43 protein-coding genes and 4 tRNA genes (1 of these 47 only partly in view) are annotated in these 57,671 nt (G+C 61.6%); 26 read left to right on the forward strand and 21 right to left on the reverse strand.

Going from position 1 to position 57,671, the window contains the following annotated elements; all coding sequences use genetic code 11:
• Positions 1-117 precede the first annotated feature (117 nt).
• From VM94_RS09135 to ahpF, 16 genes are all read left to right on the forward strand, one after another.
• A complete protein-coding gene (locus VM94_RS09135; RefSeq protein ID WP_046683296.1) occupies positions 118-2,379 on the forward strand; it encodes a YgiQ family radical SAM protein in 2,262 nt (753 codons plus the stop codon).
• A gap of 279 nt (positions 2,380-2,658) precedes the next feature.
• Entirely contained in the window at positions 2,659-3,654 is a 996-nt protein-coding gene (locus VM94_RS09140) for a zinc ribbon domain-containing protein (protein ID WP_046683210.1), read from the forward strand.
• 49 nt (positions 3,655-3,703) lie between these two features.
• The gene (locus VM94_RS27205) at positions 3,704-4,429 is read left to right on the forward strand and encodes a hypothetical protein (protein ID WP_138828959.1); all 726 of its coding nucleotides are present in this window, start codon (positions 3,704-3,706) and stop codon (positions 4,427-4,429) included.
• 64 nt (positions 4,430-4,493) lie between these two features.
• Complete coding sequence (locus tag VM94_RS09150) at positions 4,494-5,609, forward strand: zinc ribbon domain-containing protein (RefSeq protein ID WP_138828960.1); 1,116 nt, start codon at positions 4,494-4,496, stop codon at positions 5,607-5,609.
• Positions 5,610-5,617: 8 nt separating this feature from the next.
• Complete coding sequence (locus VM94_RS09155) at positions 5,618-6,709, forward strand: zinc ribbon domain-containing protein (protein WP_046683212.1); 1,092 nt, start codon at positions 5,618-5,620, stop codon at positions 6,707-6,709.
• A gap of 161 nt (positions 6,710-6,870) precedes the next feature.
• Positions 6,871-7,740 carry an EamA family transporter gene (locus VM94_RS09160; protein WP_046683213.1) on the forward strand — a complete coding sequence of 290 codons (870 nt, stop codon included), beginning with the start codon at positions 6,871-6,873 and terminating at the stop codon, positions 7,738-7,740.
• A gap of 218 nt (positions 7,741-7,958) precedes the next feature.
• The gene (locus VM94_RS09165; protein WP_046683214.1) at positions 7,959-8,918 is read left to right on the forward strand and encodes a sugar ABC transporter substrate-binding protein; all 960 of its coding nucleotides are present in this window, start codon (positions 7,959-7,961) and stop codon (positions 8,916-8,918) included.
• An 85-nt stretch (positions 8,919-9,003) separates the two neighbouring features.
• Positions 9,004-10,557: a sugar ABC transporter ATP-binding protein gene (locus VM94_RS09170; RefSeq protein ID WP_046683215.1), complete on the forward strand. Its 1,554-nt coding sequence runs from the start codon at positions 9,004-9,006 to the stop codon at positions 10,555-10,557.
• A gap of 18 nt (positions 10,558-10,575) precedes the next feature.
• Positions 10,576-11,547 carry an ABC transporter permease gene (locus tag VM94_RS09175; RefSeq protein ID WP_046683216.1) on the forward strand — a complete coding sequence of 324 codons (972 nt, stop codon included), beginning with the start codon at positions 10,576-10,578 and terminating at the stop codon, positions 11,545-11,547.
• 9 nt (positions 11,548-11,556) lie between these two features.
• Positions 11,557-12,615, forward strand: coding sequence for a LacI family DNA-binding transcriptional regulator (locus VM94_RS09180; RefSeq protein WP_046683217.1), 1,059 nt, complete (start codon positions 11,557-11,559; stop codon positions 12,613-12,615).
• Positions 12,612-13,520 carry a ribokinase gene (gene rbsK / locus VM94_RS09185; RefSeq protein WP_046683218.1) on the forward strand — a complete coding sequence of 303 codons (909 nt, stop codon included), beginning with the start codon at positions 12,612-12,614 and terminating at the stop codon, positions 13,518-13,520. Before VM94_RS09180 ends, rbsK begins: the two co-directional genes overlap by 4 nt.
• Before the next feature lie 3 nt (positions 13,521-13,523).
• On the forward strand, positions 13,524-13,916 hold the full coding sequence (rbsD, locus tag VM94_RS09190; protein ID WP_034753900.1) for a D-ribose pyranase: 393 nt from the start codon (positions 13,524-13,526) through the stop codon (positions 13,914-13,916).
• A 134-nt stretch (positions 13,917-14,050) separates the two neighbouring features.
• Complete coding sequence (locus VM94_RS09195; protein ID WP_052755676.1) at positions 14,051-16,852, forward strand: EAL domain-containing protein; 2,802 nt, start codon at positions 14,051-14,053, stop codon at positions 16,850-16,852.
• A 169-nt stretch (positions 16,853-17,021) separates the two neighbouring features.
• Positions 17,022-17,417, forward strand: a complete 396-nt coding sequence (locus VM94_RS09200; RefSeq protein ID WP_046683219.1) for a DUF3597 domain-containing protein — start codon at positions 17,022-17,024, stop codon at positions 17,415-17,417.
• 187 nt (positions 17,418-17,604) lie between these two features.
• A complete protein-coding gene (gene ahpC / locus VM94_RS09205; RefSeq protein WP_034753905.1) occupies positions 17,605-18,168 on the forward strand; it encodes an alkyl hydroperoxide reductase subunit C in 564 nt (187 codons plus the stop codon).
• A gap of 98 nt (positions 18,169-18,266) precedes the next feature.
• Complete coding sequence (gene ahpF / locus VM94_RS09210) at positions 18,267-19,862, forward strand: alkyl hydroperoxide reductase subunit F (RefSeq protein WP_046683220.1); 1,596 nt, start codon at positions 18,267-18,269, stop codon at positions 19,860-19,862.
• A 67-nt stretch (positions 19,863-19,929) separates the two neighbouring features.
• On the opposite strand, the gene VM94_RS09215 is transcribed toward ahpF, so the two are convergent.
• The 8 genes from VM94_RS09215 to VM94_RS09250 all read right to left on the reverse strand — a co-directional run bounded on the left by VM94_RS09215 (position 19,930) and on the right by VM94_RS09250 (position 25,134).
• On the reverse strand, positions 19,930-20,277 hold the full coding sequence (locus tag VM94_RS09215) for a CzcE family metal-binding protein (RefSeq protein ID WP_052755677.1): 348 nt from the start codon (positions 20,275-20,277) through the stop codon (positions 19,930-19,932).
• Positions 20,278-20,410: 133 nt separating this feature from the next.
• Positions 20,411-21,037, reverse strand: a complete 627-nt coding sequence (locus tag VM94_RS09220) for an ATP-binding cassette domain-containing protein (RefSeq protein ID WP_046683221.1) — start codon at positions 21,035-21,037, stop codon at positions 20,411-20,413.
• Positions 21,028-22,125 (reverse strand): hypothetical protein, encoded by a 1,098-nt coding sequence (locus tag VM94_RS09225; RefSeq protein ID WP_235432886.1) that lies wholly within the window; start codon positions 22,123-22,125, stop codon positions 21,028-21,030. Before VM94_RS09225 ends, VM94_RS09220 begins: the two co-directional genes overlap by 10 nt.
• 108 nt (positions 22,126-22,233) lie before the next feature.
• A tRNA-Asp gene (locus VM94_RS09230) sits at positions 22,234-22,310 on the reverse strand.
• A 57-nt stretch (positions 22,311-22,367) separates the two neighbouring features.
• Positions 22,368-22,443, reverse strand: a tRNA-Val gene (locus VM94_RS09235).
• Between the two features lie 216 nt (positions 22,444-22,659).
• Positions 22,660-22,736 (reverse strand) — tRNA-Asp (locus VM94_RS09240).
• A gap of 54 nt (positions 22,737-22,790) precedes the next feature.
• Positions 22,791-22,866, reverse strand: a tRNA-Val gene (locus VM94_RS09245).
• Positions 22,867-22,965: 99 nt separating this feature from the next.
• Positions 22,966-25,134 (reverse strand): S9 family peptidase, encoded by a 2,169-nt coding sequence (locus tag VM94_RS09250; protein WP_046683223.1) that lies wholly within the window; start codon positions 25,132-25,134, stop codon positions 22,966-22,968.
• 142 nt (positions 25,135-25,276) lie between these two features.
• Here VM94_RS09250 and dinB point away from each other — a divergent pair, with 142 nt between their 5' ends.
• From dinB to VM94_RS09265, 3 genes are all read left to right on the forward strand, one after another.
• Positions 25,277-26,461 (forward strand): DNA polymerase IV, encoded by a 1,185-nt coding sequence (gene dinB, locus VM94_RS09255; RefSeq protein ID WP_082127642.1) that lies wholly within the window; start codon positions 25,277-25,279, stop codon positions 26,459-26,461.
• A gap of 118 nt (positions 26,462-26,579) precedes the next feature.
• Positions 26,580-27,476 carry a recombination-associated protein RdgC gene (locus VM94_RS09260; RefSeq protein ID WP_034754435.1) on the forward strand — a complete coding sequence of 299 codons (897 nt, stop codon included), beginning with the start codon at positions 26,580-26,582 and terminating at the stop codon, positions 27,474-27,476.
• 159 nt (positions 27,477-27,635) lie between these two features.
• The gene (locus VM94_RS09265) at positions 27,636-28,010 is read left to right on the forward strand and encodes a hypothetical protein (protein ID WP_046683225.1); all 375 of its coding nucleotides are present in this window, start codon (positions 27,636-27,638) and stop codon (positions 28,008-28,010) included.
• Between the two features lie 163 nt (positions 28,011-28,173).
• Here VM94_RS09265 and VM94_RS09270 read toward each other — a convergent pair whose 3' ends face one another.
• Both VM94_RS09270 and VM94_RS09275 read right to left on the reverse strand, forming a co-directional pair.
• The gene (locus VM94_RS09270) at positions 28,174-30,942 is read right to left on the reverse strand and encodes a TonB-dependent receptor plug domain-containing protein (protein WP_046683226.1); all 2,769 of its coding nucleotides are present in this window, start codon (positions 30,940-30,942) and stop codon (positions 28,174-28,176) included.
• Between the two features lie 521 nt (positions 30,943-31,463).
• The gene (locus VM94_RS09275; protein ID WP_034781194.1) at positions 31,464-31,949 is read right to left on the reverse strand and encodes an asparaginase domain-containing protein; all 486 of its coding nucleotides are present in this window, start codon (positions 31,947-31,949) and stop codon (positions 31,464-31,466) included.
• Between the two features lie 139 nt (positions 31,950-32,088).
• On the opposite strand from VM94_RS09275, the gene VM94_RS09280 reads away from it, so the two are divergent.
• Complete coding sequence (locus tag VM94_RS09280; RefSeq protein WP_046683227.1) at positions 32,089-32,862, forward strand: hypothetical protein; 774 nt, start codon at positions 32,089-32,091, stop codon at positions 32,860-32,862.
• Here the strand turns inward: VM94_RS09280 and VM94_RS09285 are convergent.
• On the reverse strand, positions 32,850-33,863 hold the full coding sequence (locus VM94_RS09285) for a D-2-hydroxyacid dehydrogenase family protein (RefSeq protein WP_046683228.1): 1,014 nt from the start codon (positions 33,861-33,863) through the stop codon (positions 32,850-32,852). The two genes, VM94_RS09280 and VM94_RS09285, sit on opposite strands and share 13 nt — an antisense overlap.
• A 328-nt stretch (positions 33,864-34,191) precedes the next feature.
• Here VM94_RS09285 and VM94_RS09290 point away from each other — a divergent pair, with 328 nt between their 5' ends.
• A complete protein-coding gene (locus tag VM94_RS09290; protein WP_046683229.1) occupies positions 34,192-36,063 on the forward strand; it encodes a phosphoenolpyruvate carboxykinase (GTP) in 1,872 nt (623 codons plus the stop codon).
• 275 nt (positions 36,064-36,338) lie between these two features.
• On the opposite strand, the gene uvrA is transcribed toward VM94_RS09290, so the two are convergent.
• Positions 36,339-39,188: an excinuclease ABC subunit UvrA gene (uvrA, locus tag VM94_RS09295; RefSeq protein WP_046683230.1), complete on the reverse strand. Its 2,850-nt coding sequence runs from the start codon at positions 39,186-39,188 to the stop codon at positions 36,339-36,341.
• Between the two features lie 381 nt (positions 39,189-39,569).
• Here uvrA and ssb point away from each other — a divergent pair, with 381 nt between their 5' ends.
• The gene (gene ssb / locus VM94_RS09300; RefSeq protein WP_046683231.1) at positions 39,570-40,079 is read left to right on the forward strand and encodes a single-stranded DNA-binding protein; all 510 of its coding nucleotides are present in this window, start codon (positions 39,570-39,572) and stop codon (positions 40,077-40,079) included.
• Between the two features lie 191 nt (positions 40,080-40,270).
• Positions 40,271-40,753, forward strand: a complete 483-nt coding sequence (locus VM94_RS09305; protein WP_046683300.1) for a DUF1203 domain-containing protein — start codon at positions 40,271-40,273, stop codon at positions 40,751-40,753.
• On the opposite strand, the gene VM94_RS09310 is transcribed toward VM94_RS09305, so the two are convergent.
• A complete protein-coding gene (locus VM94_RS09310; RefSeq protein WP_046683232.1) occupies positions 40,750-41,166 on the reverse strand; it encodes a hypothetical protein in 417 nt (138 codons plus the stop codon). The genes VM94_RS09305 and VM94_RS09310 overlap by 4 nt on opposite strands.
• A gap of 235 nt (positions 41,167-41,401) precedes the next feature.
• On the opposite strand from VM94_RS09310, the gene VM94_RS09315 reads away from it, so the two are divergent.
• Positions 41,402-42,181 (forward strand): acetoin reductase, encoded by a 780-nt coding sequence (locus VM94_RS09315; protein WP_046683233.1) that lies wholly within the window; start codon positions 41,402-41,404, stop codon positions 42,179-42,181.
• A 52-nt stretch (positions 42,182-42,233) separates the two neighbouring features.
• Here VM94_RS09315 and VM94_RS09320 read toward each other — a convergent pair whose 3' ends face one another.
• Both VM94_RS09320 and VM94_RS09325 read right to left on the reverse strand, forming a co-directional pair.
• On the reverse strand, positions 42,234-45,815 hold the full coding sequence (locus VM94_RS09320; RefSeq protein WP_046683234.1) for a M1 family aminopeptidase: 3,582 nt from the start codon (positions 45,813-45,815) through the stop codon (positions 42,234-42,236).
• A gap of 9 nt (positions 45,816-45,824) precedes the next feature.
• Positions 45,825-46,721: an ABC transporter ATP-binding protein gene (locus VM94_RS09325; protein WP_046683235.1), complete on the reverse strand. Its 897-nt coding sequence runs from the start codon at positions 46,719-46,721 to the stop codon at positions 45,825-45,827.
• Between the two features lie 255 nt (positions 46,722-46,976).
• On the opposite strand from VM94_RS09325, the gene VM94_RS09330 reads away from it, so the two are divergent.
• Positions 46,977-47,483, forward strand: coding sequence for a GNAT family N-acetyltransferase (locus VM94_RS09330; protein WP_138828961.1), 507 nt, complete (start codon positions 46,977-46,979; stop codon positions 47,481-47,483).
• A gap of 6 nt (positions 47,484-47,489) precedes the next feature.
• On the opposite strand, the gene VM94_RS09335 is transcribed toward VM94_RS09330, so the two are convergent.
• Positions 47,490-48,338 (reverse strand): hypothetical protein, encoded by an 849-nt coding sequence (locus VM94_RS09335; protein ID WP_082127643.1) that lies wholly within the window; start codon positions 48,336-48,338, stop codon positions 47,490-47,492.
• 228 nt (positions 48,339-48,566) lie between these two features.
• On the opposite strand from VM94_RS09335, the gene VM94_RS09340 reads away from it, so the two are divergent.
• On the forward strand, positions 48,567-49,313 hold the full coding sequence (locus VM94_RS09340) for a metallophosphoesterase family protein (RefSeq protein WP_046683236.1): 747 nt from the start codon (positions 48,567-48,569) through the stop codon (positions 49,311-49,313).
• Here VM94_RS09340 and VM94_RS09345 read toward each other — a convergent pair.
• The 5 genes from VM94_RS09345 to VM94_RS09365 all read right to left on the reverse strand — a co-directional run.
• On the reverse strand, positions 49,306-50,649 hold the full coding sequence (locus tag VM94_RS09345) for a sigma-54-dependent transcriptional regulator (protein WP_046683237.1): 1,344 nt from the start codon (positions 50,647-50,649) through the stop codon (positions 49,306-49,308). The genes VM94_RS09340 and VM94_RS09345 overlap by 8 nt on opposite strands.
• The gene (locus VM94_RS09350; protein WP_046683238.1) at positions 50,642-52,552 is read right to left on the reverse strand and encodes a sensor histidine kinase; all 1,911 of its coding nucleotides are present in this window, start codon (positions 52,550-52,552) and stop codon (positions 50,642-50,644) included. Before VM94_RS09350 ends, VM94_RS09345 begins: the two co-directional genes overlap by 8 nt.
• A gap of 193 nt (positions 52,553-52,745) precedes the next feature.
• A complete protein-coding gene (locus VM94_RS09355; protein WP_046683239.1) occupies positions 52,746-53,738 on the reverse strand; it encodes a porin in 993 nt (330 codons plus the stop codon).
• A gap of 108 nt (positions 53,739-53,846) precedes the next feature.
• Complete coding sequence (locus VM94_RS09360; protein ID WP_046683240.1) at positions 53,847-55,160, reverse strand: dicarboxylate/amino acid:cation symporter; 1,314 nt, start codon at positions 55,158-55,160, stop codon at positions 53,847-53,849.
• Between the two features lie 384 nt (positions 55,161-55,544).
• On the reverse strand, positions 55,545-57,671 hold the 3' portion of the coding sequence (locus VM94_RS09365) for a catecholate siderophore receptor Fiu (protein WP_046683241.1). Its footprint extends 204 nt past the window's final position; the window shows 2,127 of its 2,331 coding nt (coding positions 205-2,331); its start codon lies beyond the right edge, outside the window — the gene reads right to left on this strand; the stop codon is at positions 55,545-55,547.

Consider the following 57,671-nt stretch of genomic DNA (forward strand, 5'->3'; position numbering starts at 1 on the left):
CGTCAGGTTGGAAATGGCCAATTCCGGTACAATCCGTACCCTATGAGCTCCCCTACCAATTTATTTGCGACCGTTCCCAAGCGGTCTGCCCGCGCTGCCGTGGCGCCTTTCCTGCCGATGTCGCGTGCCGAGATGGACGCGCTGGGCTGGGACCAGTGCGACGTCATCCTCGTCACGGGCGACGCCTACATCGACCATCCGAGTTTCGGCATGGCCCTCGTTGGCCGCCTGCTCGAAGCGCAAGGTTACCGCGTTGGCATCATCAGCCAGCCGGACTGGCTGTCGGCCGACGCGTTCCGTATCCTCGGCAAGCCGCGTCTGTACTACGGCATTACCGCCGGCAACATGGATTCCATGGTCAACCAGTACACGGCCGACCGCAAGATCCGCTCCGACGACGCCTACACGGCCAATGCCGAACCGAATAAACGCCCGGACCGCGCCGTTACCGTGTACGCCCAGCGCGCGCGCGAAGCATATCCCGACGTGCCCATCGTCATCGGCAGTATCGAAGCATCGTTGCGCCGCATCGCCCATTACGATTACTGGTCGGACAAGGTCCGCCGTTCCGTCTTGCCCGATTCCAAGGCCGATCTGCTGATCTTCGGCAATGCCGAACGGGCGCTGGTCGACCTGACCCACCGCCTGGCCGCCGGCGAATCGATCAAGGATATCCGCAATTTGCGCGGCACGGCCTTCATGGTGCCGTCCGGCTGGTTGCCCGGTGACGACTGGGGCGTGCACAATTCCACCCGCGTCGACGTGCCCGGTAAGATCGATCCGCACTACAGCCCGTATGAGATGGTGCAGGAAGACAAGACCGCCTGCGCCACGGAAAATGCGTCGAAATCGGCCGAAGTCATCAAGCCGATCCGTATCATGAGCCGCGAAGAGCGCCTGGCCATGGCCAAGGAAAAGCACGACAAGACGGTCGTGCGCCTGCCCGCCTACGACGTCGTCAAGGATGACCCCGTCATGTATGCGCACGCGTCGCGCGTGTTCCACCTGGAATCGAATCCCGGCAATGCGCGCGCCATGGTGCAGGCGCACGGCGAACGCGACGTGTGGCTCAACCCGCCGCCGTTGCCGCTGGCCATGGACGAGATGGATGGCGTGTATGACATGAATTACGCGCGCGCCCCGCACCCAAGCTATGGCAAGGCGCATATCCCTGCCTGGGAAATGATCCGCTTTTCCGTCAACATCATGCGCGGCTGCTTCGGCGGCTGCACCTTCTGCTCGATCACGGAACATGAAGGCCGCATCATCCAGAGCCGTTCGGAACCGTCGATCCTGCGCGAAATCGAGCATATCCGCGATAAAACCAAAGGTTTTACAGGCACCATTTCCGATATGGGCGGTCCGACGGCGAATATGTATCGCCTTGCCTGCAAGGAAAAAGAGATCGAAGTCTCATGCCGCCGCCTGTCGTGCGTCTACCCGTCCATCTGCGTGAACCTGGGCACGGACCACAGCAAGCTCATCTCGTTGTACCGCAAGGCGCGCGCCATTCCCGGCATCAAGAAAGTCTTGATCAGCTCGGGCTTGCGCTACGATCTGGCCGTGCGTTCGCCCGAGTACGTGAAGGAACTGGTCACGCACCACGTGGGTGGCTTGCTGAAGATCGCGCCCGAGCACACGGAAGAGGGCACCTTGTCGAAGATGATGAAGCCCGGCATCGGTGCGTACGACGAGTTCAAGGAAATGTTCGACCGTTTCTCGCTGGAAGCGGGCAAGAAGCAGTATCTGATTCCGTATTTCATCGCCGCCCATCCGGGCACGACGGACCTGGACATGCTGAACCTGGCCCTGTGGCTGAAGAAGAACAACTTCAAGCTCGACCAAGTGCAAACCTTCATGCCCACGCCGATGGCCATGGCCACGACCATGTACCACACGCGCAAGAATCCTTTGCGCAAGGTCACGGCGGATTCGGAAGTGGTGGAAACGGCCCGTAGCGGCAAGATCCGCCGCACGCACAAGGCGTTCCTGCGCTACCAGGACCCGGCCAACTGGCCGATCCTGCGCGAAGCGCTGGTCAACATGGGCCGTGGCGACTTGATCGGCAATGGCGACAAGCATTTGATACCCGCCTGGACGTCGTCGGAATCGGGCGGCCTGGCCGCAGGCGAACGCAGCCGCCAGACGCATGGTGCCGGCACGCCGGACAAGTTCAAGGTCACGCCGGGCAAGAACCGCATCGCTCTGGGCGGTACGGCAGCGGCGCCCAAAGCGTCGGCCGCCGAGTCGAAGGTGCGTCCATCGATCTTGTCGACCATCAAGACCAAGGCCAAGCCGGCCGCCGCGCCGATGGGCCGTGGCAGCAAGCCGCCAGCCAAGGGCGGCCATGGGGCGCCGGCACGAGGCGGACGCAAGTAAGCGGTTCTTCCCCCTCGGGCATTGACTGAAACCCGGCAACGCGACCTGCGTTGCCGGGTTTTTTGCTATCGGTGCACCAGGATGGGGCGGCGGACCGCCGTGGTGGCGGGATTTTTACCAATATTTAAAAATTGAATAGAGCAAAAGGCAATTTTCCCTTGTGGCAACTTGGTGTTTGAAAATATACTCGTTGAATATTTAGCCGTACGGCAACAAAGCTGCCATTCTGGCAAGCGCCAGCGTACGCGATTCCAGCGTTGATATGAAAAGAGATGCCAATTGAAATGCCTTTCCTGCCAGGCCGAGAATAAGCCGGGCGCCAAATTCTGCTCTTCCTGCGGCACGACGTTTGCCGTTGCCCCGGCCGACGCTCCCACTCCCGTGCCAGGCAAATCCTGTGGCCAATGCGGCCATGACTGCAAGCCCGACGCCAAGTTCTGCCCCAAGTGCGCGTTCAGCTTTGCCGTGGCGCCCGTTGCCGCGCCGGTGCCGCCGCCGCTGCCGGAACCTGTCATCGAGGCCGTGATCGAGCCAGTTACCGAGCCCGTCGTTGAGCTTGTTGTTGAGCCCGTTCCGACGCCAGTGCCGGAGCTGGTCGCGCCACCGCCGCCACCACCTGTGCTGGAAAAGCGCCGTGCCGAGCCTGTGCCCGAACCTGTACCCGAGCCAGCTCCCGCCCCCGATGTGCCGGCGGACAGCCCGCCGGCTGGCAACCGCACGAAACTGATCGCCGCCGCCGTCGCAGCGGTAGTGCTGCTGGGCGGTGCGGGCGCTTACTATTTCCTGTCAAGCAAGCCGGTTGCAGCGGCGCCGGAACCCGTTCCAGCCTTGCCCGCGCAGGCGGACCCTGCGCCTGCAGCCGAGCAGCCGCTGGCCATCAGCGACCCGGTGCTCGATGGCGCCACGGCGACTGCGCCTGCCACGACATCTGCGGCGGCCGCAGCCGAACCGGCGCCAGTGCCGGCCGCCGTTCCTGCACCAGCCCCTGTTCCGGCACCCGCACCAGCACCGGCCCCCGTCACGGAAAAACCGGCCAAGCCCGTCAAGGTGACACCACCGGCTGCGCCTGTCAGCAAGAATTCCGGCCTGGAAAGCGTGATCACGGAGAGCCTGTCGGAAGCGAGCCATTGCATGAGCCAGCGCAAATACGACTGTGCCATTGCCAACGCGAATGCCGTGTTGCGCATGGACACGGGCAACCGCCATGCGCTCGACATCAAGCGCAAGGCGAAGGAAGCGCAGGACAAGGCGCTGTCGCAAATCCAGATCGAGTAAGCCGTGTGGCTTGCCTTCCATTCCTATTTTGATCTTTCCGGAGAATAACGTGAAAAACTTGAAACAAATTGCCAAGCCCATGGTGGCGCTGCTGGTCGTGTCTTCGATGCTGGCCGGTTGCGCCGCGCCGGGCGGCCCTGGCGCCACGGGTAACACCACCGCTGCAGGTACGGAAGCGGCCAGCGGCGAATGCAATACGGCCATGCTGGCCGGCATCGGCGCCGTCGTGGGCGGCTTGCTCGGAGGTGGTAACAATACCGTGCGCGGCGCGGCCCTGGGCGCCAGCTTGGGCGCGCTCGCTTGCGTGGCCTTGAATTATCAAAGCCAGCAAGTCAAGACGTCGCAGCAGGTGCAGGCCGACTACAAGGTGGCCAACAAGGGCAAGCTGCCCGAGCAGTCGACCCTGGTGAAATACGAGACGGGCTTTACGCCGTCGTCCGTGCGTCCGGGCCAGAAGGCGCAGACCAATTCGTATATCGAAGTGGCGGCCGGTACGCGCGATCCGAACCCGCTGGTGGAAGAGGAATTGAGCCTGTACAAGCCAAGTGGCGAACTGATCAAAACCGTGCGCAAGGTCGTCAGCAGCAATAACGGCAGCGGCGCCTACAAGGGCGGCTTCTCCATTCCCATGCCGGAAGGCGTGCCGCAAGGCATTTACCCGGTACGCACGGCCCTGTACCTGAATAGCAAGCGCGTCGGCGGCCAGGACGTCAAGCTGCAGATCGTCCAGCGCCAGGCGCCTGTTTCCGATCTGCAACTGGCGCTGGCCTACTAACACAGCATGACCACGGGGCAGCCAGGCAGGCGGCCCCTTCCGATTTCCCCCTTCCAGGCCAGACATGACCATTTCCACAGAAGTACCTAAATCTCTTCCCTTTTCCTCCGCGCTCGGTTCGTTGATCGAAGCGACCGACGCCATCAAGAATTTCCGCGCGATTGCCCTGCTGGCCCTGACCTTTATCGGCGCCGTGCTCGTCGGCGGCCTGCTGACGATGCTTGCCGGCAGCATGAGCAGCGTGCTGCTGGGCTTCCTGGGCGGCCTGATGGCCTTCCTCGTCATGTTTTACGGTTCCAACGCCGTGGGCATCCTGCTGATGCGCGATGCGCAAGGCCAGCCAGGCATGAGCCTGGTTGATGCCGTGCTCGTTTCGCTGTACACGAGCCACCGCCTGATCGCGGTCGTGTTCCTGGAATTTCTGATCGTGCTGGCGGCCATGATCGCCATTGCCATCATCTTGTTCGTCTGCAAGATTCCCGTGCTCGGCCCCGTGCTGTACACGGTCGTCTTCCCGCTGTCGGCCATCGTGCTGGGCGTGCTGGTGTTTGCGCTGTTCTACGTGATGCTGCCGCTGGCCGGCCCTGCCGCCTGGTCGGGCGCCACCGTGTTCCAGATCATTGCCCGCCTGAACCTGATCGTGCGCACCAAGCTGGTGTCCGTGATCCTGCTGGAAGTGCTGCTGTTCCTGATCACCTCGTTTGTGGCGCTGCTGATCTTTGGCGTGATCGGTACCGGCGTGTCGCTGACAAGCGGCATGTCGGCCGGCATCCTGGGCCTGGGCGGCCAGATGAACATGTATTCCCTCGCTTCGGGCCTGAGCGGCGGTTCCGGCTACATCATCGCAGCCGGTCTGGGCGGCGGCTTGCTGCTGGCGGCCGCGGCCGTCGTGCCTGGCCTGATCTTCACCAAGGGCGTGTGCATCATCTACCTGAACGCCACGCGCAATGTCGATTTCAGCGCCTCCGAAGCGAGCCTGAACGACGGCCTGGCCACGGTCAAGAAAAAAGCCGAAGAAGCGCGTGAACGCGCGCGTGCCCTGGCCGAACAGGCGACTGCGCCCGCCGCACCGGCCACGCCGGCTGCCGCGCCCGTTGACAGCCTGCACTGCCCGAGCTGCAAGGCACCGGTCGCGTCCGATGACGTGTTCTGCGGCGAATGCGCGCATAAACTCAAGTAAGGCAGACCATGGCGCAATTCTGTAAACAGTGCGGCACCGCCCATGCGCCCGACGCGCGTTTCTGCGACGAGTGCGGCAAGACCGTCAACGTCGCGCCGTCTCCGGCACCCGCCGCGCCCGCCAAACCGGCTGGCGCTGGCGTGCAGCGGCGCCACATCATGATCGCCGGCGGCGCGCTGGCGGTGGTCGTCGTGGCCGGTGGCGCGCTGGCGTGGCTGCTGGCGCCCGAGGCGGCGTCGGCCAGCAGTTTCAGCCGCGCCATCGACGCCCACCTGGCGACCGACGAGGCGGCACGCGACAAGCTGCTGTGCTTGTCCAACTTGCCGTACCAGAAGGAAGAAATCCGCGTGGCGTCGTACGACAGTTCCACTCGGCAATGGCTCGATATCCTCGTGCGTGGCGGCCTGTACAACGCTCCCGTCGAGCAAAGCAGCGGCGGTTGGATTGCGCAATCGCAATTTGTCTATGCGCTGGCCGCACCGGGCAAGGCGGCCTTGCGTGGCGACAAGCTGTGCGTGGCCAAGGGCGTGAAAGTGGCCAGTGTCAGCGGCTACGAGCAGGTGCGCGACATGGGCGGGCAGCAGGTGGCGATGGCGACAGCCAAGCTGGCGCTGACCGATGAAGCGGCGTGGCTCGCCAAATCACCGGACCGCGCGCTGATCCTGCAGCGCTTGCCGGGCGGCGACCTGGAAGTGCAACTGCCGCTGGCGCTGGTCGACAAGCAATGGCAAGTCACCGACCGCGCGCAAATGCACGAGGCCGCCATGGCCATGGCGGGCGCCATGCGCAACGCGTCCGGCGCGCAAGGAGCGGGCATGCTGGACAAGCTGAAAAGCCTGTTCAGCTTTGGCGGCCACCCGCTGGTGGGCAAATGGAAGACCTCGGCGGGCGAAGTCCTGGAATTTACGCGGTACAGCATGATCGATGAACATGGCAAGGCAAGCAAGGCCACGTTTACCGCCGAGGGCAATGTCGTGACGATCCTCTCGGAAGAGCGGGGCGGCATGCCCATGCAGGTCAGTCTGAGCAACAGCAACAATACGGCCACGCTCATGCTGGGCGGCTTGCGGATCGCGGTCCTGCAGCGGGTGCGCGACTAGCCCATTTTCCAGACGGCGCAGCTTGTTGTCTCGCATCATCCCGGAGCCCGGCCATGCCGGGCTTTTTTACGCCCGTCTGGCGGCGACCCAACGCCAATTTATCTTGACATCAAGATAGTTTGCGCCCACACTGGTTTTTTATCTTGATGTCGAGATAGTCCATGCCTGCCTCTCCTGACCGTCCCGCCTGGGGCGATATCGTGCTCACGGCGCTGGCGCCCCTGATCTGGGGTTCCACGTATATCGTCACCTCCGAACTGCTGCCGCCGGACCGGCCCTTCACGGCGGCCCTGATCCGCGTGCTGCCGGCCGGCTTGCTGTTGCTGCTTGTCATGCGGCGCTTGCCCGCGCGGCGCGACTGGGGCCGCGTGCTGATCCTGTCGGCGCTGAATATCGGCGTGTTCCAGGCGTTGCTGTTCGTCGCTGCCTACCGCTTGCCCGGCGGCTTGGCTGCCGTGGTGGGCGCCGTCCAGCCGCTGCTGGTGATGGGCCTGGCCTGGGGCGTGGAAGGGCGCCGTCCGGCCCGCCTGGCCTTGGGAGCCAGCGTACTGGGCGTGGCCGGCATGGGAATTTTGTTGTTGTCGCCGCGCACGGTGTGGGAACCGATCGGCATCGCCGCCGCGCTGGGCGGCACGGCCTGCATGGCGGCCGGCACCTATCTGACGCGGCGCTGGAAGCCGGACTTGCCCGTGCTGGCGCTGACGGGCTGGCAATTGCTGCTGGGCGGCCTGATGCTGGCGCCCGTCGCCTGGCTGGCCGACGCGCCGCTGCCGGCCTTGTCCTTGCCGCAAATATTGGCCTACGCCTACCTGTGCCTGGCCGGCGCCCTGCTGGCGTACGCGCTGTGGTTTCGCGGCATCGCCAGGCTGTCGCCCGTGGCCGTCTCCTCCTTGGGCCTGCTCAGTCCCCTCATGGCCGTCGTGCTGGGCTGGGCCTTGCTGGGCCAGGCCATGACGGGCTGGTCGATGCTGGGCTTGCTGCTGGTGCTGGCCAGCGTGCTGGCCGTGCAGTGGGCCAGCGCCCGTCCGTAGCAAACGCCTGACTTCCGCGCATTTCCCCTCGGCAGGCTGATCGCATCAGCCTGCCTGTTTCCCTCTGGGCGCTCCTTTTTGCTGCACCGCACATACAGTTTTGCTTGCACTGTAATAGGGCATTGAGGCACTATTCGCTTCGCGCAAACGTTTGCGCGCCGTAAAATTTCATAAAAGCATGATCTACACGTGCTTGACCAACAACTCTGGAGACGCTCATGACATCCCGTATTCGCCTGAAAATGATTGCCGCCGCTGTCCTGGTGTGTGCCTTGCCCGCCGTGCCGGCGATGGCGCAGGCACCTGCCAAACCGAAGGTGGCGCTGGTGATGAAGTCGCTCGCCAATGAATTTTTCCTGACCATGGAAAATGGCGCCAAGGCGCATCAGAAGGCGAATGCCGCCAAGTACGACCTGCTGTCGAACGGCATCAAGGATGAGACGGATACGTCGAGCCAGATCAAGCTGGTCGAGCAAATGATCGTCTCGCGCGTCAACGCGCTGGTGATCGCCCCGGCCGACTCGAAAGCGCTGGTGCCGGTGCTGAAGAAAGCCATCGACGCGGGCATCATCGTCGTCAATATCGACAACAAGCTCGACGAAGGCGCCCTGAAAGAGAAGGGCATCAGCGTGCCGTTCGTCGGCCCGGACAACCGCAAGGGCGCCAAGGTCGTCGGCGACTTCCTGGCCAAGCAGATCAAGAAGGGCGACCCGGTCGGCATCATCGAAGGCGTGTCGACGACCTACAACGCGCAGCAGCGCACCCTGGGCTTCCAGGACGCGATGAACGCGGCCGGCGCCAAGGTCGTCAGTGTGCAGTCGGGCCAGTGGGAAATCGCTCCTGCCAACACGGTGGCGGCCGCCATGCTGAACGCCAATCCGAATATCAAGGCTTTGCTGTGCGGTAACGACAACATGGCCATCGGCGCCATTTCCGCCATCAAGGCGGCCGGCAAGACGGGCAAAGTGCTCGTCGTCGGTTACGACAACATCAACGCCATCAAGCCGATGCTGGCCGATGGCCGCGTGCTGGCAACCGCCGACCAGTTCGGTTCGCAGCAAGCCGTGTTCGGCATCGACACCGTGCTGAAAGCGCTGGCACAGAAGAAGAAACAGGCCGATCTGGGTGGCGTCATCGAAACCAAGGTCGAACTGGTCGCCAAGGGCGCCAAGTCCTGATCGTTTGATCCCGCCGGGGCCCTCGTCTGCGTACTCATGCGAGTAGGCAGCGCCGGCCCCGCCGCCACTACCGCGGAGTTTTATCATGCCTACCGACATTCCCCCGGCGCCATCAGCCGCCACCCCTCTATTGACCCTGGATAACATCGGCAAATCCTATGTCGGCCCCGTGCTGGGCGGCGTGGGCCTGCGCTTCGCCCCTGGCCAGGTCATGGCGCTGACGGGCGAAAATGGTGCTGGCAAGAGCACCCTGTCGAAGATCATCTGCGGCCTGGAGCAAGCCACCACGGGCATGATGCTGCTCGACGGCAAGCCTTACCAGCCCGCCTCGCGCGGCGCGGCCGAAGCGCTGGGCATCCGCATGGTGATGCAGGAACTCAATCTGATTCCTACCCTGTCGATCGCGGAAAACCTGTACCTGAAAAACCTGCCGCAGCGTTTCGGCTTCATCGACCGCGCCCGTCTCGAGCGCGACGCGCGCGAACAGATGGAAAAAGTGGGCTTGGGCGGCCTCGACCCGTGGACCCTCGTGGGCGAACTGGGCATCGGCCACCAGCAAATGATCGAGATCGCGCGCAATCTGATCGGCGCCTGCCGCCTGCTGGTGCTCGACGAGCCGACGGCCATGCTGACGCACCGCGAAGTGGAATTGCTGTTCCTGCAGATCGAGCGCCTGAAAGCAGAAGGGGTGTGCATCATCTATATTTCCCACCGCCTGGAAGAACTCAAGCGCGTGGCCGACCGCATTGCCGTGTTGCGCGACGGCCAGCTCGTGTGCGACGACGATATCGCGGGCTACTCCGCCGCCGACCTGGTCGGCCTGATGGTGGGCCGTTCGGCCGACGATGCGGTGGACTTGAGCGGGCGCACCATCGGCGCGCCGCTGCTGCGCGTGCGGGGATTGGCGCGCGGCAAGGTCGTCAACTCGACCTCGTTCGACTTGCGCGCCGGCGAAATCCTCGGCATCGCCGGCCTGATCGGCTCAGGCCGCACGGAATTGCTGCGCCTGATCTTCGGCGCCGACCGTGCCGACGCGGGTGACGTGTTCCTTGGCGACAGCGAAACGCCGGCCGCCCTGGCCTCGCCGCAGGCAGCGGTGAAAGCGGGCATCGCCATGATCACGGAAGACCGCAAGGGACAAGGCTTGTTGTTGCGCCAGTCCATCGCCGTCAACACGACCCTGGCCTCGCTCGACACCGTCAGCGGCGCGGGCTGGCTCAACGATGCGTCCGAAGCGTCGGTGGCCGATGATTACATCGAGCGCCTGGGCATCCGCTCGCGCAACAGTGCGCAAACGGTGGCGGAACTGTCCGGCGGCAACCAGCAAAAGGTGGTGATCGCCCGCTGGCTGTACCGCGACTGTCCCGTCATGCTGTTCGACGAGCCCACGCGCGGCATCGATATCGGCGCCAAGTTTGATATTTATCAGGTGCTGGCCGAACAGGCGCGCCAGGGCAAGGGCCTCGTCATTGTATCGAGCGACTTGCGCGAGCTGATGCTGATCTGCGACCGCATCGCCGTCATGAGCGCCGGCAGCATCGTCGAGACCTTCGAGCGCGGCGCCTGGAGCCAGGACGCGCTGCTGTCGGCCGCCTTCTCCGGCTATTTGACCCCCACTTCCACTCCAGCTGCGGCCTGATCCGCCGGAAAGATTCCCATGACCACCAATTCCTCTCCTTCGTATCTGCAGCGCAGCCTGGCCGACCTGAAAAACTATGCGGGCCTGATCGGCGCCCTGGTCGCCATGTGTGTGCTGTTCTCGTTCGCCAGCGAAAACTTTTTCACCCTGGCCACCTTGAGCACCCTGTCGAACAATATCCCGACCCTCGTCGTGATGGCTGTCGGCATGACCTTCGTGCTGATTATCGGCGGCATCGATTTATCGGTGGGTTCCGTGATGGCGCTGGCCGCTTCCGTGCTGTCGCTGGCCGTCGTGCACTGGGGCTGGCCCGTGTGGAGCGCGGCCCTGCTGGGCATGTTCGTCGCCGCGCTGTGCGGCGCCACCACAGGTTTGATTTCCGTCGGCTGGCGCATTCCCTCGTTCATTGTTTCCTTGGGCGTGCTGGAAATGGCGCGCGGCATGGCGTATCAAGTGACGAACTCGCGCACGGAATACATCGGCAGCGCCGTTGACGGCATCAGCTCGCCGATCGCGTTTGGCCTGTCGCCCGCCTTCATCGCCTCGATCGCCATCGTTGTCATCGGCCATTTGGTGCTCACGCGCACGGTGCTGGGACGCCACTGGATTGGCATCGGCACGAATGAAGAAGCCGTGCGTTTGTCCGGCATCAACACGAAGCCGTCGAAAGTACTGGTGTTTGCACTGATGGGCTTTCTTGCCGGCGTGGGCGCGCTGTTCCAAGTGTCGCGCCTGGAAGCGGCCGATCCGAACGGCGGCGTGGGCATGGAATTGCAAGTGATCGCCGCCGTCGTGATCGGCGGCACGAGCTTGATGGGCGGACGCGGTTCCGTCATCAGCACCTTTATCGGCGTATTGATCATTTCCGTGCTGGAAGCGGGCCTGGCGCAAGTGGGGGTGTCCGAACCCGTGAAACGTATCGTCACGGGCCTGGTGATCGTCGCGGCCGTGGTGCTCGACACCTACCGACGTCGCGGCGAGCGTTCATAATACTGGCCCATGGCAACCATCAAACAAGTGGCGCAGGCGGCGGGGGTGTCGTTTACCACCGTGTCGCACGTCCTCAACAATACCCGCCCCGTCAGCGACGAGGCGCGCCGCGCCGTGCTGGCAGCGGCGGAGGCACTGCATTACGTGCCCAGCGCCTTGGCGCGTTCCCTGCGCAGCCGCAGCACGGGCACCATCGGCCTGATCATTCCGAATAATACGAATCCGTATTTCTCGGAAGTGGCGCGCGGCATCGAGGACAGCTGCTACGCGGCCGGCTACAGCGTGATTTTATGCAATTCCGATGACGACCCCGTCAAGCAGCGCGACTATTTAAATGTACTGCTGACCAAGCGCTGCGACGGCCTGATTTTGTCCGCGCTGGCTGACAGCGACGGCGAATTGCTGCGCAAGATGAAGGTGCCGGCCGTGCTGCTCGACCGCGCGCCCAGCGACCTGTCCATCGATGCCGTGGCCGTCGACAACCGCGCCGGCGGTGCCTTGGCCGCACGCCATTTGCTGGGCCTGGGACGCCGGCGTCTTGCCTGCATCGCCGGTCCCCGTGAAGTGAGCATTTCCAACGACCGCATAGCCGGCGTGCGCAGCGCCGTGGCGGACGCGGGCGTGGCCCTGGACGACGCGCTGTGCCGCCATAGCGATTTTACGAGCGCGGGCGGCTATGCGGCCGCGCTGGACTTGCTGGCGCTGCCGCCAGGCCAGCGCCCCGACGCCCTGTTCTGCTGCAATGACTTGATGGCCTTTGGCGCCCTGCGCGCCGCCGCCGAGCGGGGCATTGCCGTGCCCGTGGACCTGGCCGTCGTGGGCTTCGACGATATCGACCTGGCCAGCTTCGTGCATCCAGCCTTGACCAGCGTGGCGCAAAATACGCGCGAGCTGGGCCACATCACGGCCGCCTGCCTGCTGGCGCGCATCGCCGACCCCGCCTTGCCGCGCCAGCAGCGCAGCATCGCGCCGGAACTGCACGTGCGCGGCTCCAGCGTGGCGGCCGCTGTAACTTCTACCGCACCTACTTCTTCACCTGCAACTGAACTGATGGGAATGACATCATGATCGTGGTTATCGGCAGCATCAATATGGACCTGGTCTTGCGCGTGCCGCGCATGCCCCTCCCCGGCGAAACCCTGACGGGCGGCGCGTTTAGAACCATCCCTGGCGGCAAGGGCGCCAACCAGGCCGTGGCCTGCGCGCGCCTGAGCGGCAAAGTGGCCGGTGCCCAGCAAGTGGCCATGGTCGCTTGCGTGGGCGACGATGCGTTTGGCGCGACCCTGCGCGCGGCGCTGGTGGGCGACGGCATCATCGACAGCCACATCACGACCTTGCCCGGTGTCGCGTCCGGCATCGCTTCCATCCTCGTCGACGACAATGGCCAGAACAGCATCGTCATCGCCGGCGGCGCCAACGATCTGCTCAGCCCCGCGCACATTGACGCGGCGCAAGGCTTAATTGAACAGGCCGACATCGTCGTGCTGCAGCTGGAAACCCCGATGGCCACCGTCGTGCACGCGATCAAGCTGGCCCGTTCGCTGGGCAAGACCGTGGTGCTGAACCCGGCTCCGGCCGCCAGCTTGCCGGAAGGCGTGCTGGAACTGGTCGATTACCTGATTCCGAATGAAATCGAAGCGGCCATGCTGGCCGGCGTCAGCCCGGAAGGTGCGGACGTCAAGGCGCTGGCCGCCGCGCTGCAAAAGCTGGGCAGCGACAACGTCATCATCACCTTGGGTTCCAAGGGCGTGCACGCGGCCCTGTACGGCGGCGATTACACGTTCCCGGCCGAAGCGGTGAAAGCCGTCGACACGACGGCCGCCGGCGACACCTTCATCGGCGGCTTCGTGGCGGGCCTCGCGTCCGGCATGGACGAGGCGGAAGCGATCCAGCAAGGCCAGCGCGCGGCCGCCTGGAGCGTCACCAAGCCCGGCGCGCAAACGTCGATCCCCCACTTGCACGAGCTGTTCTGAACCATGAAAAAATCACCGCTGCTTAATATTGCGCTGTCGCAACTGATCGCTTCGCTCGGCCATGGCGACATGCTCGTCATCGGCGACGCGGGCTTGCCCTCGCAGCCAGGCGTGCCCTTGATCGACCTGGCCCTGACGCGCGGCATCCCCGGCTTCATCGATACCGTAAACACGGTATTGAGCGAAATGCAGGTGGAATACCATTTGCTCGCCAGCGAGTTGCCACAGCATAATCCGGCCATGGCGGCGCAGGTGGCGGCCCTGGCCTTGCCCGATGCGCGCCAGGTGACGCACGACGAGTTCAAGCAATTGAGCAAGGGCGCGCGCGCCATCGTGCGCACGGGCGAATGCAGTCCGTACGCCAACATCATTCTGGTGGCCGGTGTCGTGTTTTAACGCAAACAATGGCGTGATTGTTTGCTAAAAACATCAACGCTATTGTCCGCACTGAAATAATTATCCATCGGCAAAAGGGGCGGCTACAATAGCCTTACCCCTGCCAACGCGGCAGCTTCCTGTGGTGTCCCGCCATGCCGATGAAAGCCTCCGACGCTTTCCGCTGCTGTTTCATTCTGCTGCTGTGCCTGGCCACGCCCGTCCGGGCGCTGGAAGCCGTCTCCCTGCACCTCAATTTCACGCACCAGTTCCAGTTCGCCGGCTATTACGCGGCCATCGAGCAAGGCTATTACCGCGAGGCGGGGCTGGAGGTGAAACTGGTCGAAGGCAGCGGCGTGCCGCTTGCCGAGGCGGCCGTGTTGTCGGGCCAGGCCGAGTATGGCGTGGGCAACAGCACCTTGTTGCTCAGCCGCCTGGCGGGCAAGCCCGTGGTGGTGCTGGCCGTCGTGTTCCAGCATTCGCCCAGCGTGCTGCTGATGCGCCAGCAGGGCGGCGCGCCCGACGTGCGCAAGCTGGTGGGGGTGCCCGTGATGATCGGTGCCGCCGTCAATGTGGCGGCCGCCTCCGATGAAGTGTCGCTATTCCTGGGGAAAATGGGCGTCGCGCCGCAGCAGATGCGCCACTTGCCGCCCAGCTACCGGATCGAGGATTTGATCGATGGCAAGGTCGATGCGATTGCCGCGTACTCCACCAACGAACCGGACTACCTGGACCGGGCGGGCTTTTCCTATTACCAGTTTACGCCGCGCACGGCCGGCATCGATTTTTACGGCGACAATCTGTTTACCAGCGAACAGGAACTGCGTCGCCATCCCGAGCGTGTCAAAGCGTTCCGCGCGGCCAGCCTGCGCGGCTGGCAATACGCGATGGCGCACCGCGAGGAAATGGCGCGCGTGATTCACGCCAAATACAGCCAGCGGCACGACCAGGCGCACTTGCTGTACGAGGCGCAGCAAATGGAATTGCTGCTGCAGCCCGTGCTGGTGGAGCTTGGCTACATGAATCCCCAGCGCTGGCAGCACATCGCCGACACGTACGCGGCCATGGGCGTGCTGCCGCCCAATGCCACGGCCAGCCGCGCCTACAAGGGCTTCCTGTACCGCCCCGTGCCAGGCGCCGACCTGGGCTGGCTGTACCTGTCGCTGGGGATGGCGGGCAGCTTGCTGGCCGTGTCGGCCGGCTTCCACTTCAACAACCTGGCACGCGAGCGCCGCCGCACGGAGGAAACCATCCGCCAGGGGGAATTGCGCTTTCGCACCATGTTCGAGGAAGCACCCATGGGCATCGCCCTGATCGATACCGTGAGCGGACAGTTTCTGGATATTAATCCGCGCTACCTGGCCATCGCCGGGCGTACCCTGGAGGACATGAGGCGCTCGAGCTGGATGGAGATCAGCCATCCCGACGATGTGGCCGGGGAGCAGGCGCACGTGGCGCAGCTGCTGGCGCGGCGCCTGCAGGGTTTCCGCCACGCCAAGCGCATCGTGCGTCCCGATGGCGGCGTGGTGTGGGTCGATGCCTCGGTGACGGCCATCGCCACGGCGCGTCATGGCGGGCCGCACCACCTGTGCATGCTGGAAGACGTGACGGACAAACGGCAAACGGAGGCGCTGATCTGGCAGCAGGCCAATTTCGATACTCTGACGCAATTGCCCAACCGCCGCATGTTCCACGAGCGCTTGCGATTGGCGCTGGCCCAGGGCCGGCGCGATGCGAGCCGCGTGGCCATCCTGTTCATCGACCTCGACCATTTCAAGGAAGTCAACGATACCCTCGGCCACCACCAGGGCGACATCTTGCTGATCGAGGCGGCGCGGCGCATCCGCGTGGGCGTGCGCGAGACGGACACGGTGGCGCGCCTGGGCGGCGATGAGTTCACGGTGATCCTGTCCGACATCGACGACCTGCAGCAAGTCGACCGCATCGCGCGGCAGATACTCGACGGCTTGCTGGCGCCGTTCCTTCTGGGACAGGAGCAGGCCTTCGTCTCCGCCTCGATCGGCATCACCCTGTATCCCGATGACGCGGGCACGATCGAGGATTTGCTCAAGCAGGCGGACCAGGCCATGTATGTGTCGAAAGGCGCGGGGCGCAACCGCTACAGTTACTTTACGCCCGCCATGCAGGTGGCGGCCGTCAACCGCATGCGCATGGGGGCGGACTTGCGCACGGCCCTGCGCGAACAGCAGATGCAGCTGTACTACCAGCCCATCGTCGAACTGCACAGCGGCAATATTGCCAAGGCGGAAGCCTTGCTGCGCTGGCAGCATCCGCAGCGAGGCATCGTGTATCCGCCCGATTTCCTCGCGCTGGCCGAAAGCAGCGGCCTGATCGTGGAGATCGGCGACTGGGTGCTGCGCACGGCGGCCACGCAACTGCTGCACTGGCGCGCGCAAGGGCAGGTCATCGGCTTGCCGGGGCTGCAATTGTGCCTGAACCAGTCGCCGCTGGAACTGCAGCGCGAAGTGGAGGCGCCCGGCACTTGGCTGCGCCAGCTGACGGCGCTCGATGTGCCGGCCTCGGCCATCGTGCTCGACATGCGCGAAGATGTGCTTTTACCTAACGGCAATAGCATGGCGCCGCGCCTGCAGCATTTGCGCGAGGCGGGCCTGCAGATCGCCCTCGATGATTTTGGCAGCGGCCATGCCTCGCTGACCCAGCTGCAGCAGTGCGGCATCGATTACCTGAAGCTCGATGGCGTGCTGGTGCGCAAGCTGGCGGCAGGCGCCAGCGAACTGGTGCTGTGCGAAGCCATCGTCACCATGGCCCACAAGCTGGGCTTGCAAGTCATCGCCGAAGGCGTGGAGACCGAAGCGCAGCGCGCGCGGCTGCTGGAAATCGGCTGCGACTTTGCGCAAGGCGAGCTGTTTGCGCCAGCGCTGGCCATCGAAGCGTTCGACGCGCTGCTGCACGCCCGGCGACCTTTGCACCCTTGAAACAGACCCAGTCGGCCACCAGATCTGGCGCAAGCCTGCGGGACGGGGCTTCCGGCTTGAACGGGCTTATACTCGATGGGCTGGCGCCTGCGCCCGGCGTTGCTGTCATGGGTCCTGGACCTAGTGCGCAGGCAAACCTTCTTCCATTCACTCAACTCGAGGTGACCTCATGGGCATTTTCAGCAATATCTATAACAAGATCTTCCACCATTCGTCCGACGCCGCTCCGGCTGCCACGCCGGCCGCCGCCACGACAGCACCCGCAGCAGCACCGGCGGCAGCACCCGCACCAGCGGCTGCCGCGCCCGTCGTGGACGTGGAAGTGGTGCTGGTCGACTTGGCCAGCAAGAACGCGGAAAAACTCAATTGGCGCACGTCCATCGTCGACCTGATGAAATTGCTGCAACTCGACAGCAGCCTGGCCGCGCGCAAGGAACTGGCGCAAGAGCTGCATTTCACGGGCGACACCAATGATTCGGCCAGCATGAATATCTGGCTGCACCGCCAGGTGATGATCAAGCTGGCGGAAAACGGCGGCAAAGTACCGGAAGAACTGAAGAACTAAACACCTGGCGGCGGCAGGGGTATCCACTGTCGCCGCTATCCAATCGCGTGGGAACTGCCTATCATGGAGTTCCCATCATGTCGTGATAGCTAAAACCAATTGAAACTATTGCGACAATCAATTTTGCGTATGGTCTAAAACCCCTTACACTAGAGTCTTACTGATTCACCACACGAGAGGAAATGAAATGTCGCTGATCAATACCCAAGTTAAACCATTCAAGGCAACCGCATACCACAATGGCAAATTCGTCGACCTGACGGAAGCATCGCTGAAAGGCAAGTGGTCGGTATTCGTCTTCTACCCAGCCGACTTCACCTTCGTTTGCCCAACCGAACTGGAAGATCTGGCCGACCACCACGCTGAATTCCAGAAGCTGGGCGTCGATGTCTACGGCATCTCGACCGATTCGCACTTCGCGCACAAAGCATGGCATGACACCTCGGACGCGATCAAGAAAGTGCAATACGCACTGATCGGCGACCCAACCGGTACCCTGTCGCGCAATTTTGAAGTCATGATCGAAGAAGAAGGCATGGCACTGCGCGGTACCTTCGTCATCAATCCGGACGGCTTCATCAAAGTGCTGGAAGTACATGACAACGGCATCGGCCGTGACGCATCGGAACTGTTGCGTAAAGTTAAGGCAGCCCAATACGTTGCCGCTCACCCAGGCGAAGTTTGCCCAGCCAAATGGACGGAAGGCGCAGCAACCCTGACCCCATCGCTGGACTTGGTCGGCAAGATCTAAGTCTCGATGCAACACGTAGCAAACAAGTAGTTACCGCGATGCCGGACCGGGCGTCCGGCCCGGCATTCGCCTAAATATTTGTAAAGGAAGAAAAAATCATGTTAGATGCAACCCTCAAAACCCAACTGAAATCCTACCTGGAAAAAGTGGTGTATCCGCTTGAGCTGGTCGCTTCTCTCGATGACAGCGCAAAAGCCCGCGAGATGAAGGAATTGCTCCAGGAGATAGTCCTGTTGAGCGACAAGATCACGCTGGTCGAGCGCCTTGACGCTGGCGTACGTGCCCCGTCGTTCAGCATCAACCGTACAGGCTCGGACATCGGCGTGCGTTTCGCCGGCGTACCGCTGGGTCACGAATTTACCTCCCTGGTGCTGGCGCTGCTGCAAGTGGGCGGCCACACCATCAAGTTCGACGAGGCCGTGATCGAGCAGATCCGCAACCTCGACGGCGACTACGAATTTGAAACGTTTATTTCGCTCTCCTGCCATAACTGCCCGGAAGTGGTGCAGGCATTGAATGCGATGGCGGTGATCAACCCGCGCATCAAGGTCACCACCATCGATGGCGGCGTATTCCCGCAAGAAGTGGAAGAACGCCAGATCATGGCCGTGCCGATGATGTTCCTCAATGGCGAACACTTTGGCCAGGGCCGCACCAATGTCGAGGAAATCCTCGCCAAGCTCGACACGAATGCCGGCGCCCGCCAGGCGGCAGCGTTGAACAAGAAAGACGTGTTTGACGTACTGATCGTCGGCGGCGGCCCTGCCGGAGCGGCAGCGGCCATCTATGCGGCCCGCAAAGGCATCAAGACGGGCGTGCTGGCCGAGCGTTTCGGCGGCCAGGTGCTCGACACCCTGGCCATCGAGAACTTTATTTCGGTCAAGGAAACGGATGGTCCGAAGTTCGCCATGGCGCTGGAACAGCACGTCAAGGAATACGAAGTCGACATCATGAACACCCAGCGCGCCGCGAAATTGACGCCGGGCAAATTAGTGCAGATTGAAACGGCGAATGGTGCCATCCTGAAAGCCAAGACCGTCATCCTGGCCACCGGCGCCCGCTGGCGCGAAATCAACGTGCCGGGCGAGAAGGAATACCGCAACCACGGTGTCGCCTACTGCCCGCACTGCGATGGCCCGCTGTTCAAGGGCAAGCGCGTGGCCGTGATCGGCGGCGGCAACTCGGGTGTGGAAGCGGCGATCGACCTGGCCGGTCTCGTGAAACACGTGACCCTGATCGAGTTCGGCGCGGAACTGCGCGCCGATGCGGTGCTGCAACGCAAGCTGCACAGCCTGCCTAACGTGACGGTGATTACGTCGGCGCAAACGACCGAGATCCACGGCGACGGCAAGATCGTCAATGGCCTGAGCTACACGGACCGTGTCAGCGGCGAATCGAAAAAGGTCGAGCTGGAAGGCGTCTTCGTGCAAATCGGCCTGGTGCCGAACACGGAGTGGCTTAAAGGCACTGTGGCACTGTCGCGCCACGGCGAAATCGAAGTGGACGCCCGCGGCCAGACCTCGATCCCCGGCGTGTTTGCGGCCGGCGACGTCACCACGGTGCCGTACAAGCAGATCATCATCGCCACCGGCGAAGGCGCCAAGGCAGCTTTGTCCGCCTTTGACCACCTGATCCGATCGGACGACGAGGAAGTGGTCGAAGAGTCGGCAGAGAAAGAAGCATTGACAGCGTAAATCTTCACGCTGAAAAAAACCGGAACGGCCGCGAGGCCCTTCCGGTTTTTTTATGCGTAGAAGAAACTTAGCTGCCCGCGTACAGGGGATTGGCGGCAACGTACACTTGCACGCCATCGACGGCCATGTCCTTCGGCGCGATCTCGACCAGGGCGAATGTCGTTTGATGGTTAAAAGTTTGCACGTGCCACGTAAAACGCTGGCCGGCGCGCGCGATGGTAACGGTTTCGCCGCGCGTGACGTTGATGTGGCGGGTATCGGGTTGCAGTTCGATGCTGCGCTGGGCGGCGGCGTGCGGGGCGCTGCTGCCATAGTCGGCGGCTGTGCCCGTGGGACCGGCCGCGATGGCCGAGGTGGCAAGGGTGGCAAAAGCGGCGCACAGAATCGCCAGGGCGCTGCGGTGGGTGTTCAACATATTAATTAATCTCCAAGAATAAGCCTGGCGCGGCGAGTAACCGCGCCATGTTGTCGTTGTGGCTGCACCGGGATCGCCGGATTTTGCAACACGGCATCGTAAGCGTTTCTTGTCGGATCTGCAAAGGCCAATTTCACAATTGCACCGTCGCCGCCAGCGGCACGTCCGGCGCCAGGTGGCTGGTCAGCACGATGGACTGGCGCACCAGGCGGGCCGGCTCGGCCAGGCGCGCGCGCAGGTGCGCCATGGCCGCCGCGTCGAGGCCATTGAAGGGCTCGTCGATCAGCAGCAGGCGCACGGGCAAGGCCAGGGCGAGCGCCAGTTGCAGTTTTTTGTGCTGGCCCAGGGAGAGGGCGGTGATGCTCTGCTGCAATGTGGACGTCATGGCGAACGCGCTCAACTCCTCATTCAGCAGGGACGGGTCGCTACCTGGATACAGGGCCAGGTGCCGGTCGAGAAACTCGTGCACTTGCAGCCAGGGCAGGGCGGGCGTGTCGCCGCCGCAATAGAACGCCTGCGTGCGGTAGGCCAGCGGCATGCGGCCGCTGTCGACGTCATCGAGGCGGATGACGCCGCGCGCGGGCAGCAGGGCGCCGCCCGCCAGCTTCAGCAGGGTCGTTTTGCCGGCACCGTTGGCGCCGCGCAGCCAGGTGACGCCAGGGCCGAATTGCAGATTGAATCCCTGGAAGACGCTGTGCGTGGGGAAGTGAAAATCGAGGTGCTCGACGTGCAGCACGGGAGAAGACAGGTTCAATTCCATAATTCGCTTCCGATGGCGCTCAAGGCGAGGATGGACAGGACGACGAGGGCGACGCGCCCGCGCGCCGTCAGGCGGGGCAAGCCGACGATGGCCAGCAGGGCCGCGCTGGCTGTGAGGGCGTACACCCTGGTCACGCGCTGTTGCAAGGCGGCGGGATCGGTGGCGTACAGCAAGGCAGCACCTGCCAGCAGCACGGCAAACGGTGGCAGCAGGCTGGCCGCGCAGGCCAGGCGCGTCAAGCCCGCGCTGGCCAGGGGCCAGGCGTTCAGCGCCGGGCGCAGCACGGCGATCTGTTCGCGCACGGCCTTGTCGCCGCGGTCCGTCACAATGACCAGGCTGGCGCTGGCCAGCAAACCGAGCAGCGGTGCGGGCACGAGGGGTGTGCGCAGCAGCCAGGCCAGCATGCTGGCGCCAGCCGTAGCCAGCAGCAGGCTTTGCTGCAGGCCGGTCACATTCTCGTTGCGCCAGAATGGCAGCCAGAACAGCTGGCGCCACAGGAACACGCTGCGCCAGCGGGGCCGTTGCGGCACGTAGGTCGTCATCGTTGGCGGGCGCGCCCTTTGTGCCGGCCGCGGCGCGTGCAGGCGCTGCGCCACGATGAGCGTCGTCAATAGCCAGGCCAGCAGCCAGATGGCGATGGTGGCGGCGATGCCGGGCGCGGCAACCGGGCGCAGCCAGGGTGGCGACTGCGCCAGCCAGATGCTGGCCGAGACGGTATAGGCAAGCCCCAGCGGCAGCATCAGCAGGCCGGCCACGGCGATATCGGCTTGCCAGCGCAGGCGCGTCGGCAAAGGCAGCTGGCGCAGCCAGGCGGCGGTACTGGCCGGCAACAATCGCTTGCGCAGCAGCCAGGCGGGCAGGCAGGTCAGCAACGCTTGCGCGCCCAGCAGGTCAAGGGCGGCGGGCCAGGGCAGGGTGACGGCGAGAAAGCCGGGCAGGGCGATGACGCTAAGCAGGCCCAGCAAGACGGGGCCGGCCAGGAACACGAGAATTTCCATGGAACTGGCCAGGCTGGCGGCAAATTGCAGCAAAGCATGATGGGCCAGGCGCAGCCGCAGGGCAAGGTAGGGATGAGTGCTACGGGGCAAGCGCATGCGGGCAGGAGCGGAGTCGGGGTAGCGCTGATTCTAGAGCATTTGCTGTTCCATAATGGGAAAAGCCCTTCGGTTCAGAGAACCAAAGGGCTTTTCTTTTATTGGCGGAGCGGACGGGACTCGAACCCGCGACCCCCGACGTGACAGGCCGGTATTCTAACCAACTGAACTACCACTCCAAGCTCGTATGATCTGTGTTGCTGATCCATGAAGCACTGGATAATTTTCTGTATTGGTGGTGGGTGCTGAGAGGCTCGAACTCCCGACCTACGCCTTGTAAGGGCGCCGCTCTACCAACTGAGCTAAGCACCCGCATACCCAGAAAACTATCCCGACGTTTGTCACCACGTCTGGAAGAGGCACTATTATAGGGGGCGCTTTCGTGCTTGTGCAACTATTCTTGAGGGCGAACGGCAGTTTTTTTGCTGAAAAGCGCAAAAATATTCAGGGAAGGGGAGCTGACGTGTTTTTGGCTTCTGAAATGGGAAAAGCCCTTCGGTTCAGAGAACCAAAGGGCTTTTCTTTTATTGGCGGAGCGGACGGGACTCGAACCCGCGACCCCCGACGTGACAGGCCGGTATTCTAACCAACTGAACTACCACTCCAAGCTCGTATGATCTGTGTTGCTGATCCATGAAGCACTGGACAGTTTTCTGATTTGGTGGGTGCTGAGAGGCTCGAACTCCCGACCTACGCCTTGTAAGGGCGCCGCTCTACCAACTGAGCTAAGCACCCGTTGCTTGTCTCAGAAAACCATCCCGACGTTTGTCACCACGTCTGGAAGAGGCGCTATTATAGGACGGCTAAAATCCTTCTGCAAGCGCTTTTTTCACTTTACTCCGTAATACCCCACTGCGACAGCATCCACGCCATATTGAAAGCGTTCTCGGCGATGGCGTTATAGCGGCCCGAAGCGCCGCCATGGCCGGCGCCCATATTTGTTTTCAGCAGCAGCGGATTGCCGTCCGTTTTATATGCGCGCAGCTTGGCCACGTATTTCGCCGGTTCCCAGTACATGACCTGGCTGTCGTTGAGGCCCGTCGTCACCAGCATGGCCGGGTAATTCTTGCGCGCAATGTTGTCGTATGGCGAGTAGCTGAGCATGTAGTCGTAGGCTGCCTTCTGGTTCGGGTCGCCCCATTCCAGGTATTCGCCCGTCGTCAGGGGCAGGCTGGCGTCCATCATCGTGTTCATCACGTCGACAAACGGTACGGCAGCGTGCACGGCGTGGAACAGCTCGGGGCGCATGTTGACGACGGCGCCCATCAAGAGGCCGCCGGCGCTGCCGCCTTGGATGATCAGGCGGTTCGGGCTCGTCCATTTTTCGCGCACCAGGTAGTCGGCGCTGTCGATGAAGTCATTGAAGGTGTTTTTCTTCTTCATCAGCATGCCGTCTTCATGCCAGGCTTCGCCCATGTCCGTGCCGCCGCGGATATGCGCTTGCGCATAGATCACGCCCCGCTCCAGCAGGCTGATGCGGCTGATGGAAAAAGTAGCTTCCGTGGAAATGCCATACGAGCCATACGAGTACAGCAGCAGCGGCGCGGAGCCGTCGAGCTTGACGCCTTTCTTGTAGACGACCCACAGCGGCACTTGCACGCCATCGCGCGCTTTCACCCACAGGCGCTGCGTCGTGTAGCGGCTGCCGTCAAAGCCGCCGACGATTTCCTGCTGCTTGAGCACCGTGCGCTTGCCGTCTTGCATTGCCACGTCAATGACGGTGGGCGGCGTGACGGGCGACTGGTAGGACATGCGAAATTGCGTGGCAGAAAATTCCGGCGTGCCAACGGATGTCGCCAGGTAGACGGGGTCGTCGAACTGCACCGTCTTCCAGTTTTTATGCGCGAAATCGTAGATGCGCGCGCGGTTCAGGGCGCGCGCTTTTTCCATCACCACCAGGTAGCCCTGGAAGACGTCGATGGACTGGATCACGGCATCCTTGTTGTGCGGCACGACGGTCTTCCAGTTCTTCGGCTGCGGTGCGGACAGCGGCGCGCTGACGACACGGAAATTCTTCGCCTCCTTATTCGTGACGATATACAGCTGGCCGTCGCGGTGCTCGACGATGTAGCGGTGGCCTTTTTCGCGTTTCAGCACGCTCTGGAAACTGCCTTGCGGCTTGTTCGTCGGCAGCAGCAGCACTTCGCTCGTATCCGTGCTGCCCGAGGTCAGCACGAAGAACTGCTTGTCGTGCGTGCGGTCCACGTGGATGGCGAACTGTTCCACCGGTTCATGGTAGACCTGTTGCGGCGCGCCGCCCAGGGCCAGGCGGAACACGCGGTCCGAGCGCTTGGTGGTGGCGTCTTCCTGCGCCAGCATCAGGGTGGCATTGTCCGCCGCCCACGCCAGCGAGGTCACGCGCGGCATGGTGTCCGTGAGCAGCTTGCCCGTTTTCAAATCCTTGACATGCAGCTCGTACTGGCGGAAACCCGTCGTGTCGGTGGTGTAGGCCAGCAACTGTTCATTCGGGCTGATGCTGAATGCGCGCACGGCAAAGAATTTGTGGCCTTCGGCCAATTGATTCTGGTCCAGCAGGATTTCCTCTGTCGCCTGCGCATCGTAGGCGCCGCTGGCTCCCACGGGACGGCGGCAATGAATCGGATATTGCTTGCCCGCTTCCATGCGCGTGTAATAGTAGAAATTGCCCTGGCGCGCAGGCACGGACAGGTCCACTTCCTGCATGCGTCCCTTCACTTCAGCAGTCACCTTGTCGGCCAGCGGCTGGATCGGGGCCGTGACGGCGGCCGTGTAGGCGTTTTCCGCATTCAGGTAATCGATCACGGCGGGATCGGTTTTCTTTTGCAGCCAGCGGTAGTCGTCCGTGACGACCGTGCCGTGGCGCGTTTCCTGCCAGGCTGTCTTGGCGGCAATGGGTGCCGACATGGTGGCCACGGTGGTGGCGTCGGCGGCCAGCGCGGATGGCGCCAGGGTGGACAGCAGCAGGGCCGGCAGGATGGATAACCAGGCGGACCGGCGGCGCGCAGCGTGATGGGCGATAGACAAGGCGACTCCTTTTCATAGTTGTGTCAGGATTGTAATCTTGCTATTGAGAAAAGCAACCGCCGTGCTCGTGCGTTTCAACTTGCATCCATGGGCATTTCCAGCGATACTGTATATAACTACAGTATCCCGCCGCGAGGTGTCCTTGACCACATCTGCCTCCCCCCTTCCCGAGCCGCCCGCCGCCCGCCGCTGGATAGCGCACCTGGACATGGACGCCTTCTTTGCCTCCGTGGAACTGTTGAAATATCCGGAATTGCGCGGCGAAGCCGTCGTCATCGGCGGCGGGCGCTTGCAGCAGCCCGTGCTGCAGGAAGACGGCACGCGGCAGTTTGCGCGCATGCGCGACTATGTGGGGCGCGGCGTTGTCACCACGTCGACCTATGCGGCGCGCGTGTTCGGCGTGTTTTCCGCCATGGGCATCATGAAGGCGGCCAAGCTGGCGCCCGACAGCATCCTGCTGCCGGCCGACTTCGAGGCTTACCGCGACTATTCGGCCCGCTTCAAGCAGGCCGTGGCCCAGCTGTGTCCCATCATCCAGAACGTGGGCATCGATGAAATCTATGTCGACCTCACCGAATACGGCGAGCAGGCGCCGGCCATGGCGGCGCGCCTGAAGGCGGCCGTGTTCGAGGCGACGGGCCTGTCGTGCTCGATCGGCCTGGCGCCCAACAAATTACTGGCGAAAATCTGTTCCGACCTGGAAAAACCGGACGGCCTGACCATCCTGCACCCGGAAGATATTGAAACGCGCGTGTGGCCCTTGCCGGCGAAAAAGATCAATGGCATCGGCCCGAAGGCCACGGCCAAGCTGGAAGCGCTGGGCGTCAATACCATCGGCGAGCTGGCCCGGGCCGACATGGCCATGCTGCGCACGCAGTTCGGCGACCTGTACACGGGCTGGCTGCGCCAGGCGGCGCTGGGCATCGATGACCGCCCCGTGCAGACGAGCCGGGAAACCAAGTCCGTCAGCCGCGAAACGACGTTCGAGCGCGACTTGCAGGTGGTGCGCGACCGGGCCACCCTGTCGGAAAAGCTGGAAAGCCTGTGCACGCGCGTGGCGGGCGACCTCGACAAACAGTCGCTGGCGGGGCGCACGGTGGGCATCAAGCTGCGCTTCGAGGATTTCAGCACCGTCACGCGCGACATCACCTTGCCCAGCGCCACGGCGGATGCCGCCGCCATCCTGCGCGCCAGCCGCGATTGCCTGCGGCGCGTGCCATTTGACAAGAAAATCCGCCTGCTGGGCGTGCGCATCTCGACCTTGTCCGATCCTGCCATCGTGACGCGGCAGGCGCCAGCCCAGGCGGAGCTGTTTCCCGCCCTGTAGCGGCATTCCCCACGCAGCAACAACACCGCGCCAGTCCGCGCTTTTGACGGCATTCCCGTGTCGAAAGTGTAGAATGGCGTTCCCCTGGCACTACTGAAACAAACGGAAGACAAAAACTATGTGGTTCAAGAATCTTCAGATTTACCGCCTGCCCGCACCGTGGGCTTACACGCCAGAACAACTGGAAGAGGCCTTGTCCTCGAACAAATTTACGCCGGCGACCAGCATGGATCTGATGCGCCAGGGCTGGGATACGCCACGCCCGAACGGCGGCCTGGTCCACGTGGTCAACAAACAGATGCTGATCCTGCTGGGCACGGAAAAGAAACTGCTGCCAGCGACCGTCATCAACCAGGTGGCCAAGGCCCGCGCCGCCGAGATGGAAGAAGCGCAAGGCTTTGCGCCTGGCAAGAAAGCCATGAAGGAATTGAAGGAACGCGTGGCCGACGAACTGCTGCCGCGCGCCTTCAGCATCCGCAGCAACGTGTGGACGTGGATCGACCCCGTCAATGGATGGCTGGTGGTCGATGCCGCCAGCCCGGCGAAAGCCGATGAAGTCATCAAGCTGCTGTTGAAAGCCGTCGACAAACTGCCGCTGGAAAGCCTGCGCGTGCAGCGCTCGCCCGTGGCGGTGATGACGGAATGGCTGCAAGCGGACGATGCGCCTGCCGGCTTCACGGTCGACATGGATACGGAATTGCGCGCCACGGGCGAGAGCAAGGCCACCGTGCGCTACGTGCGCCACACCCTGGAAGCGGACGACGTGCGCCGCCACATCGCGGCCGGCAAGCAATGTACGCGCCTGGCCATGACGTGGAACGACAAGATCTCGTTCGTGCTGACAGAGTCGCTGGCCATCAAGAGCGTCAAGCCGCTGGACGTGATCAAGGAAACGGAATCGAGCACGAAGAACGACGAAGAACGTTTCGACGGCGACGTGATGCTGATGACGGGCGAGCTCTCCAAGCTGATGGCCGACGTGGTCGAAGCATTGGGCGGCGAAGCGACGGCGTAAGCACAAGCAATTTTGCGTGATAGACGGCCCGCTGGCATTGCCCAGCGGGCCGTTTTGCATTGGGAAATTGCTGGCGCCAGTGCGCGGAAATTTTCCATATGGAAATAATATTTCCATGGTATCGTTGCTATCATGGCATTAATTATTTCTACATAACCCATGCACAAGTATTTCCAGCACTGTTGCGCCGCCTTTATCCTCGGGACCACGCAGCTGGCCGCCGCCCAGGCGCAAATCTCCGATGCCACCCTGCGCCAGCTGAGCGCTTGCGATGCCTCTTTTTTCCGCAGCCTGCATCAGGACGACGCGGCCCTGGCGGGCAGCGTGCCGCTGGCCACGCGCGGTGATGCCAGCTGGATCAAGGTACCCAACCGCAATCAGGCCCAGGCCGGCAGCATCCAGTTTGCCACTCACTTGCGCGCTGGCGGCTTGACTTTGCTTGGCTACACCGATGAAGTGTCGGATCTGGGCAGCCTGGGACGCTATTACCACGCAGGAAACTGCGTACGTGGTCGAGAGTGCTTTACTGCATGATCTGGGCGTCGCCGTGCAATTGCGTACGGTATCGAAAGATTAGGGCGAGAGTCACTACCGTTATCTGGATATCAAGGTGACGCAATAGCTGTGCGACAAGAAAAAAACGCCTTGCACGGTGCGTGCAAGGCGCTTTCGAGACCCGCTAGTTCACGTTCTTATATTAGAACTTGTACGAGCCGGTGATGTAGAACGTGCGCAGCATCGGATCGGCGTAACGCGGATCGAAGCCAACCTGATGGCCCGACGAGGCACGCAGCGACAGCGGTGGATTGCGGTCGAACAGGTTCTTGATACCGGCACGGATCGACGTTTTGTTGTTGATCGCGTAGCGGCCTTGCCAATCGAAGGTGATGTGCGACGGCACGTCCAGGCGGAGCTTTTCCATGCCTTTGGTGTCGACGTTATACACCTCGGTCAGGGCATCGGTGTAGCCATTGCGGTAGTTCACCACCATCGTGTTGCTCAGCTTGCCGGTGTCCAGGGTGGCGGTCAGCTTGATCAGGTCGCGGAACGTCACGGCCTGGTTGATGCCGTAGATGTTCAGGCTGCTGGTCCAGTCATTACGCGTGCCTGGGACGGTGTAGTCTGCCTTGAGCATGTGGGTGCCGTTCAGGTTCACGGTCAGGTTGCCGAAGTCCAGCTTCTTGCGCGCCGTCATGTCCCAGTCGATACCACGGTTATGCATCTGGCCAATATTGACTGCCAACGATTTGAATGCATAGAACGCTTTTGGGCTGTCCACAGGCGTGATGAGGGTGAAGTAATCCTTGTATTTTTCCGGATCCGAGAAGGCCAGCGATTCGGCCACCGACGATACGGCATCAAAGATCTTCACATCCCACAGGTCGGCGCCGAACGAGAAGCTCGAGTTAGGCTCAACGCGGAAACCGGCCGTGAATTGCTTCGACGTTTCAGATTTCAGGTCAGGGTTGCCGCCAGTCATGCGGTTGTATTGCTTCTTGCTATCCTGGCAGCCTGCGGTACCTGGGAACGGGCAGTCATACGCGCTGGCCGTGAAGCCGGCGGTGTCCAGTTTCTGTCCCAGATCCAGCATGCTTGGCGCCTTGAAACCCGTGCCATAGGAGCCGCGGATCAGCAAGGACTGCACTGGTTGCCAGCGTGCCGACACCTTGTAGGTCGATGCGCTTTCGCTCTTGCCGGAGGTGGTATGGGTCAAGCCATTGTCGACTGCCGATACATTGTCCAGGCGTGCGCCGATGGTCACTTCCACGGTCTTGGTGACGGGCGCCAGCAATTCGGCGAAGACGCCGTACGTCTTGCGGCTCAGGTCATATGCCTTCTTGGTCTCGAAGCCATAGATGGTGTCCTTGTTGGCGCCGGTACTTGGCGATTGCTCATAGCTGTACTCGCGATAGTCGCCGCCGATACCGATGTTGGCCATGCCGCCTGGCAAGCTGAACACTTCACGCGAACCGTGCGCATCGACACCGCGCAAGGTGGTCGACGCGGTACGCACGGAACCGTTGAATTGCGAGTCGTTGATCAGTTGTTGCACTGCAGCCGTTTGCTGGCCTGGCAGGGCGAAGGGATCGAAATCTTTATTGTTGAGCAAAGACGTGAAATCGCCGCGTTTGGCATAACCGCCAACGTAGCGCTCGTTGATCGAATTTTTCGACCAGGTCAGGCCACTGCCGTAGTTCCAGCCGGCAAACTCGCCTTCGACGCCCAGCACCAGGTGCTTGGTGTCGGTAATTGTCTGGCTGGCACGCGGCCCCCAGTCGACGAGGCGATAGTTGGCGATGACCGACGACAGGTTGTTTTCCTGATTCGTCGTCAGGCCAGGCTGGATGTGCTCTACGTAGCTAGGCAACATCGTGACCTTGCCGCTTTTTGCATCGCGGTTGAACACGGTCACAGGGACCGGGTTGGCGGCGATACGGGCCGTCAGGTCATAGTGCGACAAGGCGACTTCGGCAAATGCCGTCATGTCGTCCGAGACCTTGTAGGTGGCGCGGGTAAACAGGCTGTCGCGCTTCGATTGCGGCACGATTTCCACCATGGATGCACCATCGAAACCGCATGCATTGGTATTCGTCGGCGTGACATAGTTTTGCGGCGCGCAATCGCCGTTGGCCTTCAGGTACGGATTGTAGGTATAGCCCTTGTCGGCCTTGGTGTCGACGAAGGACAGCGAGGCATTCGCGGGAGCTGCCGACGAGCTCGTATTGTTGTAGATGTAGTTTTTACCGTTGCGGCTGAATGGAATGAAGCCGCTGCGGGCGAAGGAACGATCGGTCGCGCGCACTTTTTCTTGTTCGTCGTGACGATAGCTGACCAGCACGTTGTAGCGGTCTTCGTCCAGGTCACCGAAACCGTAGGTGATGTTGGTATTCCAGCTATTGCCGCCGCCGCTGTGTTCTGGCGCGGTGTAGGTCGCTTCGGCGGTGCCGCCTTGCAGGTTCTTTTTCAGAATGAAGTTGATCACGCCGGCGATGGCGTCCGAACCGTACAGGGCCGAAGCGCCGTCGGTCAGGATTTCGACACGTTCAACCGCGCTCATCGGAATGGCGTTCAGGTTGACCGTATTGTCGGCGCCTTGCGGCGCAATGCGGCGGCCGTTCAGCAGGACCAGGGTATAGCTTTCGCCGATGTCATGGATCGAGGCGCTGGTGCGGCCACCTGAGTCCGAGCCGGCTGCCGTGGCGCCGATCTGGAAACCTTGCATGGCTGGCAAATTTTGTACCAGGTCGGCAATCGTGGTGGCGCCGGTCTTGGCGATCGCTTCTTGCGACAGGCGCTGCACAGGCAGGGCGCCTTCGACAGCGATACGCTTGATGCTCGAACCGGTAATTTCAACTTTTTGAATTGCTTCGTCCGCCATGGATTGGCCGGAGAACAAAACGCTGCCTGCCAGGACGGTCAGGGCCAGGCGTACGCTGCGTACGCCGATTTTTTCTTTAAATGCCATTGTAACAATTACTCCGTAGTAGTTTTAATAACGACAAGCAGTACACGAGCACCGCTCAGGTCATCGGATAGATGGCCTGCGGAGGCGTGTACGGTAGGCGTAACCACATCGGTGGGAGGTGGAAGACTACTTGGTGCAATATTGTTGTAAATGCACTTTTTTGCTTGTCGAGGCAAACATTATGTCTTCTCAGCAAGAAAAAATGCATATAAACCGTGTCACATTTGGCAGTAAATAAGAAATACTGAAGAATATTTTATATAAATGTTAAATGTGAAGTTTATATTTATAAATATCGTTGTTTTAAAAAATGATCAATGGTGTTTTTATGCAACATTAAATTATTGTATTGGCAATTTGATGTTCTACCTACAATAATTTGATGAAAACCAAGAAATCGCAGAATTTATGCCATGTGAAAAAACGTAAAAAAGCCCGCTAAAAGCGGGCTGGTCGAATTGTGACAGAGTGTCAGTCAGGCCGTGTGCCGGTCTGCTTTTGCGCCCTGTCCCGCCATCGGCTTACAAGGGCTGGAATACGCCGGCGGCGCGGTTCTTTTGCACATTGTCCCAGGCGAAGATCTGGCCATTCATGGCCACGTACACGCCGGCTGGCAAGGTTTGCGCCACGCCGCAGGCAAAGCCGAGGTTGAACAGGGCATCGGAATTGTCGATTTCGTAGGGAATCATGGCACCCGTCAAAATCACCGTTTGCTGCAGGTTCGCCGCGCCCAGCACTTGCGCCGTTTCGCGCATGGTGTCGGTGCCGTGGATGATGACGATGGCTTTCTCCTGCGCCGCGCGGCACGAGGCCAGCACGCGCTGGCGGTCCGCATCCTGCATGTCGAGCGAGTCCAGCAGTGGCAATTGCTCCAGCGCCACGGGCGCCGTCATGCGCGCGCGGGCAATCGCTGCCGGCAAATGACTGTCGGAAAAGCCCAGAGTACCGTTCAATTCGTTGTAGTGCTTGTCGAAAGTGCCGCCGGTGGCGAGTATGCGCAAAGTCATGATGTGGTCACGATGTCAGTGGAGAATGACGCGCATGATATCGTGGATTGGCGCTCTTGCGTGAATGGCGCCGCATCTGGAAAATTTGGCCATCTGTGAGTACACTGGTTTCTTTGTTTGCCTGCCACCCCGACTCCGTATGAAAGCGCTCGCTCCCGGTACCGTCATTTTTCACCGCCACCGCGGTTACGGGGTGATCACGTCCGTCAATCTGCTGACGGGCTGGATCGCCGCCCGTTTCGGCAGCGAAGCGCGCACCCTGGATCTGAACCTGTCGACCGACGACGTGCAATTCGCCGATGGCGAAGCGATCCTGTTTCGCCGCGCGCCGCCGGACCGCATGCCGCACGCGCGCCTGATGGCCATGGTGCGCGAGTTGCACCAGGCCGGCTATCAAAAACTGTATCTGTATTCCTGGCCCAAGCCGTCCGGCCTGCACTGGCGCTGGCATTTGTTTACAGGGCCGCGCGACTGGATGCCGCGGCCCTGGCGCGAAGGCTGGTACGGCTCGGGCGCCGATTACAACGTCAACCCCGTGATGGGCTGGGGTGATTCCCCTGGCGCCTCCACTGGCGAGCTGATCGATGCCCTGGCCCGTTTCGACCCGCAGGGGCTGGCACAGGCGCTGGGGCGCGACGACGACCATACCGAGTGGTTTGGCCGCGTCTGCGACGCCTTATTGCCCAACTATATGTACAGCCTGGACATGCAGCGCGCGGCAGGCGAGCCCTTGCAAGACATGCCGCCCGTGCCGGTGGTGGCGGTGCGGGCCGGCGTGGCGCCGTATGCGGGACCGCAGATCGCCTGGCCGCCCGGCTGGGCCGGCCTGTGGCGCGGCCGGCACGAACTGCCGGCGCCCGCCATCCGCATCACGGGCGAGCCGGACTTGCTGAAGGGTTTTCAGCGTTCCTGAGGGCTTTGCCGCGCGTGCTGCAACGCTTCGGGATTGAGCAGGCGCGTGCATTGATTCTGCGTAAAATCGACGATGTTTTGCAAGGCGTAGCGGAAATACAGCTCATAGCTGTCACGCTCGACGTAGCCCAGGTGTGGCGTGGCCAGCACGTTCGGCAGCAGCAGCAATGGCGAGCCTGGCGGCAAGGGTTCATCCGTAAACACGTCCAGCGCGGCGGCGCCCGGGCGTCCCAGCGGCAGTGCCGCTTCCAGCGCCCCTTCAGCGACCAGTTCGGCGCGGCTGGTGTTGACGAACAGGGAAGTCGGTTTCATGCGCGCCAGGTCTTCGCTAGTTACCAGGCCGCGCGTCTTGTCGGACAAGCGCAGGTGCAAGCTCAGCACATCGGCTTGCTCGAAGAAGGCTTCACGCGACTCTGCCGCCGTATCGCCGGCCGCCACGGCCGCCGCGCGGCTCGCTTCGCTGCCCCACACGAGGATGGTCATGCCGAAGGCGCGGCCATAGCCGGCGATCAATTGCCCGATCTTACCGTAGCCCCAGATCGCCAGGGTGCGCCCTTTCAATACCGTACCGAGCGTATTGCGCGTTGGCTCCAGCGACGACATCTGCCATAGCCCCTCCTGCAAATGTTGTGCGTACGGCACGATCTTGCGCTGCGCCGCCATGATCAGCGCCCACGTCAGTTCGGCTGGCGCCGTGGGCGAGCCGATGCCTTCCGCGATGGCAATGCCCAGCTCGGTGGCGGCCGCCACATTGATGTGGCCGCTGACCTTGCCGGTTTGCGAAATCAGTTTCAGATTCGGCAGTTTCGACAGCAAGGCCCGGTTGAAACTGCTGCGTTCTCGGATCAGCACCAGCGCGTCGAACGGCGCCAGGCGGATCGCCAGCTGGCCCAGGCCCCGCGCCGTATTGCTGAACACTTTGACCTCGTGGCCGTCGAGCAATTGGAAGCAATCAAGGCCGCGCACGGCATCCTGGTAATCATCGAGTATGGCAATTTTCATGGTGGATGGCCGATTTTAGTGAGGATTTGGTAGGGAAATAACAGGATACGGGAAATGCTGAATAGCCTACTACATTAGTCAAGCTATTCTCCTACATTTTTGCGAGAATAGCTGTTTGGCGGGTGTACAATCGCCGGCACTTTTGAAGCTTCCTGATTATAGTGATAGCGCAAACTGTTCCTGTAGCCTGGGTGCATGATCCAGGTAAACGACACCAGAGCCCTGCCCGCGTGAACACGCCGCCGGCAGTGAGCCGCAGCCACCTCTCAACGATGCTGCCTGTCTTGCCGGAACGACCAGAATTTCTTTTATTGGTATTGGAGGTAATATGAATCAGCCCGTCATGGGTGGCGTCGCCGCACTCAACGTCCCAGCTTATATTAAACAACAGAAACTGATCAACTGGGTGGCCGACATTGCCGCGCTCACCAAGCCAGACCGTATTTACTGGTGCGATGGTTCGCAAGAAGAGTACGAGCGCCTGTGCGCCGAAATGGTTGCCAGCGGCACCATGAAAAAACTCAATGCGGAAAAGCGCCCGAATTCTTACCTGGCCTGCTCCGATCCGAGCGACGTGGCCCGCGTCGAAGACCGCACGTATATCTGCTCGGCAACGAAAGAAGCGGCCGGCCCGACGAATAACTGGACCGAACCTGGCGAAATGCGCCACACCCTGAACGGCCTGTTCGATGGTTGCATGCGCGGTCGCACCATGTATGTCGTGCCATTCTCGATGGGCCCGCTGGGCTCGCCGATCGCGCACATTGGTGTGGAACTGTCCGATTCGCCCTATGTCGCCGTCAACATGAAGATCATGACCCGCATGGGCCGTGCCGTGTACGACGTGCTGGGCACCGATGGCGAGTTCGTGCCGTGCGTGCACAGCGTGGGCGCACCGCTGGCCGCCGGCCAGGCCGACGTGAAATGGCCGTGCAACAGCACCAAGTACATCGTGCATTTCCCGGAAACGCGCGAAATCTGGTCTTTCGGTTCCGGTTACGGCGGCAACGCCTTGCTGGGCAAGAAATGTTTCGCCCTGCGCATCGCCTCGAACATGGGCTACCAGGAAGCGCAAGCATCCGACAACAACCCGGGCTGGCTGGCCGAGCACATGCTGATCCTGGGCGTGGAATCGCCGGAAGGCAAGAAGCATTATGTCGCGGCAGCGTTCCCATCGGCCTGTGGCAAGACCAACTTCGCCATGCTGATCCCGCCGGCAAGTTTTAACGGCTGGAAAGTGACCACCATCGGCGACGATATCGCCTGGATCAAGCCGGGTGCCGATGGCCGTTTGTACGCCATCAACCCGGAAGCGGGCTACTTCGGCGTGGCGCCGGGCACGAACGAAAAAACCAATTACAACTGCATGGCGTCCATGCGCGACAACACGATTTTCACCAACGTGGCGCTGACGGACGACGGCGATGTCTGGTGGGAAGGTTTGACGAAAGAAGCGCCAAACCATCTGATCGACTGGCAGGGCAAGGACTGGACGCCGGCGTCCGGTACCAAGGCGGCGCACCCGAACGCGCGCTTCACGGTTGCGGCAACGCAAAACCCCGTGATCGACTCGGCCTGGGACGATCCGGCCGGTGTGCCGATCTCTGCCTTCATCTTCGGCGGCCGCCGCTCGACCACCGTGCCGCTGGTCACCGAAGCGCGCAACTGGGTCGAAGGCGTCTACATGGCCGCCACCATGGGCTCGGAAACGACGGCCGCGGCCGTGGGCCAGATGGGCGTCGTGCGCCGCGATCCATTTGCCATGTTGCCGTTTATCGGCTATAACATGAGCGATTACTTCCAGCACTGGCTTGACATGGGCGTCAAGGTGGGCAAGGTCAATCCGGCTGCCCTGCCGAAGATCTACTGCGTCAACTGGTTCCGTACGGACGAGGCTGGCAAGTTCGTCTGGCCTGGCTTTGGCGACAACATGCGCGTGCTGAAATGGATGCTGGAGCGTATCGAAGGCAAGTCCAGCGGCGTGGAAAACCTGTTCGGCACGACGCCGCAGTATGGCGACCTGAACTGGGACGGCTTGCCATTCACACAGCAACAGTTCGACACCATCACCTCGATCGACAAGGCCGCGTGGGTGGAAGAATTGAAATTGCATACGGAGTTGTTTGAAAAACTCGCGTATCATCTGCCGCAAGAATTGGCAGATCACAAGGCTGCGCTGGAAAAGCGGCTGAGTGCGTAACTAAGTTAGCGTAAAGCGGCATCTGACAAGCGTAGCGAGCGGCAGTGATTTGTGGCTAAGAAGCGCAACCGTGCTGAAGCACGGTGAGCATCGCAGGCCGCAAAGCGCGCTGCGCAGTAGCTTGTCAGGTGTTGAGAGTTGTAGTGGGGGAGAAACACGCCGGCAAAGACTGGCGTGCGATAAATGACACGCCGGCAATGACTGGGGTGCTATCAAAAAGAGAAACGGCGCGGATTGCATGAGCAATCCGCGCCGTTTTTTATTGCGCTGCGTCCTTATTGCTTCAGCAGCGGCCCCAGGTATTTACCCGTCACGCTGGCCGGATTCAGCGCCACGTCTTCCGGCGTGCCCGTGGCGATGATCTGGCCGCCGCCGGCCCCGCCTTCCGGACCCAGGTCGACGATCCAGTCGGCCGTCTTGATGACGTCGAGGTTGTGCTCGATGATCACCAAAGTGTTGCCCTGGTCGCGCAGGCGGTGGATGACTTTCAGCAGCAAGTCGATGTCGTGGAAGTGCAAGCCCGTCGTCGGTTCATCGAGGATGTACAGGGTGCGGCCAGTGTCGCGCTTGGACAGTTCCAGCGACAATTTCACGCGCTGTGCCTCGCCGCCGGACAGCGTGGTGGCGCTCTGGCCCAGCTTGATGTAGCCGAGGCCCACGTCGAGCAGGGTTTGCAGCTTGCGCGCGATCAAGGGGACGGGTTTGAAGAATTCATGCGCTTCCTCCACCGTCATGCCCAGCACTTCCGTGATGTTCTTGCCCTTGTATTGCACTTCCAGGGTTTCGCGGTTGTAGCGCTTGCCGTGGCACACATCGCACGGGACGTAGACGTCGGGCAAGAAATGCATTTCGACCTTGATCACGCCATCGCCCTGGCACGCTTCGCAGCGTCCGCCCTTCACGTTGAACGAGAAGCGGCCAGCGCTGTAGCCGCGTTCCTTGGCCGTCGGCACGGTGGAGAACAAGTCGCGGATCGGCGTAAACAAGCCCGTGTACGTGGCGGGATTCGAGCGCGGCGTGCGGCCGATCGGCGCCTGGTCGACGGAAATGACCTTGTCGAAGTGTTCCAGACCGCTGATCGACTCGTGCGGCGCCGGTTCCGTCTGCGAACCATACAAATGGCGCGACAAGGCCGGATACAAGGTATCGTTGACGAGCGACGACTTGCCCGAACCGGACACGCCCGTCACGCACGTCATCAAGCCCACCGGCAAGCTCAGCGATACCTTTTTCAGGTTGTTGCCCGTCGCGCCAGTAATGACCAGCTGCTTTTCCGGATTGCTGGCGTGGCGCTTGGCTGGCACGGCAATTTTCAGCTTGCCGTTCAGGTATTGCGCCGTCAGCGATTTCTTGTTCTTGAGAATGTCGGGCAGGGTGCCTTCGGCGATGATCTCGCCGCCGTGCACGCCCGCGCCGATACCCATGTCGACGATGTAGTCGGCCGTGCGGATGGCGTCCTCGTCATGCTCGACCACCAGCACGCTGTTGCCGATGTCGCGCAAGTGTTTCAAGGTTTCGATCAGTCGGTCATTATCGCGCTGGTGCAAGCCGATCGACGGTTCATCGAGCACATACATGACGCCCGTCAAACCGGAGCCGATTTGCGACGCCAGGCGGATGCGTTGTGCTTCGCCGCCGGAGAGCGTGTCGGCGCTGCGGTCCAGCGACAGGTAGTCGAGGCCCACATTGTTGAGGAATTTCAGGCGTGAAATGATTTCCTTGACCACGCGGTCGGCGATCTCTTTCTTGGCGCCCGTCAGTTTCAGTTTTTCAAAGAATTCCAGGGTCTCGCGCAACGGTTTTCCCGCTACTTCATAAATGGCCCTTTGCTGTTTGCCCGTGCCGACCTTGACGAAGCGCGCTTCCACGCGCAGGCGTGCGCCATCGCATGAGGGGCAGCATTTTTCATTGATGAACTTGGCCAGTTCTTCCTTGACGGCCATCGAATCCGTCTCGCGGTAGCGGCGTTGCAGATTGTTGACCACGCCTTCGAACGTGTGTTCCTTGATGACGGTGCGGCCCCGTTCGTTGACATAGGTAAATGGAATCACTTGCTTGCCGGAACCGTACAACACGGCTTGCTGTGAATTCAAGTCCAGCTGCTCGAACGGCATGTCCAAGTCGAACTCGTAATACGCGGCCAAGTTCGACAGCATCTGGAAGTAAAACTGGTTGCGGCGGTCCCAGCCCTTGACGGCGCCCGAGGCAAGCGACAGGTTCGGGAACGCGACGATGCGTTTCGGGTCAAAGAACTCAATGTGTCCCAGGCCGTCGCATTCCGGGCAGGCGCCCATCGGGTTGTTGAACGAGAACAGACGCGGTTCCAGTTCCTGCAGGGAATAGCCACACACATTGCAGGCGAACTTGTTGGAGTACACGTGCTCCTGGGCCGTATCCATTTCGTAGGCAATGGCGCGGCCATCGGCCAGGCGCAGTGCCGTCTCGAAACTTTCCGCCAGGCGCTGCTTGATCTCCTGGTTCACCTTGACCCGGTCGATGACGACGTCGATCGTGTGTTTTTCCGTTTTCTTCAATTTCGGGAGGTCATCGACTTCATAGATCTTGGCCGCATGCGTGCCGCTCTGCACACGAAAGCGCACGAAGCCCTGCGCCTGCATCTGCTCGAACAGGTCCACGTGTTCGCCCTTGCGGTTGGCGACGACGGGCGCCAGTATCATCAGCTTGGTGTCTTCCGGCATGGCCAGCACGGCATCGACCATTTGCGACACGGATTGGGCGGCCAGCGCGTTTTCCGGATGGTCGGGGCAGTACGGCGTGCCCACGCGCGCATATAGCAGGCGCAGATAATCGTGGATTTCCGTCACGGTGCCGACCGTCGAGCGCGGATTGTGCGACGTTGCCTTCTGTTCGATGGAGATGGCCGGCGATAAGCCTTCGATCAGGTCGACGTCGGGCTTTTCCATCAGTTGCAGGAATTGGCGTGCGTAGGCCGACAGCGACTCGACGTAGCGGCGCTGGCCTTCCGCGTACAAGGTGTCGAAGGCCAGCGACGACTTGCCGGAGCCGGACAAGCCGGTAATCACGATCAGCTTATTGCGCGGCAAATCGAGATTGATATTCTTGAGGTTATGCGTGCGAGCGCCGCGAATGCGGATCTGTTCCATGTGATTGCCTTGCTTTCAGTGAGTGGTGCGGCCGGCGCATTGTGCCTGGGTGCAGATGAGGAGCCACAACGGGTCAACCTGTAACTATAGCCGGGTTTTGCTCTGCATGCCTGAGGCGTCCATGGGCGGATTGCGCCGCCGGGCGAACGTGCCCTGACAAAGTTTGATGCAGATGCGTACAGACGTTTGAATACTGTATATAATACCAGTATTCAAGTTTCTTGTTTTCACCTGCCGTGAAAAAAACGTGCTGCCGCACGGGAGAGGGCGTCCGCCAGAAAGCGGGTGCTTTGCGCCGCGTGGTCGCTTATAATCCTCGTTTAGTACACTAAACTAACGCGCGGGACACCGGCTCCCGCTGCAGTTCATCAGGAGTTATTCATGGCATCAGTCAACAAAGTCATCATCGTCGGCAATCTGGGCCGTGACCCGGAAATCCGCTACATGCCTAGCGGCGACGCGATCGCCAACATCGCCGTGGCCACTTCGTACAAATCGAAGGACCGCAACACGGGCGAACAAAAAGAATTGACAGAGTGGCACCGTATCTCGTTCTTCGGCCGCCTGGCGGAAATCGTCGGCCAATACCTGAAAAAAGGTTCGTCCGTCTACGTCGAAGGCCGTCTGCAAACCCGTAAATACACGGACAAGGACGGTGTCGAGAAGTACGCAACCGACATCATCGCGGAACAGATGCAAATGCTGGGCGGCCGTTCCGGCATGGGCGGCGACGCCGGCGGTGGCGATGACAGCTACGGTGGCGGCGGTGGCTACGACGCCCCAGCCCCGCGCCAGGCACCAGCTCCGCGCCCAGCCCCGGCGCCGGCCCCACGCCCGGCACCGAAGCCAGCACCGAACTTCTCGGATATGGATGACGATATTCCGTTCTAAGCACGTCGTACTGACGCCTGCCGTCAGCCACTGTTGATAGAAGCCTGCTTCATCCGTGAAGCAGGCTTTTTTATGCGCACGGGCTGTAGTGGGCGATTCGGGGCGCATTGTCACATTCCATAGCAAGAAGCGGATAGCGGCGTTGTCCGGATGCTGGTCTGATGGTGATTTTGACGACGCCGGAGAACAGCATGGCTTTTCGTATTACGGGGCTGTCGCCCGAACCTTTTCTGCCCTTTTTTTCCTTGTCCGATGCCGAGTTAATGGCGCTGGGCATGCGGCGCCAGGTGGTCGACCAACACCCCGGATTTCCTGACCGTATAGCGCTGGTGGACGCAGAGTTGGGCGAGACCGTGCTGTTGTTGAATCATGTGTGCCAGCCCGCCATGACGCCTTACCGGGCTTGCCACGCCATTTTTGTCCGCGAGGGCGCCACGCAAGCGTACGATGCCGTCAACCAGGTGCCGGAATCGATGCGGCGGCGTCTATTGTCGCTGCGGGCCTATGCTGTCGATGGCATGATGCTTGATGCCGACGTGGTGGAAGGCACCGCCGTAGAAGCCGTCATTACACGACTATTCGGCAATGCTGACGTCAGTTATATCCATGTTCATAATGCCAAGCGGGGCTGTTATGCGGGGCGTATCGACCGAGTTGGCAGCTCCCATATTTAATCGCGCAAGCCCATCTCCAGACTGTAGCTTGCCACCGCATTCCTGCGCGCCGCATTGCGCATCAAATACACCTGCACCGTGTACTCGCCATCGGCTGGCAGTTTTGCCTGGTAATTGTTACCGGTGGTCGAGCCGATGAACAGGGCTTCATCCTGGCCTGGCTGGCGGATGTTGAAGTAATTCGACGGTTGATTAGTCTTGAGCTTGACGCTGAGGGTCTGGCCCGCCTTGCCTGCCACCGTGTATTCGGCCGTTGCGTAGCCCTTGATCTTGCCTTTCACGTTGTGCACGGTTTTTTCTGCCGTCAATTCGACGTTTTCCTTGTGGACCGGGGCGGCGCTCCAGGCGGGCATGGTGAAAACGAGGGCCGCCAGCAGCAGGCTGGCGCGAATGGGCAGATGGCGATGCGGCATGGGGACTTCCTCTTGAGCGTGGTGCCAGCGCGCTCGCCGGCGATGCTGGCCATGTTACGCCAGATGCCGTCATTGGCTAGTACGGCAGCGCTCGTACCGTGTGTGCCGATGCGCTTTTTTTTCACATTTCTTGACCTGCGCGTTTTTTCCGGACGCGCACGTTTCAACGCGCGGAAAAAGACGAAATTCAGGTAGGCTGAAGCGTCTCTTCTCACTACTCTGAAAGGAACGCAGCATGGGAATTTCCGGAAAAGTCGCACTCGTCACGGGGGCCGCGCAAGGTATCGGCAAGGCTATCGCCTTGCGCCTGGCCAAGGATGGCGCCGATATCGCGCTGGTGGATCTGAACCAGGAAAAGCTGGACACGGCCGCCGCCGAAGTGCGCGCGCTGGGACGCCGTGCCGTCACTTTCATTGCCGACGTGTCGCAGCTCGCTCAGGTCACCGAAGCGGTGGCGTTTGCCGAGCAGGAGCTGGGCGGTTTCGACATCATTGTCAACAACGCCGGTATCGCACAAGTGCAGCCGCTGCTCGACGTGACGCCGGAAGAGGTCGACCGCATCATGCGCATCAATGTGCAAGGGACGCTCTGGGGCATCCAGGCGGCCGCCAAGACCTTCAAGAAGCGCAAGCAGAAAGGCAAGATCATCAATGCCTGCTCCATCGCCGGGCATGACGGCTTTGCCTTGCTGGGCATGTACTCGGCCACCAAGTTTGCCGTGCGCGCGCTGACGCAGGCGGCGGCCAAGGAACTGGCGGCCGACGGCATCACCGTCAACGCGTATTGCCCTGGCGTCGTCGGCACGGACATGTGGACCGAGATCGACAAGCGCATGGCCGAAGTGACGGGCGCGGAACTGGGTGCGACGTATAAAAAATATGTGGACGGCATCGCGCTGGGACGCGCCGAGACGCCAGACGACGTGGCAGGGCTCGTCTCCTTCCTGGCGGGGCCCGATGCCGATTACATGACGGGCCAGGCGCCGCTGATCGACGGAGGATTGGTATACCGTTGATAGCGTGAAGGGGGCAGACGGGGATTTGGCGTCCCCGTCCGCCCCCAGTCTGCTAGTTAATGCTGACTTCCTTGCGGTTGTCGCGCGGAACCCGGTCGATCATCTTGTTGTAGGGATCGACGCCCACTTCGAACGGTTTGTCCTTCACCGTTATCGTCACCACGGGGTCGCTGCCGGACAGGACGCGCTTATCCGTGAACAGGACTTTTTCATCCTTCTCTTTGCCGCCCGGCGGGCGTGCGAAGATGGCGATTTCCACCGGCTCGTCGTAGGCGCGCGCGCTTTCCTTGCCCTTGCCGTCGGACTCCAGCTTGGCCAGGTGCAGCTGCATGGTGACATCCCACTGGCCATCCTTGCGCTGTACGGCCTTCGCTTGCGTGACGCGGTTGTCGTAGAAGACGATCTTCTCGAACAGGTCCGTGATCAGCGCCTGCTTGTCCTGCGGCGCTTCGGCGCGGATGTAGGCCAGCAGTTCCGACGACGTGGTAAATGGCGCCTGCTGGTAGCCCTTGTCCTGCAGATAGCGTTTCAGGGCGCGGTTCAGCGCTTCCTCACCGATTTCATCGCGCAGGCGGTAGAACACCAGGCTGCCCTTGTTGTAGTGGATGTATTGCTGTCCCTCCACGCGCGCCAGCGGCAGTTCCTCGATGGCTTCGCCGCCGCGTCCGCTCAGGTAGCGGTCCAGTTCATAGCGCAGGAAGCGGCGCATCTTGTCGCGCCCGTATTCCTTTTCCATCACCATCAGGGCCGAGTATTGCGCCAAGGACTCCATCAGCATGGTGGCGCCCTGCACGTTGGCGCCGATCACTTGATGGCCCCACCACTGGTGCGCCATTTCATGCGCCGTGACGTAGAATACGTAGTCGATGTCATCCTTGTCGCGCAGGTCGGCGATGAAGCCGATGCCTTCCGAATACGGGATCGTATTGGCAAACGACTGCGCGAAGCTCTGGTAGCCGGGGAATTCCAGGATGCGCACCTGCTTGTGCTGGTAGGGCGTGAACTCGGTGGTGTAATAGTCGAGCGACTTTTGCACGGAGGTGATCATGCGCTGCGTGTTGTAGCCATGCTTTTTATCGAAATAAACTTCGATCGGCACGCCGCGCCACGCGTCTTTCTTGACTTCCCAGCGCGCCGACAGATAGGCGAAGAACGGCATCATCGGCTGGTCCATCTTGTAGCGGTAATAGCGGCGGCCATCCTTTTCCCAGCTCTTCTGCAGATAGCCGGGCGCCAGGGCGATCTGTTCGTCGCTGGTGGACACCGTCGTGTCGAAATGGATCCAGTCCGCTTCGCCGCCAAAGACCGTATTGCCATAGGCGGAGGTGTCTTCCAGCTTGGCCATGCGCTGCGGCTCGCCCAAGCCCCGCTTGCGGCGCTCATTGCGGTCCGTCAACTCCATTTCCTTGGTATAGCCGAAGTGCGGGAAATACGCCTGGTTGTTGAAGAAGCTGCCGTTCAGGTTGACCTGGTCCGGCGCGCCGCTGTTGGTAAAGCCTTCATGCGTGACGGCCACCGTGAAGTCCAGCGGCAGGGTGGCACCGGGCGCCACGGGGCGGGCCAGCTTGAGGATGCTAAAGCCCAGTTCCTCGTCGTTCAGCGTCACCTTGTGCTCAGGCAAGTTCAACCAGTGCGTGTCCAGGTCCGGATTGAGTTGAATGCGCAGGGTGTCGAGCGGCTGCTGCGTCTTGTTTTGCAGCACGTAGTGGCCCTTGATCAAGACTTTGCGTTGCTCGGGATAGATATCCACATCGGCCTGGATATCGGTGATCTTCAGCTGTGGCAAGTCCTTGTACTGTTTGTACAATTTCTCGTAGCGCGCCTGCTTGTCCATGCTGACATTCGCCGTTTCATACCGGTTCAGCACATTTGTGTTGTAGAAGATCCAGCCGCCCGTGCCGGCCCAGCACAGCAGCACCACGGCCAGCGCGGCACCAGCTTTGCCGCTCAGGCGCTGGCGCGCCAGACGCACGCGCGCACGCCAGTCGGCGGACAGGCCGCGCACCCAGAATGCCTGCGCCAGCATGACGAGGGCCACGGTGAACAGAGTCCAGTACAGCGCGAACCAGGACCAGCCGGCCAGGAAGTGGCCATAGCCATTCATGTCCGAATACTTGATGGCCGGCGTGCCGCCGAAGGCGTACAGATTGTGTTCGAAGTGCAGCATGCCCAGCACCATTTGCGCCACCATCAGCAGGATCACCAGCAGGTAGCCGATGAACTTGTTATTCGACAGCACTTGCAGGGTGAGGGCGCACAAGGCCATCAGCACGAAGAAGAGGGCGCCCAGCAGGGTGCCTTTCAGGTACAGCCCCAGTTCCACGGGCGCGCCGCCCTTGTAGAGCTGGAAACCGATGGCCGCGATGACGCCCACCAGCAGGTAGCCGGCGATGACGCCGACCAGGGCCGTGCATTTGGCCAGCAGTGGAACCCAGCTGGGCACGGGCATGGCATCGCTGACATCGGCGATCCTGACCTGCCGTTCCTTGAAGATCAGTTCGCCCGCATAAAAGGTGACGATGATGATCAGCATGAAGCTGAAGCTGTTGTTGATATTTTGCAGCATCAGGTGCGTCATCGGATACACGGCCGTGCCGTACATGTTCTTGCCGATACTCGCCCCGGCGACCAGGTTGATCACGGCGAACAGCAGCATGACGAGGAAGGGCACGCTCTTGAATACGCCGACGGCGTCGAAGCGCAGGATTTGCCACCATTGGCGCCAGGCTGTCGCGCCCGTAAAGACGGGGACGCTGCGCGGCAGGTGCAGCGGCGTCGCCACGGCCGGCGCGGTGGCCGCGGCCTTGTGCTTGCCGAACAGGCGTTTTCCCGTCCCCGTGCGCTGCGGCTTGAACAGGATCACGGTGGCGGCGAACAGTACTACCGTGATGGCCAGCCACAGCAAGCGGTTGGCCAGCAGGAAGCCGGAAAACGGCGGCAAGCCCGCGTTCGCTTCGGCGGACGTGAAGTAGCGCGTCATGCGGCCGAACGCGCGCATGCCGAACGGGTCGAGCAGGACGGCGATCCATTCGTTGTTGATGTCGCGCGTAAAGGCGCCCGCCATGCCCCACAGCACGAAAAAGCCCAGCACGCCCACGTAGACGAGCAGCATCGAGCGCGTGGTGGCCGCCAGCAACATCAGCAGGGCGCCGATGAAGAGCAGGTTCGGAATCACCATGACGCCGAAGCTCCACGCATACGCATGCAGCGAGAACGCGCCCACGCGCTGCGGGTCGACCCAGGGCATGAGGGGGCCGAGCATGAGGGCCAGGGCGATGGCGGCAAAGATCACCAGGCAGGCGACGAAGCCGGCGGCAAAGCGGCCGAACAGGTAGTCCCACTTGCGCATGGGCGTGGCGAACAGCATGTCGGCCATGCCCACTTCGCTGTCGCGCAGCACGGCGCCCGCGATGAAGATGGTGATGAGCAACATCGACAGCAGGCTGAACATCGTCAGCAACTGCGCCACCACGGTGGGTGCATTGCGGTTGATGTTGCCGATGGCGCCGCCGATCTGGATCGAATCGCTGCTGCTGGCGCCAAACGCCATCAAGGCGAGGATGACGGCAAATATCCACAGCAGCGGCTGTTTCAGCTGATAGCCGAGGTCAAACTTGAAAAATTCCTTCCACATAGCGGCCCCTTACGCTGCAGCTGCGGCGGCGCCGCTGCGGGCGGCGTTGCGCACGTGCAGGAAGTACACGTCTTCCAAGTCCGGGGCGATCTGCGTGAAGCCGCTGTCGGGCTGGCTGTCGGCAAACACATTGATTTGCGGCTTGCCGCCCACCAGGCGCGTCGACAGTACGTTCAAGGTTTGCTGGTATTGCGCCAGCTCGTCCATGCTGACGCTGCGGCGCCAGACCTTGCCATGCAAGGTATCGATGGCCGCCTGCGGCTCGCCCTGCACCAGCACCTGTCCCTTGACGATCATCGCCATGCGCGGGCACAGGTCCGTCACGTCATCGACGATGTGCGTCGACAGAATGACGACCACCTGCTCGCCGATCTTCGCCAGCAGGTTCAGGAAGCGGTTGCGCTCGTCCGGGTCCAGGCCGGCCGTTGGTTCATCGACGATCACCAGGCGCGGCGCGCCCAGCAGCGCCTGGGCGATGCCGAAGCGCTGGCGCATGCCCCCCGAATACGTGCCCAGGTTGCGCTTGCGCGCTTCCCACAGATTGGTTTGCTGCAGCAAGGCTTCCACGGCCTCCTTGCGCGGTCCCTTTTCCGTCAAGCCTTTCAAGACGGCAAAGTGGTTGAGCAGGGTTTCCGCGCTGACCTTCGGATACACGCCGAAATCCTGCGGCAGATAGCCGAGCTGGCGGCGCAGGCCGGCCTTGTCCTGCAGTACATCGACGCCATCGAAATGGATGCTGCCGCTATCGGGATCTTGCAATGTTGCAATGGTGCGCATCAGCGAGGACTTGCCCGCGCCATTCGGTCCCAGCAAGCCGAACATTCCGTTGGGAATGTCCAGGCTGACATTGTTGATGGCCTTGACGCCATTGGCATACGTTTTGTTCAGCTGTTTGATCGATAGCATGTGCAGCACTCTCCAGAGCTTGGGTATGAAAGCCGGCAGATGCATGCCTGCCGGTCTGTGGAAGGGGATCGCCCTTGTTTTGCAGCCGCGGTGGCGGATGTTACTTAAAAACAATAATATATAGCCAATTGGGAGAAAGTTAATGTTTTTGCGATCAAGGGTGGAAATACAGGGCTGGAATGCAGGAGGGAGGGATGAGCGACGTGGTGCTACACTCGCCACCTTAACGACGCCATGCGGCGGAAAGGCGGGACCATGCCGGTAGCACAGAACATGACATTGCGCGCCGTTGCGCCCGGTGAAGAAGGGGCGCTGGCGCAGCTGTTCCAGCTGTATTGCTATGACAATACCGCCTGGAGCGGCGAGGGCGTGCTGGCCGACGGCCGCTACGACGTGTGCGATGCCGGGCTGGCCGAGTATGTGCATGCGCCCGGGCATACGGCCGTCTGGGTCGAGGTCGATGGGGCGCTGGCGGGCTTTTTCATCACGGAACCCGGCATGGAGGGCAAGCTGCCGGTGCAGGAGTTCAGCGACCTTTTTATTTTGAAGAAGTACCGGCGCCGTGGCGTGGCGCTGGAAGTGGTGCGGCGCGTCCTGCTCGACAGTGCGCAGACCTGGATGGTGGCGACGTTCCGCGCCGATGCGGATGCCTGCGCGTTCTGGCGGCAGGCATTTGCGCGCCTGCCGTTTGCCAGGGTCGAGGCGTACGACGATCCGGACTTGCCGCAGTTCCAGCTGACCTTGCTGAAACCGGCGGCCTGAGCTGGATTAGAAGCGTACTTTTACATACGCCGACGGTCCCGTCAGGCGGATGTTCAGGTCGGCATCGCGTTCGCTGTCGCGGTGCAGCTTGATTTTCGAGATGCCGTAATCGGCCACGAAACCGATATTTTTGAACGGGAACCATTCCACGCCGACATTGCCGCCGTAGATGTGACCATTGATGCGCCCGCCATTTTTCTTGATGCCCGATGCTTCCGCATACATGCGCAAGTCTGGCGTAAAGGCGTGGCGCCAGCCCACTTCCAGCAGCGGTGCAAACGCGTGCTCGCCGATGGAATCGCGTGCCGTGGCCGTTTCGCCATTGACGATGCCGGTGGCCGTGCCTTTCAGGTTGGCGTGGTAGTAGGCGGCGCCCAGGCCGATGCCGAAGGTGTCGTTGCCGCTGCCCAGCCACCATTTATAGGCCAGCTTGGCCAGGTCCAGCTTCAGGTCGGCATTCGCCGTGGCCGTGCCTGTGACGGGCTGGCCATTGATGATGGTTTCGCCCGTCAAGCTTGGCGTATAGGATTTGTCGTAGCGGTAGTAGTCGAATGCCAGGCCATGGCGGTCGCCGATCAGCAAGTCCGCCTTGATGCGCGGGATGGTGGTATGGCTCTGCTTCGATTCGGGCGCGTCGATGCGGCCAAACTGCGTGTCGGCGCCGATATTGATGCGCGGATCGGCGGAAAACGCGCCCACCGAGATGCTGACACGGTCCAGCGCCGGCGATGGCTCGGCCCGCGCCGTGGCGGCCGCCGTGGCAATACCCAGCACGCCCAGCATCATGGCGCCGCGCAAGGCGAGGTGGTGCGGGCGTGGTGGGGACAGGCGGGTGGACACGGACATGGCAGACATGGGGCAACTCCTCAAAATAAAGTGAAAACTGTCGCGACGCTTGGGCGGCCCACGCTGGGCAACAGTGCAATGAGGAAATGGTAGCAATTGTTACTTTTAAATTACGTAGCCGCACGGCGCAAGTGGCCGTCGGACTTGTCCTACCGTGTGTAACAGCCGGTAAACATAAGGACATTGCCTGCCATGCGGAACGCGGGCAGAATGGTGCGCACAAGGAGGAGACCTCGTATGAGAATTGCCGCTATTTCCGATATCCACGGCAACCTGGACGCGCTTGACGCCGTGCTGGCTGACATCGCCCGGCGTGGCGTGGACGTGACCGTCAACCTTGGCGATATCGTCTCGGGCCATCTGCAGCCGCGCGCCACGGCAGCGCGCCTGATGGGGCTGGGCCTGCCCACCATCCGCGGCAACCACGAGCGCCAACTGCTGGGCGATCCGGCCCGCATGGGCGTGTCCGACGCCTATGCGCGCGCGCAACTGCTGCCGGAACAACTCGCGTGGATAGAGGCGCTACCCGCCACCATGCGCCTGCGGCACGACGTGCTGCTCGTGCATGGCACGCCTACCAGCGACCTCGTGTATTTTCTCGACAGCGTCACGCCGCAAGGCAGCCGCGCCGCCACGCCGCAGGAAGTGGCCGAACGCGCCGGCGAGGCCGACGCGGCCTTGATCCTGTGCGGCCACACGCACATGCCGCGCCAGATGCGCCTGGATGATGGGCGGCTGATCGTCAACCCGGGCAGCGTCGGCTTGCAGGCCTATGACGACGATCACGGCTATCCGCACGTGATGGAAAACGGCACGCCGCATGCGCGCTATGCGATTGCCGAACAGGGCGCCGATGGCCGCTGGACGGCGCAGTTGCACGCCGTGGAATATGACTGGGAAAAGGCGGCCCTTTTGGCGCTGGCCAACGGGCGGCCCGACTGGGTCGTGCCCTTGCGCACGGGCCGGGTTTGCGTGCTTACCTGAACTCTTCCGCCACCAGGTTGTACTTCTGCATCTTGTGATACAGGGTCTGCTTCGGCAAGCCGAGCACCGCGCTCACTTCGCTGACGTTGCCTGCGTATGCGCGCAGTTCCTGCTCGATCAGCGCGCGTTCGAAGCCGTTGACCTGTTCCGCCAGCGACAAGGGGCTGGCCTGGCCGCTCGCCAGCAGGCTCGAGGCGCCGCCGGCGATGCCGAGCACGAAGCGGTCGGCGATATTGCGCAGTTCGCGCACGTTGCCGGGCCAGGAATGGGCCATCAGGTTGCGCATCTGCGCGCTGGAGACGACGGGCGCGGCGCGGTTGTAGCGGGCGGCGGCGGCCAGCACGAAGTGTTCGAACAGGATGGGAATATCCTCGCGCCGTTCGCGCAGCGGCGGCAGATGCAGCACGATCAAATTCAGGCGGTAGTACAGGTCGCTGCGGAATTTCTGTTGCTGCGACAAGTCTTCCAGGTCCAGCTTGGCAGCCGCGATGACGCGCACGTCGACGGGCGTGGGCACGTTCGAGCCCAGCCGTTCGATATAGCGTTCCTGCAGCACGCGCAGCAATTTCACTTGCAGCGACAGGGGCAGGCTTTCGATTTCGTCGAGGAAGAAAGTGCCCTGGTCCGCGTGCTCGATCTTGCCCACCTGCCGCTTGGCCGCGCCCGTAAACGCGCCCGGCTCGTGGCCGAAGACTTCGCTTTCAAAAATGCTTTCGGGAATCGCGCCGCAGTTGACGGCGACAAAGTTATGTTTGCGGCGGTGGCTGAAGTCGTGCAGGCAGCGGGCCACCATTTCCTTGCCCGTGCCCGTGTCGCCATAGATCAGTACGTCGGCAGGTTCGTTCGCAACGTCGAGGATCAAACGCCGTATGTCGCGCATCGCCACCGAATTCCCCAATAGACGCGCTTCGATGCCGCCGCCGTCCTCGAGCTGGCGGCGCAGGCTGTGCACTTCCAGAGTCAGGCGCCGGGTTTCCAGCGCGCGCAGGATGACGTCGACCAGCTGGTCGGACGAATACGGTTTTTCGATGAAATCGTAGGCGCCCGTGCGCATGGCGTGTACTGCCATGGTGATGTCGCCATGGCCCGTGACGAGGATCACGGGCAGGTTGGCATCGAGCGTCTTGACCGCCTGCAGCAATTCCAAGCCGCTCATGCCGGGCAGGCGTACGTCGCTCACGACGATGCCGGGGAAATCCGGGGTCAGCAGTTTATAGGCCAGCTCGGCCGAGTGGAAGGCCAGCACGTCCAGGCCGGCCAGCTGTAAAGCCTGCTCGCTGCCTTCGCGTACGGTGGGGTCGTCTTCGACCAGCAAGACCTTCAAGCCGTCAAACATGTTTTTCCTCCTGCGTTGCAATCTGTAGTTCGATGGTGAAGATGGCGCCGCCGCCGGGGGCGTTTTCTGCGCGCAGCACGCCGCCGAACTGGCGCGTGATCTGTTCGGAAATGGCCAGTCCCAGGCCCAGCCCCAGGCCTTGCGGTTTGGTCGTGAAGAACGGTTCGAACAGGTGTTCATACACTTCCGTCGACAGGCCCGGCCCCGTGTCGGCCACGTGGATCAGCACGTGCTCGGGCGTACATTCGACGGACACGCGCAGGCTGCGCACGTCGCTGCCATTCATGGCGTCGAGCGCATTGGCGTACAGGTTGACCAGCACCTGTTCCAGGCGGTTGCTTTCGCACATGGCGAAGATGTCTTCGGGCGGCAGTTGCAGGGTGAAACGCACATTTTCCACCTGCAGCCGGCGTTCGACAAGGAACAGGGCGTTGCTGATCGCCGTGGGGATCGAGACGGAGGTCAGGCTGGTCGTCGACTTGCGCGCAAAAATCTTCAACTGGCCAGTAATAGTCCCCATCCTGGCCGCAATTTGCGATATCTTCGCCAAGTTGCGCCGTGCATCGTCGAGCCGTCCCCGCTCGAGCAGGATGACGGCATTGTCGGACATGGTGCGCAGCGCCGTCAGCGGCTGGTTCAGTTCATGCGTGATGCTGGCCGACATCTGCCCCAGCACGGCCATCTTGCCAGCTTGAAACAGTTCGTTTTGCGTGATGTGCAGCTTTTGCTCGGCCTTGCTGCGCACGTCGATTTCCTGGCTCAGGCTTTGCGTCATGGCATTGAGTTCCGACGTGCGTTCCTCGACCATGGCTTCCAGGTTGTCGTAGGCATGCTGCAGGTCTTCGCGGGCGCGCAATTTTTGCGCCACGGCCGCGCGGCGCTGGCGCAGGTAAAAGAACAGCAGCATGAAAAAGCCCAGCAGCACGCACGAGAAGGCGGCCGCCGCGCGCGCGCTGGCCTTGGCCTGCGCCAGGTCGGACAAATAAATAAAAGTCCAGCCTTGCGGCGACTTGAGCTTGATCTGCGTCATCACGCTCGAGCTGGTCTTCGGCGGCGTGTCCGCATGTTCCTGCTCGCGTACGCTGATCACGCGCGCGCCATTGCCCAGCTGGCGGTCGGAAACGAAGGGGATGGCGGCCAGCTGCTTCGAATAGTACTGGCGCGTGCGGTTGAGCTCTTCGACGATGGCGGGTGACAGCGGCGCCAGGGTCTTGTACTTCCAGTCCGCCATGGAGCTGAGAAAAATCACGCCGTGCTCGTCGGCCAGCATCACCTTGTCGGCGCCTTGCACCCAGCGTTTTTCCAGGTTTTCCAGGTTCACCTTCACCGTTGCCAGGCCCAGCATGTGGCCATTCTGATAGATGCCGTGGGCAAAGAAGTAACCGGGTTCCAAGCGCGTCGTGCCCACGCCATAGAAGCGGCCCGGCGTGCCGCGCAGCGCATCCTGGGCGTAGGGGCGGAACGAGATATTGTCGCCGATAAAGCTGTCGGGCTGCTGCCAGTTGCTGGCGGCCCGCGTGTTGCCGTCGAGGTTGCTGATGAAAATCGTCGACGATTTCGCCTGGGCATTCATCTGCTCGAGGTAATGATTGACCGTATCGACCAGCACCGGATCTTCCGGGTGCTGCAGCAGACGGATCACGTCGCGGTTCAGCTCCAGGGTCTTGGGCAGGAAGTCGTATTTCTCCAACGCATTTTCAAGACTGCTGACATACACCTCCAGGCGCTGCGCGCCGCTCGCCTGCAGCTTGCCGATGGCGATGCGTTCGGTCCAGAAATACACGAGCCAGACGGTGGCCAGGCAGGCGGCCAGCACCACGCCCCAGGCCAGCGTTTCGCGGCCCGACCGTTGCGACAGGCGCTGGCGCCAGGAAAGGGAGGGTTTGGTAGTACTGCTATTCATAAAATCAGCTGCCAACTTGCAAGAACCCACAGTATCGCATTTAAATATTGCGTAAAAAGAAAAAGCCGCCGGATATGCATCCGGCGGCCCACACTTCTATTTTACGGACATCTCAACGTCCGACAAAATCGTAGCGAGCGGCAGTGATTTGTGGCCGAGAAGCGCGCCGCGCAGTAGATTTTGGCCGACGTCCTTAGAACGTATGACGCATGCCCAGGTTAAAGCCGCTGTTGCCGGTGCCATCGTCCGTGGCATTGCCAACCTTGTAGGTAGCGCCGTTCTTGTTGCTGATGTGGCCGTAACCTGTGTACAGGTCGCTGCGCTTGGACAGGGCATAGAAGGCGCCGATGGCCCACTGCTGGGCGTCACGGTTGGCATTGCTCTTGTCGTTGTGGCGGATGTACGACGCGACCAGCTTGGTGGCGCCGAACGGGGCGCTGAAGCCGACCAGGATGTCATTGCTCTTGCTGTTGTCGAGGGCGCGGTTGTCGGCGTAGCCGAAGTTACCTTGCAGCACGCCAAAGTCGTAGCGCGTGGCCAGCAGAGTGTTGCGCGTTTGCTGGGTCGCCAGCGCATTTTCCTGGCGGTGGTGCGTCAGGGTCACGTTCAGCGGACCGTCGATGTAGTGCACGGCGCCGCCCATGCTGCGGTTTTTCGCATTGTCGCCGGCCACTTCGCCAAAGCCATACGCCAGGTCGGCCGACAGCTTGCTCCAGGTTGGCGTGCTGTATTGCACCATGTTGTCGATGCGATAATTCGTCGCCATAATGTTCGACGCCGTGCCGGCCAGGCCGATGACAAACGGATCGGCCACGTCGCGCAGTGCCAGGTAGTACGGCGTATATTGGCGGCCCAGGGTGAGGGCGCCGGCGCTGCCGGTCAGGCCCACATACGCCTGGCGGCCGAACAGCCGGCCGCCCTGGCCCGAGGTACCGGTATCGATATTGAAACCGCTTTCCAGCACGAAGGTGGCGGCCAGACCGCCACCGAGGTCTTCCTTGCCCTTGAAGCCGATGCGCGAGCCGGAAGCGATGCCGGAAGCAACGCGGTTCAGGCGGTCTCCAGCCGCATCCTTGTCGAACACCAGGCCGGCGTCAGCCACGCCATACATGGTCACGTTCGATTGGGCCATGGCGCCGGTGGAGGCTGCGCCGAGGGTCAGCAGGGTAAACAGGACTTTTTTCATGAAAATCTCTCTAATAAGTTGGAATGACTACTGATCGCACTACCTGACTGCTTGTTACTCAACATCGACAACAAATAAATGGCCCGCTTGTGGCGGGCCATGGCGCTATCAGGCTTTGCTAGCGTGATCCGCTTCGCCCCAATGGCTTTCCGTGTTCTGGTTGGCCGCGTTGGCCGCGGCGGCTTCTTCCTCGGTGGCCAGGCCACCTTCCCACTTGGCGACGACAGCCGTGGCGACGGCATTGCCGACCGCGTTGGTGGCCGAACGGCCCATGTCGAGGAATTGGTCGACGCCCATCAGCAGCAGCAAGCCCGCTTCCGGAATATTGAACTGGTTCAGGGTAGCGGCAATCACTACCAGCGAGGCGCGCGGCACGCCGGCCATGCCTTTCGAGGTCAGCATCAGCAGCAGCAGCATGGTGATCTGCGTGCCTATCGACAGGTCGATACCGTAGGCTTGGGCGATGAACAGCACGGCAAAGGTGCAGTACATCATCGAGCCGTCCAGGTTGAAGGAGTAGCCCATCGGCAGCACGAAGCTGGAAATCTTGCGGTCCACGCCGAACTGGTCGAGCGCCGTCAGCAGTTTTGGATAGGCCGCTTCCGAGCTGGCCGTCGAGAATGCCAGCAGGAATGGTTCGCGGATCAGGCCGACCAGTTTGAAGACGCGCGGGCCGATGACGACGAAGCCGGCGGCGATCAGCAGTGCCCACAGGCACATCAGGCCCAGGTAGAAGCCACCCATGAACTTGGCAAACGTGACCAGCACGCCCAGGCCGTGTGTGGTGATGACGGAGGCCATCGCGGCGAACACGGCCAGTGGAGCCAGGTTCATGATGGTGCCGGTGATGCGCAGCATGACTTGTGCCAGCTGGTCGACAACGGCCGTCAGGGTCTTGCCCGATTCGCCCAGGCCGGCCAGTGCGCCGCCGAAGAAGATCGAGAACACCAATACTTGCAGGATTTCATTGTTGGCCATGGCCTCGATCGGCGACTTCGGCACCAGGTGCGTGAAGAAATCTTTCAAGGTGAAGGCGGCCGTTTTCAAATTCGTTGAAGCGTGTACGTCCGGTAATGGCAAGCCCAGGTTGGTACCCAGCTGCATCAGGTTCGACAGTACCATGCCCAGCGCCAGCGAGACCAGCGAGGCAACCACGAACCAGCACATGGCTTTCAGGCCGATGCGGCCCGCCGTCTTGCCGTCGCCCATGTGGGCAATGCCGACCGTCAGGGTGGAGAACACCAGCAGCGCAATGATCATCTTGATCAGGCGCAGGAAGACGTCGGTGACGATGGAAATATTGCCAGCGATCTGAGCGCTGAGCTTGGCATCAGGGAAGGCGGTGTTGCATCCATACCCGACAATAATGCCGAGGACCATGGCAATCAGGATGTACAGGGTTAATGGCCGTTTCTTTTTCATTTTGACTCCTCCAAATGAAGCGCCGCTGTGAGCGGATTATTGATAGCGAGCAACTCAAGCTTGGAGTCAATATTTCTCAAAAACAAGCCCTTGCGTGCTAGCGATTATTTGCAGCAAAACCTGTACATAGCAAAGGATATGCCTGAAATTGGCATTTGACGCATAACTTCTTAAGTTGTTGATTTAATGAGGCTTTTTTGTTGTCAGGATGTTGCAATTTCGCAGGCTTGCGCGAAATATTGGACGCGGCGGGGCATCGCTGTATGACTTTTCATACGCTAGTCGCGTCAGGGCGGCAGTGCGCCAAAAAGGCAAGATTATCAGGACAATAAAAAAGCCCCTCCGAAGAGGGGCCGATGTTGCGTAATACTTGTTTTCTTGACGTTAGAACTTGATATTGGCCGTCAGGCTGAACGAACGGGGCTGGCTTGGCGTGTAGCGGAAGCCGGACTTGTTGATGGCTGCCACATAGGTCTTGTCGGCCAGGTTGTAGGCGTTCAGCTGCAGGTCGAGGTTCTTGTTGACGGTGTAGGTTGCCATGGCGTCGAAGACCCAGTAGGCATCCACGCGGGCCGGTGTGCCGACGGCGCCATCGGTGCCGCGCAGCATTTCACCCACGTAACGCGCGCCGCCGCCGATCTTCAGGCCGAATGGCAGGGTGTACGACGTCCAGCCCGTAAACGCCTGTTTTGGCGTGTAGCTGAGGTTGTTGACGCCGCTGGCGGTGACGACCTTGCCCGACTTGACACTGGTATTCATGCGCGTATAGCCAGCGCTGACCAGCCAGTTAGGCATGACTTCGCCCACCATGCCGATTTCGATGCCCTGAACGCGCTTCTTGCCGGTCTGGTAGTAGATCAGGTCGATGGGATCTTGCTCTACTTCATTTTTCACTTCCGTCTGGTACACGGCTGCCGACAGCGACAATTTTTGTTTCAGGAAATCCCACTTGGTGCCGATTTCCTTGGTGGTGGTTTCCTGCGGATCGTAGATCGGATTTTGCGCGCTGCTGGCGCCGGTGCTCAGCGTGAAGTTGGTGCCCGGTGGCGCCTTCGACGTGGCCCACAGTGCATACACGCTGCTTTCCGGCGTCGGCTTGTATAGGGCCGAGATCTTGCCGTTGGCGAAGGTGTCGTTCAAGGTGATGTGGGCAGGAATAGGCGTACCAACCGGCAACTTTTGTACCTGGCCTTGGGCCACGGCCGTTTGCAGGGTGATGGCGTCATACGTGGTGTTGAAATGGTCGAAACGCACGCCGCCGTTGAAGATCCACTTGTCGCCGAACTTGATGGTGTCGAAGACATACGCGCTTTGCGTGTTGACTTCGCCTTGGCTGTAAGCGCCGTTGCGCACCGGCTGGTAGCCGGTAACCGGATCGCGCGGATTTGGATGGTACAGATTGGCGTCCGGCAGGGTGCCCAGGCTGGCAGGCACATAGCTGTAGTTGGTCTGTTTTTCGCTGGTGAACTCGGCGCCGGCCACCACCGAGTGCTTCAGCACGCCCGTGTCAAATTGCGCGCTGAGCACGGTCTGGTTGGTCAGAATCGTGTTTTCCTGGTCCTTCACGGTACGCAGCGAGCGCGCCAGGGTCCAGGTCGACGGATCGGTGGCGACCGGCGTCTTCAGGTTGGCGGTGCTGCCCATGAAGGCTGTCAGCAGGTAATCCTGCTTGGTCTTGCCGTAGCGCGTGGTGTTCTGGAATTGCACGGTCGGCGAGAAATCATGGTCGATGCGCAAGGTGCCCATGTCGGCCTTGACCTTGTCGTGGTCCGTGGTGGAGCCGTAGAAATTCTTCGGGTCGACCTTGGCGGCGCCGTTCAGGAAGGTGCGGATGACCTTGTTCGTCGAGGTGATGGTGTCGGGTGTCGAATAGCCGGGCAAGCCGATGGTCGGCACAAAGCCGTCGGGCACGTTGTTTTGATCTACGTGCAGGTAGCTGGCCGTGATGCGCGTCGGTTTGCCGATGCCGAAGGTGACGGTGGGCGCGAAGGCCCAGCGCTTGTTCTTGACTTCGTCGCGCGCCGGATTGCCGCTGTCCTGCGTCATCAGGTTCAGACGGAAGGCCGTGCCGGAATCGGCGTCGATGATGCGGTTCCAGTCGGCCGTGGCGCGTTTTTGCTTGCCGCTGCCGGCTGTCAGCAGGGAATTGAATTTGTTTTCCATGGTCGCTGTTTTGCTGACCAGGTTGATCGAGCCGGTCGGCGAACCGCGGCCGCTGTCCGTGCCCGCCGGGCCCTTCAATACGTCGATCTGTTCGATGTTGAAGACGTCGCGCGAGATGGAGCCCACGTCGCGCACGCCATCGACATAGATGCTGCCCGAGGCATCGAAACCACGCATGTAGACGGCGTCGCCCGTGTTCGTGTTGCCGTTCTCGCCGAGGAAGAAGGTGCCGACGCCCGGTGTGTTGCGCAGCGCGTCCGTCAGGGTCAGCGCGCCTTGCTGCTCGATCAATTCCTTCTTGATCACGACGATGGTTTGCGCCGTATTGACCAGCTCTTCCGTGTATTT

It is taken from the genome of Janthinobacterium sp. KBS0711 (assembly GCF_000988085.1).
GTDB lineage: Bacteria > Pseudomonadota > Gammaproteobacteria > Burkholderiales > Burkholderiaceae_D > Janthinobacterium > Janthinobacterium lividum_E.

What these genes read in the sequence shown, in the direction of transcription:
- VM94_RS09275 (WP_034781194.1), bottom strand. Translation starts at nt 31,949, where the DNA reads ATGACTTTGCGCATACTCGCCACCGGCGGCACTTTCGACAAGCACTAC.
- VM94_RS09355 (WP_046683239.1), bottom strand. Translation starts at nt 53,738, where the DNA reads ATGAAAAAAGTCCTGTTTACCCTGCTGACCCTCGGCGCAGCCTCCACC.
- VM94_RS09280 (WP_046683227.1), top strand. Translation starts at nt 32,089, where the DNA reads ATGAAAGCGCTCGCTCCCGGTACCGTCATTTTTCACCGCCACCGCGGT.
- VM94_RS09155 (WP_046683212.1), top strand. Translation starts at nt 5,618, where the DNA reads ATGGCGCAATTCTGTAAACAGTGCGGCACCGCCCATGCGCCCGACGCG.
- VM94_RS09170 (WP_046683215.1), top strand. Translation starts at nt 9,004, where the DNA reads ATGCCTACCGACATTCCCCCGGCGCCATCAGCCGCCACCCCTCTATTG.
- VM94_RS09260 (WP_034754435.1), top strand. Translation starts at nt 26,580, where the DNA reads ATGTGGTTCAAGAATCTTCAGATTTACCGCCTGCCCGCACCGTGGGCT.
- VM94_RS09160 (WP_046683213.1), top strand. Translation starts at nt 6,871, where the DNA reads ATGCCTGCCTCTCCTGACCGTCCCGCCTGGGGCGATATCGTGCTCACG.
- VM94_RS09340 (WP_046683236.1), top strand. Translation starts at nt 48,567, where the DNA reads ATGAGAATTGCCGCTATTTCCGATATCCACGGCAACCTGGACGCGCTT.
- VM94_RS09310 (WP_046683232.1), bottom strand. Translation starts at nt 41,166, where the DNA reads ATGCCGCATCGCCATCTGCCCATTCGCGCCAGCCTGCTGCTGGCGGCC.
- ahpF (WP_046683220.1), top strand. Translation starts at nt 18,267, where the DNA reads ATGTTAGATGCAACCCTCAAAACCCAACTGAAATCCTACCTGGAAAAA.
- VM94_RS09165 (WP_046683214.1), top strand. Translation starts at nt 7,959, where the DNA reads ATGACATCCCGTATTCGCCTGAAAATGATTGCCGCCGCTGTCCTGGTG.
- VM94_RS09270 (WP_046683226.1), bottom strand. Translation starts at nt 30,942, where the DNA reads ATGGCATTTAAAGAAAAAATCGGCGTACGCAGCGTACGCCTGGCCCTG.
- VM94_RS09305 (WP_046683300.1), top strand. Translation starts at nt 40,271, where the DNA reads ATGGCTTTTCGTATTACGGGGCTGTCGCCCGAACCTTTTCTGCCCTTT.
- rbsK (WP_046683218.1), top strand. Translation starts at nt 12,612, where the DNA reads ATGATCGTGGTTATCGGCAGCATCAATATGGACCTGGTCTTGCGCGTG.
- VM94_RS09195 (WP_052755676.1), top strand. Translation starts at nt 14,051, where the DNA reads ATGCCGATGAAAGCCTCCGACGCTTTCCGCTGCTGTTTCATTCTGCTG.
- ahpC (WP_034753905.1), top strand. Translation starts at nt 17,605, where the DNA reads ATGTCGCTGATCAATACCCAAGTTAAACCATTCAAGGCAACCGCATAC.
- VM94_RS09265 (WP_046683225.1), top strand. Translation starts at nt 27,636, where the DNA reads ATGCACAAGTATTTCCAGCACTGTTGCGCCGCCTTTATCCTCGGGACC.
- VM94_RS09360 (WP_046683240.1), bottom strand. Translation starts at nt 55,160, where the DNA reads ATGAAAAAGAAACGGCCATTAACCCTGTACATCCTGATTGCCATGGTC.
- rbsD (WP_034753900.1), top strand. Translation starts at nt 13,524, where the DNA reads ATGAAAAAATCACCGCTGCTTAATATTGCGCTGTCGCAACTGATCGCT.
- VM94_RS09135 (WP_046683296.1), top strand. Translation starts at nt 118, where the DNA reads ATGTCGCGTGCCGAGATGGACGCGCTGGGCTGGGACCAGTGCGACGTC.
- uvrA (WP_046683230.1), bottom strand. Translation starts at nt 39,188, where the DNA reads ATGGAACAGATCCGCATTCGCGGCGCTCGCACGCATAACCTCAAGAAT.
- VM94_RS09330 (WP_138828961.1), top strand. Translation starts at nt 46,977, where the DNA reads ATGCCGGTAGCACAGAACATGACATTGCGCGCCGTTGCGCCCGGTGAA.
- VM94_RS09345 (WP_046683237.1), bottom strand. Translation starts at nt 50,649, where the DNA reads ATGTTTGACGGCTTGAAGGTCTTGCTGGTCGAAGACGACCCCACCGTA.
- VM94_RS09325 (WP_046683235.1), bottom strand. Translation starts at nt 46,721, where the DNA reads ATGCTATCGATCAAACAGCTGAACAAAACGTATGCCAATGGCGTCAAG.
- ssb (WP_046683231.1), top strand. Translation starts at nt 39,570, where the DNA reads ATGGCATCAGTCAACAAAGTCATCATCGTCGGCAATCTGGGCCGTGAC.
- VM94_RS09320 (WP_046683234.1), bottom strand. Translation starts at nt 45,815, where the DNA reads ATGTGGAAGGAATTTTTCAAGTTTGACCTCGGCTATCAGCTGAAACAG.
- VM94_RS09350 (WP_046683238.1), bottom strand. Translation starts at nt 52,552, where the DNA reads ATGAATAGCAGTACTACCAAACCCTCCCTTTCCTGGCGCCAGCGCCTG.
- VM94_RS09200 (WP_046683219.1), top strand. Translation starts at nt 17,022, where the DNA reads ATGGGCATTTTCAGCAATATCTATAACAAGATCTTCCACCATTCGTCC.
- VM94_RS09335 (WP_082127643.1), bottom strand. Translation starts at nt 48,338, where the DNA reads ATGTCTGCCATGTCCGTGTCCACCCGCCTGTCCCCACCACGCCCGCAC.
- VM94_RS09150 (WP_138828960.1), top strand. Translation starts at nt 4,494, where the DNA reads ATGACCATTTCCACAGAAGTACCTAAATCTCTTCCCTTTTCCTCCGCG.
- VM94_RS09290 (WP_046683229.1), top strand. Translation starts at nt 34,192, where the DNA reads ATGAATCAGCCCGTCATGGGTGGCGTCGCCGCACTCAACGTCCCAGCT.
- VM94_RS09285 (WP_046683228.1), bottom strand. Translation starts at nt 33,863, where the DNA reads ATGAAAATTGCCATACTCGATGATTACCAGGATGCCGTGCGCGGCCTT.
- VM94_RS09315 (WP_046683233.1), top strand. Translation starts at nt 41,402, where the DNA reads ATGGGAATTTCCGGAAAAGTCGCACTCGTCACGGGGGCCGCGCAAGGT.
- VM94_RS09175 (WP_046683216.1), top strand. Translation starts at nt 10,576, where the DNA reads ATGACCACCAATTCCTCTCCTTCGTATCTGCAGCGCAGCCTGGCCGAC.
- VM94_RS09180 (WP_046683217.1), top strand. Translation starts at nt 11,557, where the DNA reads ATGGCAACCATCAAACAAGTGGCGCAGGCGGCGGGGGTGTCGTTTACC.
- VM94_RS09220 (WP_046683221.1), bottom strand. Translation starts at nt 21,037, where the DNA reads ATGGAATTGAACCTGTCTTCTCCCGTGCTGCACGTCGAGCACCTCGAT.
- VM94_RS09215 (WP_052755677.1), bottom strand. Translation starts at nt 20,277, where the DNA reads ATGTTGAACACCCACCGCAGCGCCCTGGCGATTCTGTGCGCCGCTTTT.